Genomic DNA, 47,183 nt, shown 5'->3' on the forward strand with positions numbered 1-47,183 from the left:
CATCTACTGCACTAAACAAGAATACCAAACCATCCAATACACGTAGCGAACGGTTAACCTCAACGGTAAAGTCAACGTGACCAGGGGTATCAATAATGTTAAAGTGATATCCTTTTGTATCATCGATTGGCTGACCATTTTCCAATGGGAAATTCCATGTACAGGTAGTCGCAGCAGAAGTAATGGTAATACCTCTTTCTTGTTCTTGCTCCATCCAGTCCATAGTAGCTGCACCATCATGTACCTCACCTATTTTGTGCGATACACCGGTATAGTAAAGGATACGCTCTGTAGTTGTTGTTTTTCCTGCATCTATATGCGCAGCAATACCTATATTCCTAGTATATTTTAAATCTCTTGCCATGTCCTAATTAAAATCTAAAGTGAGAGAAAGCTTTGTTAGCTTCTGCCATTTTATGAGTATCTACTCGTTTTTTAACTGCCGCGCCTTCTTCTTTAGCTGCTGCTAAGATCTCAGCTGCTAAACGTTGTGCCATTGATTTTTCGTTACGCTTACGAGAGTAACCGATTAACCACTTCATGGCAGTTGAAATTTTTCGATCTGGACGAATTTGCATTGGAATTTGGAATGTAGCACCACCAACACGACGACTACGTACTTCTACGTGAGGCATTACATTAGATAAAGCGTCCTTCCAAATTTCTAAAGCCGATTTTTCTTCATCAGTTTTCTTAGCATCTACAATATCAATCGCATCGTAGAATACCTTAAACGCTACAGACTTCTTACCATCCCACATCATGTTGTTCACAAAACGTGTTACCAACTGATCGTTAAATCTTGGGTCTGGTAAAAGTGGTCTCTTTTTAGCTTGTCTTTTTCTCATGTCTTCTTCTTAAAGTTTAATTACTTTTTAGGGCGTTTAGCACCGTACTTAGATCTACGTTGCGTTCTACCTTGCACACCAGCAGTATCCAAAGCACCACGCACAATATGATATCTAACTCCCGGTAAATCCTTTACCCTTCCACCTCTAACCAATACTATCGAGTGCTCTTGTAAATTGTGTCCTTCTCCTGGAATGTATGCGTTCACCTCGTTACCATTAGTTAACCTTACCCTAGCTACCTTACGCATAGCGGAATTTGGTTTCTTAGGTGTTGTAGTGTAAACACGGGTACATACGCCACGTCTTTGAGGACAAGAATTTAAAGCAGCCGATTTACTCTTCTTGGTTATTTTGGCTCTTCCTGTTCTTACTAATTGTGAAATTGTTGGCATAAATTATTATATAAATTTAAAAATCCTCTTCTTAGAGGGCTGCAAAGGTAGAAATTAAAATGAATTATTCAAACCCTAAATCATTAATTTTTAAGTGAATCGAAAAATAAGTTAAGTCGTTATATTATTAGTATCTATTTTACGTTAGATTTACATTGTGTTTACTTTACAGTAACCAGTAACATTATGTAGTTTTTAAGATTTATTCAAGAATAAATAAACGTGCAAAAAACCACCTTTTTAGTCCTTATATTATATGTCTTTTTTTCTTCGAAAATTAATAGCCAAAATTTAAGGCTTAAAATTGAAGGAAAAAACCAAGCAGAAACTACAAAAATTGATTCATTGGGTTATTTAAAAATTCACCCCAATTATCAATCCATAATAAATGAGGTGCATGCCATTCAAAATACACTTTACAAACAAGGCTATATTGAAAATGATTTGAAATATATTGAAAAGGATAACGACTCTTTTTTTACTGCCAAAATCCAAATAAATCAAAAATTCAACACCATATATATATATTATGACAAAACTGTAATTGATATTGATGTCCTAAATTCAATATCCAGCAATGTCAATGAAAACTATTTTGAGGTGCCCTTTAATCAAGTTGAAAACACTCTATGGATTATGAACTCAAAAATAGTGAACAAAGGCTATCCATTCACTAAGCTTAAACTATCTAACATATCGATTGACGGCAAAAACCTAAAAGCTAGTTTAATAATTGAAGCCTTTGATCAAAAAAGACACATTGACAATATCGTAATAAAAGGTTACGATAAATTCCCTAAGTCTTATTTAAAACATTATTTAAAAATTAATCCCAAACAAACTTTCGACTTAACGACCATTAAGACTAAAACCAAAAGACTGAACGATTTAAAATTTGCCAGTCAAATTAAGCCCCCCGAAGTTTTATTTTCAAAAGACTCCACTACTCTCTATTTATATATTGAAAAAACCAAGAGCAATAATTTTGATGGTTTTTTAGGTTTTGGTTCAAACGAAGACTCTGGTACTATTGAATTTGATGGGTATCTAAACTTAAACCTCTCCAATAACCTAAACTATGGTGAAACTTTTAGGCTTTTGTATAAAAGCGATGAAAACGACCAAAAAACCTTTGAAGCCAACCTGTCCCTTCCTTATTTATTTAGATCTCCCGTTGGATTGGATATCCAGCTATATCTTTTTAAACGAGATTCCTCCTTTACCAACGCAAATCAATCGATAAGGCTTCAATATCAAATTAACTCTAGACATAAAATCTACTCAGGCATCAATGGCACAAAATCAAATAACCTCCTTAAAAACTCCACCTCTACAATAACTGACCTTAATGCCAATTACTATGCCTTTGCTTACCAATATATCAATCTTAAACCAGACGATTTGTTGTTTCCTATAAATTCAACATTATATATTGAAACCCTCTTTGGAAAAAGAAAGACCATTGATATTTCAGAAAGTCAAACAAAATATACTATTGACGCTCTAAAAATTATAGGTTTCAATATTAGAAACAGTCTTTATTTAAGATTTAACGGAGCTAGTGTAAATTCAGATAGTTATTTCGAAAATGAATTGTTACGATTTGGAGGCATGAATACCATTAGAGGATTTGAAGAAAACAGTCTCTATGCCTCATTATTTGGTTTAATTAATACTGAATACCGATATAAAATGAGCAATTCAATATATGCGCATACAATAATCGATGCTGCCTATTTTGAAAACAAAATCATTGCCACTAAAGAAAAGCTATTTGGATTTGGATTTGGATTTGGCCTTTTAACAAAATCTGGGTTATTTAAGTTCGTTTACGCTAATGGAAAAAGTGAAAATAAAAAATTCAAATTATCCAATTCTAAAATCCATTTAAGCTTAACTTCTTCTTTTTAATAAATTCAGTTAAAATTTAGCCTTAAGCATCTTTACACAATATTAACAATCCATTAACAAACAAGTTGTTATGCTTGCATAACAAACACATGAAAGACTTTAGGGAATTGAAAGCGATTTGTTAAAACAGCAACTTATATCTATAAAAAAGAATTGATTTTCTAAGAAAAATGTATTTCGATCTAAATGAAATATTAATTTTTAACTCAAATTTGTTGTTTTATTAACTTTTTATTAAGACTTTTGACACTGACTAATTCAAATAATTAAAAAATGAAAACAAAGTTTAGCGGAATGCTAGCGCTTTGTCTTGCGCTAGTTGTGCAGTTTGCTACTGCACAAGAAAAGACAATTACCGGTACTGTTTCAGATGATAGCGGATTACCTCTACCGGGAACAACTGTCTTAATTAGAGGTACTTCCACTGGCACCTCCACCGATTTCGATGGTAATTATTCTATAACAACTAACCAAGGAGATGTCTTGGTATTTAGTTTTGTGGGATATTCTACGAAAGAAATCACTGTTGGGTCTTCAGATATTATTAATGTTACAATGCAGGAGGATGCATCTGTGCTTGATGAGGTTATTGTTACCGCTTTAGGTATAAAACGTAAACCTAAAGAACTTGCATATGCCACTACTGTTGTTGAAACCGATGCTATTGTTCAAGCAGCACCAGTTAATGCTGTATCTGCACTAGTTGGTAAGGCATCTGGCTTGAACGTGAATTTTAGTGATAATGGTGTTAAACCAAATTCAACTGTTAGATTGAGGGCAAGCAATTCTTTAACAGGAAACAATGACGCTTTGATTGTTGTTGATGGAGTTCCACAATCAAGTTCTTCATTAGGAGATATAAATCCTAACGATATCGAATCGGTTAACATATTAAAAGGAGCTTCTTCTGTTACCTTATATGGTTCTGCTGGTGCCAATGGAGCATTAATTATTACAACTAAAAGAGGAAACAAAAATGAAAAACTTAATGTATCCGTAAATTCTGCAGTTACTTTCGAAATACTTAAATTTTTCCCAGAAACTCAAAGTGAATTTGGAAGTGGATCTTCTAATAATTTTGATTATACTCCAGACGAAAATGAAAGCTGGGGTCCACGATATGATGGAACGATTAGACAAGTTGGACCTGTTCTATCAGATGGAACCTTTCAAGAACTTCGTTATGCTCCAGTAAGAAAAGGCAGAGAAAGTTTTTTTGAGACAGGTATTACTACACAAAACTCGCTATCCATAAGTGGAGGTGATGATAACTCTACCTACTTTTTTTCTGCTCAGCGTGTAGATAAAACTGGAATTGTTCCTGGTGATAAATATTGGCGAGATAATTTTAGGTTTAATGCTACAAGGAATTATGGCAATTTAGAGTCTAGTACTTCCGTCGCTTTCTTTCAAGATAAATATGATGTTGCTGGACCAAGCCCAGAGGACGGCAGTTTTTATAGAATTTTATTAAACACTCCTGCTCATTATAGATTAAGTGATTATCAAAATTGGAGGACTGACAAATTTTCGACTCCTGAAACCTATTTTAATGCTTATTTTAGAAATCCGTACCATATCATAGATCAAAATAGGGACACTAACCGCTCCAATCGGTTACAAGCCATTGCTAATTTAAAGTTCTCTTTTACTGACTGGTTATCTGCAACCTATAGCTTAGGAGGCACATGGTTTAACAGTGAAAGAAAAAACATTCAAGAAGGTTATACTTATACACCTACCTCATATACTAGACCAGATGATGGTGTCAGTGCAGTTTTAGACGCTTCAAGCAATAACTTTAGGTTGAATTCAGATCTATTATTCAACATTGAAAAACAAATTAATAATGATTTTAATTTGCGGTTAATTCTTGGAACTCACTTGGAATCGTTTAGAAGCAACCAAATGAATATTATTGGTAATAATCTATTTACTGATGAGATTTTTAACGTCAATGTGAGAACAGGAAACTTATCATTTAACAGCCTCAATTTTTCTTCTCCACAAAGTAACACACAAAAAAGATTATATTCTTATTTAGGTGATTTAACTCTTGGTTTTAGAGATTATCTATTTTTAACTGGTTCTTGGCGACAAGATACCTCATCAACTCTACCAGTTCAAAATAATACTTATGATTACTATAGTGGTGGTATATCTTTCATAGCCACTGATGCATTTGAAAGCCTAAAAGGAGGCTTTTTAGATTATTTAAAATTTAATGCAAGTTATGCTAAGGTTGGTAATGATGCTGGTATAGGTAGTATTAATGAAAACTTTATCGTACCCATTGGATTTCCTTTCGCCAACCCTGGTTTGAGGCCAACAACTATTGCTGTTGATCCTAATTTAAGTCCTGAATTTTCATATTCTACAGAAGCTGGGTTTAGAGCTGAATTTTTCAAACAACGTATTACACTCGATGCCAATTATTATTTTGTAAAAGCAGAAGACCAAATTAATTTTTCTGCAGCTTCTTCGGCGTCTGGAGCTGCATCTTACTTAACCAATATTGGTGAAATTCAAAACAAAGGTGTTGAAATAGATTTATCCTTAGTTCCCATTAAAACAGAAGATTTCAGATGGGATGTAGGCTTCACCTATACTTTCAATGAATCTGAAGTGATTTCTTTAAGTGAAGGAGCCAATCGGATTCAAGTCGGAACCGGATTTACCAACACAGCAACTATTTTTGCTGAAGTAGGTCAACCGTTTCCTTCATTGTACGCACCTGGTTATAAACGCGATCCTCAGGGAAGAATTATAGTTGAAGCCAACGGTAATCCAGCTCCAACAAGTGAACTTCTGAATTTAGGAACTACCGTTCCCAAAATTATTGCAGGATTATCTACTAAATTAGCATATAAAGGCTTATCCTTAAGAGCTGTAGCCGATTATAAAACTGGACATGTATTCTATAGTACCTTGGTTGAAATTTTGGAATTTGCTGGTTTAACTAAAAACAGTGTATCTACTAACAGGCAACCTTTTATTTTTCCAAATTCGGTTTATAATACTGGAACATCTGAAAACCCTGTTTATGTAGAAAATACGGATAGACCTACTACAGATGGCACCAGAAACTTTTGGCAAACCTCATTTAATGAAATAAAAGAGAACTATGTCGTAGATGCATCCGCCGTTAAAATCAGGGAAATAGCATTAGACTATACTTTACCTGAAAAATTTCTTGACAGAACACCTTTCGATGGAATAACAATTGGCTTTGTTGCCAACAACTTAATTATGTGGCGAGCAGCTGAAAATATTTATACAGATCCTGAATTTTCAATAAACTCCGGAAATGAAGCTAATTATGGTATTGGAGCAGGTGCCGGCTATCCAACATCAAATGGTTATACAGGTATAGGATCATCAGATCAAGCACCTCCTACAGGTACTTACGGATTTAAAATGAGTTTAAAATTTTAAAAAATTGTTAATATGAAAAACATAAAATATATAACAGGTATCATCGCACTGCTACTAATATTGTCTTGCAGTGATGAATATTTGGACGTTAATGGAAGTTCTTCGAGTCCTTCTAATGCCTCACCGGAATTATTACTTCCGGCTGCTCAAAAAAACTCCGCCGATATGTTGTGGCGTGCAAGTATTTCAAATGACTCCGATATTTCTTTCAATCTTATTGGAGGTATACATGCTGGCGTTATTTCTGATGCCGGTGACCGTGTATGGTACGAACCTGAGCAACAATACTTAATTTTAAATACAACTTATGAACGTTGTTGGGAGAATACTTATAGATTGACTCTTTACCCATATCATTTGATTGAAAACTTTGAGGAGGATGGCTATGACTATTATAAGGCTATTGCGAAAATAATGAAAACCTTTCATTTTGCTATGCTTGTAGACACCTATGGAGATATTCCCTATAGTGACGCTTTTGGGAGAGGTAATAACACACAACCTACCTATGATGAGGACAAAGCTGTTTATGACGCAATCTATGATGAGTTGAATGTTGCCATCGATATGATAGACAATGCGCCAACTGGAACTATAAATCCTCAAACAATTGATGCGATGTTTGTAGGTAATATGCTCAGATGGAAGCAATTTGCAAATACCTTAAAATTAAGAATGCTGTTGCGTCAGGTCAATACCGGAGAGAATTTAAGCACAAAATTTAGTGAAATTAGCGGTAATGGTATTGGATTTTTAGTTGGTACCGCATCTATTGACCCTGGTTATGCCGATCAAACTGATCAACAAAATCCTTTTTATACGGTACATGGTTTTAATGCAGGCAGTACTACACCTGCACAAAATCATTTAGCTACACGCGGTAATGAAGTTTATGTAAACTTTTTAAAAGACAACGATGATCCTAGGACCACCCGATTATTTACTCCAGCCGTTAGTGACGGTGAAATACGTGGTATACCTCAAAATGTTTATACAAATGACCTCAGGTCTGAGGCCACATCAGCTTTAGGCCCCGGACTATTGAAAAGTAGTTCACAAAGACTATTTGTGATGGCAGGATCCGAGTCTCTGTTTTTACAAGCAGAAGCTGTACAAAGAGGCTTTATGCCTGGAGATGCTGGAGCTTTATACAAAGCTGCAATAGCAGCATCTTGTGCTGAATTAGATGTTCCTACCCCTGCCACGGCAGCAGCAACTTATGAATCAACTTCATTAAATAATCTTATTAATTGGAATACTGCAGTAGCTAATGGAAAAGAAATAGAGGCCATTATTACCCAAAAATGGATTGCAATAGGTATGATTTCTGGATTTGAAGTATGGATGGACAGAGTAAGAACCAATTTCCCCTCTTTTATCCCTATTCCAACAGGAGCTCTATCAACAACATTTCCATCTAATTTGTTGTATCCAGAATCAGAGTATGCAACAAATTCAGCAAACGTTCCCACTCAGGGCAATAATGGAGCATTCGACAGACACACCTTTTGGATGCAGTAATTGACTAATATAAAAATATAGACATATGAAAAATATAATAAAACCCTTAATGTTACTCATGGTTTTAGGAGTATCATTTAACTCATGTCTCCTCGATGATGAGAACCTAGCTGACTCTTTCGATGATGGACCAAATTTTACGAGTTTTTCTAATTTAAACCAAACCGTTAGTGCCGTTGCCGATGGCAGTATTGTAACCGCACTTGTTAATATTGAACTTCAAGGTCCTAACATGGTTGGTTATACCGAAGATGTAAACCTTTCAATAGCTGTTGATGCTGCTAATACAACAGCCATTGAAGGCGTTCACTATAACGCCTTGTCTACTACATCGATTACGCTTACTAAATCAAATAACTATATCGGAACAATTCCGCTTAGTATTATTACAGATGGTATTGATCCTCCACTTGAGGTTGCACCAATAATTACTTTAAAATTTACAGACGTTAATGGTACCAATGTTATAACAAGCTCTAAAAACACTAAACTTACTATTATTTATCAATGTTTTGCAGACTTGTCTGGAACCTATTTGGTAACCAATGATGCCTGTAGTCCCTCAAAATTAGCAACTATTACTCAAAATGCTGATGGTTCTTGGTTTCTTGAATCTGCCGATGGCTATTTCTTAGATCAATGTACTGCAAATACAGGTTTGTATAATAGTGGTAACATAGTTGAACTCTGTGGAGAAATAATCCCTACAAACGACTTAACTTATGGTTTCTTAGATTTAGGAACTATTCTAAGTGGCACCTGGGATGCTGAGAATGGCGTACTTATATTAAATCACCGTCAAACTTTTACAGGTAATTGGCCAGGAGCCTGGACCTCAACTTATACAAGACAATAACTCAAAAAAAATTAACATGAAAAATTTCAAATATATTCTAGGGTTTCTTGTCCTAACAAGTGTTATTACTAGTTGTGATAATTATGATGTTGAACCTGTCATTGATGAAAGTGCTAAACCAATGGTTACAGCTACAATAGCTTCTTCATCTATTAATGAATCTGGTTCACCAACTACTACCATAACTATTAATTTGGATAAACCTATAAAAACAACTACGACTTTTGTTGCAACCCAAATTGGTGGTAGTGCTACAGAAGCAGATTTTGAAGTAAGTAGTGCAGTTGTTCCTGCTTATCAGACTTCTACAACAATGGAGATATCCATAAAAGATGACATCTTAGTAGAAGGTTCTGAAAATTTAGAATTACAAATTTCTCCTGCAGCTGTACCAGATATTTATGAAGTTATCGGTACACCTACTGTTAGCCTAAATATTGAAAATTCAACATCAGATGATTTTGTCTTTAAAATGGATTGGGATGCTATATATTTAGATGCAGATGGCCATGAACATCATCTATGTGATTTCGATCTCGATCTTGAAATTTATGATGCCGATTTTAATTTTATTGGAGCGAGCTATAGCAGCTGTCCAGAGGAAATTAGATTTTCCCCGGGCGATTTACCGGACGGTGATTACTGGTTAATCCCTAGTTTTTGGTCCTCCGGTGGTACCGCACCTCCGGCTGAACCTATTGATATTCCAGCGGTTCTTACCTTTGCAAAGCCGGGTGTAGTTCTTGAAACCTTGGATTTAACAGGCGTATGGGACACCGCAACAGGAGGGTATGTTCAAAATAATCCAGATGCCTATCTGGTAAAATTTGTTCTTACCATCTCCGGTTCAAATTATACTGTAACAGATGTAGATACCGGTACGGTTGTCTTTGAAGGTTAAGCCTTAAAACAAAACATCAGAAATCCTTAGGATTTCTTCCATAAAAAAAACCACGTAAAGTGGTTTTTTTTATGGTCTTAAATTATTCAGTATGGAATTTAACAAAACTTCATTCTCAATGAAATACTAATACTATCACTCGTTGTGGATTTTGAATAAAATTTGTCAACCCGCCTGACCGGGGTAGGCAGGTTCGAGTTAATTTATGGAATGAAATGAAATAAATTAGCTGCCTGCCTTTGGTAGGTATCAAGAATCAAATTTTAGTTCTTAAACTCCTGCTCGATACCATTTTATTTCGAAAATCACTCCTTTAGATTTGTTTTATATTGAAAACGGAAAAGATACACTATCAATTCACTCTAGGCTTGAAGCTTATAGTTCGATTTAGATCTTTTCCGCTTTTTGATGAAACTCAAATTAGAAATTCGGGATTTAAAGCCCATTATCAAGGAGTTGAGCCCATCATTTAGAAGGATACCCCTATCATATTCATGTTATTTTTTATTGACATCAATGGATGATCACCTTTTCGACCGCATTCCCGTTATCCCCTTTAATATTCAGAAGATACAAGCCCGGATTCACATGTTTAACAGCCAGAATAAGCTTTCCATTCAGGCTCTCATTATCTTTTCTCAATACAATCCTTCCATTGATATCCATTAACTGTACGGACACCTCACCCAGATTGGTATAGGCCTCTATGGTTATCTGGTTCCTGGCGGGATTGGGATACACTTTATAATTTTTAAAGGCTACCGTCGATGTACTCAATGTGGTACAATTAGCCAAAGAAGGATCACCGGGATCCGGTGTAGTAAAATCCTCAACCTGATCTTCTAATTTAAACGGTATGCCTTCGCTCGCATTAACGCCAAGACCTCTTCTGGCAAAAACTTCCCATATTAAACATTGGTCCGCTCCATTGTATAAGGCTACATCTGCCGCAAGAATGGCATCCCGGGCTTCTAAATATTCAGGGTTACACCCCTGCAATTTTAATCCCTCGATCACCACGTTCAACACTCTGTTATTACCACCGGAACCATTAAACAAATCGGAATCAAAACCATATTTATCGATATAGGCCCAGGTTAAATCCCAAAGCATATTGGCCCAAATCTCACCGTGATAATAAATAAACCGATTTAAGATGATGGGGTCACCGGTATCGGGGTCTGTCCCTATTTCCGTATTGTCGTTGGTATCGCCATAGGTATAATCATTTATGGCAAAATCGGTACTGTATCTTCGGAATCTGATTCCAGGACCATCTACAGGCTGTGAGAAGGCATAATTCCCAATACCTCTGCCATCTGTACCCACATCAGAAGACTTCATCGTGAGCATTAAAGCAAACCAGTCCGACCAGCCCTCACCCGCCTGGAAGGTGGACTCCAAACAGTCAGAAGTGCTGGCGCCACCGGTGAGTCTCGTAGAAATGCCGTGAGCGTATTCATGAATAATAATCCCATTATCCAAACTCCCATCCAATTGAACGCCCTGATTGTTCACGATGGTCGCGTTAATGGTTTCACCATTGCCAATGGCATCAAAAAAGGCTTGTCCGTCCGTATAATTAATAAATATGGAAGGAATGGTAAAAGGCGGATCGGTAACCCCGTACATCGCCACATATTCGCTGTAATTGGGATCGTTAGTCGGATTGTTATGGTTGGCCACAATAACGGCTACGGCTCCCGCATCCTGTGCATTTTGTATTTTAACCGTAAAATTACAGCTTCCTCGTCTAATTAAGGCTATTTTGCCACTTACTGCTGCACCGTTTGTCAAGGCATTGCATCCCTCTTCTCCGGCAGCCGTGCCATCGTCAACAATAACAAGATCGGCTGTAATAGGCACATCGGTGGGTCTGGTAATATTTCCTACACCATCATCACCCTCACCATCAGAAGGCAATACGGCCAAATATTCCCCTGCCAGCGTACCGCCGTTAATATTCAATAGTGGTGGGATAGGTGTATCAAACAAATACATTTGCATTACCGGATTAGAACCATCCGGTGGTGTAGCAAAATTGGCATTATCCACCCCTGCGCCATCCTGGGCTTCCGCAATAACATAATCTCCGGCCACACCTCCATTCCCATAATTATTCTCCTGAAAATTACCACTGGCCTCATCAAATCCATGATTATATAAAATATCATGTAACATATTGTTTATATAGAACAGATTGGTGGTTGCCGCGTCTTGATACACCATGGGCTCCTGACTTAAATCTAAGGGAAAATTAAAATCCAAACCTGCCGTTCCATCCGGGGAATCCCCGATTGTTGTTGGTTCAGATTCATCAAGATCATCATTAGCCACATCTTCAAGTGCCCATACGTTATTTCCTCTGGTAATTGTGTATTCCGGTCCCGCCACCCCATCGGTATCATGCCATCCATATGGGGAGGCCGTCCCATCCGCAGGATTGGCCACTATACTTCTGGAACCTTCCAATGGATTTTCCAAAGGCAGGGCAAACACCGTGTACTCGGATCCATCATTCACCATAAAGGAACTGGCTTTAAACAAATTAAAAGATTTCGTATTGTTTTGAACACCATGTAGCACAACATGAGTTCGATCCTGTCCAAACCGGCATTTTATGACCCAATCGTTAACATCCAGAATGTCACCATTTATAGCATCTATCCTCATACTCCACCAATGTGCTCCATCCATGGTATAAATACTTAAGTTCCAGGCAAGCCTTAGGGTGCCGTCCTCTAGTGGCGCATATACCAACTCAACAGGAATATTTTCTTTAGAAATTCCAGCCTTTGAAAAGATGTATTTGCCCTGATCCGTTTCGATTAATTGCAGCCCACTAACCGGGCCTAATTTGAAATGGGATACCGCCTGCTGGATGGCCTGCTCCATTGTTAATGAAGGGCTCCGGACATTAATCTTTTCTCTAATATTTGTTTTAAATTTATTGGCAAAATGAAATATTTTATTGTTCTTCACCCCCACTACGGAAATGGCATTGTAGATCTTTATGCCCTGATACGTCTGATTTAAGTAATAACGGGTGATATCCGTCTTTCTGGAAACCACCTCTCTATTAATCCTAATATCTGCAATATCCGAGGGTGAAAACGGATATTTGTCCTTATGTTTATTTAAATAATCATAAATATTTGGTCCAAAGTTAGATTCTTTTAATGTATTCTGCCCAAAAGAAACATTATGAAACAGAATAGCACCAAGGAGCATGACTACTATTTTGAAATTTTTTTTCATTATAATTTTTTTTTGAATTAGTCGTTCCTAATATAGTGAAAATTGTAGTTTTAAATAAACGGATATTTAATTTTAAATAAAATGACTGTTTATCCATGGATTAATGACCGAATTAAAATCATGAGTCCCATTTTTTTATACCTTTACCCCATGCAAAACCAAACGCAAATATTCGGTATACGAGCGGTTATAGAAGCTATTAATGCTGGCGAGAGCATAGATAAGGTGTTTTTACAAAAAGGCTTAAGAGGCGAGCTATTTGGTGAATTGGAGGCTCTTTTGAGAAAACAGGCCATTAATTCGTCTTATGTCCCAGCCGAGAAGCTTAATCGATTGACCAAAAAGAACCATCAAGGGGTGGTCGCCCAAATATCCCCTATTGCTTTTCACGATTTGGAAGATTTGGTTTTAAATGTTATTGAATCTGGAAAAACACCACTCTTTTTACTCTTAGACCAATTAAGTGATGTACGTAATTTTGGCGCCATTATTCGAACTGCCGAATGCACGGGTGTAGATGGCATTATCATACAAAAAAAGGGAGGTGCTCCCGTTAATGGCGATACGATTAAAACCAGCGCCGGTGCAGTTTTTAAAGTACCTATCTGTAAAGTGGACCACATTAAGGATGCCGTATTTTACATGCAATCTTCTGGTATAAAAGTGATCGCCGCTACAGAAAAAACTAACAATACACTTTATGATATTTCTTTTAATGAACCATGTGCCATTATCATGGGTTCTGAAGGTAAGGGCATAAACCCATCTATTTTAAAAGTAGCTGATGCAAAAGCGAAACTGCCACTATTGGGCGAAATAGAATCCTTAAATGTTTCTGTGGCCTGTGGCACTTTTTTATATGAGGCAGTTAGGCAAAGACTGTCTATTGAAGATTGAAAGTTATTCATTTTTCTCCTTATAGGTATAATTTATTTTGGGTTGATTGTTGTCAGATTCAGGCTCTAAGTTTTCAATAAAGTTGCCTTCTGCATCAAAATGCCTTAAAAAAGGATCCTCATCTTCATTGTAACTTTCTTGTTCCCATATATATTTTTTAGGCTTAGCAATTTCTTTTCTAAAAAACAAAGCAAAAGCCAACCCAACTATTAACCCAGACAAGTGACCTTCCCAAGAAATGCCTTCCTCAATAGGCAGGGTATACCAAATCATACTTCCGTATAAAAAAACAATTAATAGAGATAATGCTATTAACCTAAAGTGTTTTGCAAAAATTCCCTTAAAAAACGTAAAACTAATTAAAACATATATTAATCCGCTAGCACCTATATGGTAAGATGGCCGTCCAATGTACCATGTTAATAGTCCAGAAAACAATATACCCCATAATATCACTTTCCAGGTGATTGCCCTGTAGAAATAAAACATAGCAGCCGACAAGACAAACAATGGAATAGTGTTATGGTAAAGGTGTTGAATGTTACCATGTATAAACGGACTAAGTAACACACCTCTTAATCCTTTTAAAGTTTGGGGGTAAATTCCATATTTGCTAAAATTAAATCCAAAACGAACCTCGAACCAAAATACTAACCATATAGTAAGTACAAAGAAAATAGGATATGCAATAACACCTGTTGAAAATTTAAATTGGCTTTGTACTTTCATAATACCTAATATAACAAATAGTTAACCAATTTTTACTTTAATGCTAAATTGGCAGAAATCAATTCTGTTGTCCAATCACAATAATTTGTACAAGATAAGATTCCTTATTACAAAGGAATTGTTTTAATTTTACATTTATGAATGCCAACGAACCTTTAGCAGAACGTTTACGACCAAAGACATTAACAGAATATGTTAGCCAAGCCCATTTAGTTGGTCCAAATGGCAGTTTAACCCAACAAATACATCAAGGATTAATTCCATCCATGATTTTTTTGGGGCCACCCGGTACAGGAAAAACAACACTTGCAAACATCATAGCAAACGAATCTGGACGGCCATTTTACACCTTAAGCGCCATAAATTCTGGGGTAAAGGATATTCGTGATGTTATTGACAAGGCCAAACAAAGTGGTGGCTTGTTCACTACTAAAAATCCCATATTATTTATTGACGAAATTCATAGGTTTAGTAAATCGCAACAAGACTCCTTATTACAAGCTGTTGAAAAAGGCTGGATTACACTTATTGGTGCCACCACCGAAAATCCAAGTTTTGAAGTCATCCCTGCGCTTTTATCGCGTTGCCAAGTCTATATACTAAATGCCTTTAATAAAACCGATCTAGAAGTACTTTTAAAACGTGCCATTGAACAAGATGAATTTATATCCAAGAAAAACATCACACTTAAGGAAACCAATGCGCTTTTAAGACTTTCGGGAGGTGATGCCAGAAAGCTACTGAATATTTTTGAGCTTATTGTGAGTTCTTTTACTACCAATAACATAGAGATTACCGATGCTATTGTGTTACAAAAAGTTCAGAATAATACAGTACGATATGACAAAACTGGTGAGCAACATTATGATATTATTTCAGCATTTATTAAATCGATTAGAGGCAGCGATCCCAATGCAGCAGTTTATTGGTTAGCAAGAATGATTGAAGGCGGTGAAGATGTGAAATTTATTGCACGTCGTTTACTAATCTTGGCAAGTGAGGATATTGGTAATGCCAATCCAACAGCATTGGTTATTGCAAATAGTACCTTTCAGGCAGTATCAACCATTGGTTATCCAGAATCAAGAATAATACTAAGTCAATGCGCTACTTACCTAGCTTGCTCTCCAAAGAGTAATGCTGCTTATCAAGCTATAGGCAAGGCGCAACAATTGGTAAAGGAAACTGGGGATTTAACTGTTCCGTTGGAGATTAGAAATGCCCCAACCAAACTCATGAAAGAACTGGGCTATGGCGATAATTACAAATACGCCCACAACTACGATAATAATTTTGCCAACCAAGAATTTCTCCCTGAACAAATACAAAACACTAGATTGTACGAACCAGGAAAGAACGCTAGGGAAAATGCCCAACGGGAGTTTTTAAAACAACGCTGGAAAGACAAATATGGATATTAGAGATATTAGACCGTAGTTTAAATTTTAGAATTTTATATCCAATATTTCCTTGATTGGTGTACTTCCCGCCAATTGTTCTATTACCCATTCATTACCTTCTTTGTAAATAATGGCACTAATGCCTTCTACCAAGAATACATTGTTTACACCCGTTTCAACAATTTTATAAATAACTTTAGGAGAACTATCCACTAACTGAAAACCATTTTCGATAGCTTGGGCATATAGCATACTTTTCGAGACCTCCTGAACTTCTATAACCTGTTTTTTTGTTACAACAGGCTTTTTAACTACTACAACTTCAGGTACATCCTGTTTAATTTCGGTGGGTTTAGCTTGCTTTTCTTCTTTCAAAGATTGAATTTCGGCTTTAAGCGCCTCAATTTCTTTAGTAACCGCTTTAGTTTCAGCTTTAGGTTGAGTAGATGTAGTGGTAGCGACTACAGATGTATCTGGACTATAGCTATAATTGACACTCTCAAAGGACTCAAAAGCTTTTCTCAAAGCATCATTATAAGCCTTTGCAAATTCCTTTTCCCTACTTTCACCCACTTGAGAAGTGTAAACCACTCTATCGTTACAATCCTTAAGTATAATGTTAAGTTTTGTTTTAAACAGTCCAGAATCTTTTATTACATCAGACTTTAAAGCCAAACATCTATTAGCAACCATATCTTCTGGATAACCCTCACCTTCCATTATTGATTCAAAACCATATTTTTCAAATAAAAATTTAGCTAACCCATTTAATCGATATTGATTTTCCTCCTTTAAAAAATCAAACTTTTTCGGAACAATTACATATTTATAATTGTTTAAGTTGGATTGGGAAAACATACTGTTAACAAACAAACAGATAAGTACATAAAATATTAGTTTAGTCTTCATTTTTATTAAATATATAGTTAAAACCTAATTGTAAAGAGGCACTTTGCGCATTGTAAATATTTTTTAAAGATAAAAAATTATCTGCCATAACATAAAAATTTAAACTTCCTAAATGAGCAGACATACCTAACCCTATATTACTAAAAGAATAGGAATCTACTGTATAGGTTACTTTTGCACGTAACCCTTTAAAAAAGCGTCGATAATAGTAGGCCGTTAATGCCGATTGTGGTCCCTTTGGCCTATTGATTGCATAAAGTTGTAATCCAACAGCATTCATATATTCGTCATCATGCCTGGTACAATCGCAATCTTCATATTTTTGTTTTCCAAAGACATAATTTAATGAGGCATTGAACTTTATTGGTCGCCAAGTGGTATATTTAGTTGTAGTCTCATCAATATCTACTAAATCTTCAAAAGTTTCTCTTACTTCGTTCCAGTAATCTTCTGCGGTTTGACCCTCATTTGTTTCTGGAAATAAAGGATTTATACCTTCAAATACGTATTGTCCCTTAATTTCATAATTCGTTATGTCTTTACTATGCCTTACAAAACCAATATCTAATAAACTTGCATCAAAAGTCCATTGCTTGGTTATATTATAAGAAACCCCAACATCAAACCCCAAGCCTAAATTACCTCCAAAAAGTGTTCTTTTAACAATATCTTTTTCTGAAAAATCAGAATCTTCATCCTCGTCTCTAATTATTCCTGAAGTTTGAAGCGCAAAATCAAGATTAAAAGTATGGACATAAAAATTATTAACGCCTTGTCGGGTTACAAATCCACCATAATTTTTAATTGAATGGAAGTTAGCTATGCTGGAATATATTTTACCTCTAACACCATACGTAAATTTCCTATTTACTTTCTTATTATAACCTACATGAAATACTGAAAGCGCTTCCCCTCTTAAGCTGACATGATTCAATTGAAAGAACTCCCCAATGTTATTGGCATTACCTTCCAGAGCCAATACAGCGATATCTTTGGGGAAATAGGAAATAAAATCGGTTTCTTGGTACAATCCAAAACTTAAATATTTATTTTTCCTCTTGAAATCACCAAATGAAAAACCTCCCGATAACACTTCAAGCTGTTGTGTGAACGTGAAAAAATCATTTGGTTTCATCCTGTTCACTGCTCTTTGGAGCTTTACATTAAAGTCGATGCCATCATCAGCAAAAAGGTCGTAAACAGTAGTTCCTGATGTTCCTGCACTAACATGGATGTGAGATAATAAAGGAAAACCAAGATACCCTTTGTTTTTAACTTTACCTCCTGGATTTAACATAAGGGATTGAGGTATATCTGAAAATCCATATAATATTTGTTTGTTTTGGGAAAACGACAAACAGCTGATAAGGGCTAATAAAGCGCTCAGTTTATTCATTCTGAAACGTCTATTGATGTATAAAACAACCCTTTAGACTTAAGCTCAACACGTCCCGGGGTATTATCGTTTAAAGGGTCTCCACCAGCAAGTACCTGCATGGTTAACACCACTTTATTCGAAGCCTTTAAGTCGTCAAGTGCTTGGTTTTCAAAAATTTCAGTATGTGTTGTAACAATATCTGTATTGTTAGGGGATGCTAAGGCCATTAAAGAAAATCCATGTCGCTTTTGGTTATTGATATCAAAAAACTCGATGGTTACGTTACTGCTTCTATTTATGGAGTTGATTACCTTAAAAACAAATTCAGCTTTTACAACATAGTCCATAAAAAAATCACGGTTAAACAAATCAATGATTACCGAATCTTTAACCGTAACCAATTCGGTGTTATCGACAAAAAACTCAGTAGCATCAGCATTGAAAAAAATCAAATCGGAAGCCACAATAGGCTCCAAAACCAAGTCGTTTGCTTGATTAAAATCAACCTGTTTAGTACAGGACGACATGAATAAATAGAAAACAATTAAGGGTAATGTATACTTTAAAAATTTCTTTATCATAGCTTTAGTAAAACGAACAACTTTATGAACTTAGTATTGTTACAAAAACTTTTTTAGATGAATTAATTTATCAACTTGTTTAATCTTACCATTTAGATTACCATTAAATGTTCCAAATAAAATAGCGCCCATTCCAATATCAATGGCTCCAAGAATATCTGCTTCGTAGTTATCACCTATCATTACTGCTTGGTCTGCTCTTACTTTTGCAACCTTCAAAGCATGCTTAAAAATCTTAGGGTTAGGCTTTTTAACCCCTACATTTTCTGAGTTTGTAATTGTTTTAAAATAATGATGAATTTTGGACTTCGTTAGTTTGCCTTGTTGGACTTCTTCAAAGCCATTGGTAATAATATGTAAGTTGTAACTTTTTTGTAAATAGTCTAAGATTTCAAAAGTGTTTTCAAACAAATGATTGAACGAAGTTAAATGGGTAATATAATCTGAAGACAAGCTATTAATTTTTCCCTTAGTAACTTTATAGCCTACTGCTTCAAAAGCATCACTTAATCTATTATAACGCAATGTTGCCTTATCTACCTTCTCCTCTCGGTAAAGTTTCCAATAGTTAAGGTTTATGGGCTCGTAATGGGATAAAAAATCACCTAAATCAATGTTAATATTATTAATTTTAAAAATCTTATCGAAAGTCAAGGCTGAATTCTTGTCAAAATCCCAAAGGGTATGATCCAAATCAAAAAAAACGTCGGTTATACCTTTAAGCTTTTCCATCTGCAGAATCTAGAATATTATTAAACAGTTCCTTAAATCCATTCCATCTGGACACACTGCTAAATGTATAATTATGGAAAACGGGTACAAATTCACCATCAACCTGTTTTATTTCAGTAATAATCTCATTTAAAACTTTTTTCTTATCCAATAAGGATTTGTGTTTTAAAAGGGCATAATCCATAATATGGTAGGAGTTTATCTTAAGAGGTGTTTGTGTTTCATAATCCAAATCATAAAACAAAAATGGCGTACAAGAACCTGCCCTAAATCCTACTTGGTTAACATATCCCATGGTATAGTCTTCTTTTATTTCTAATTCTACCAAATTTCTATAGGATTCGGGGAAATTAAGTTTGGAATACGATTGACGTGATGCGACCAATGAGGCATTTATTATAGATTCCATTTGTAGTTTTTCTTTCTTTAAAATTGCACTATTTTCAATAGCAAAATACGATGCTTTTAATCCTACATGACAATAGTCTGCAATATGCTTTATTAAAGATTTAAACTCCTTATTGTTAGGATTGGTTCCTTTATCGTATGTAGAATAACCGCCAACCAAAAAGAAAAACAGAAATTTAAATTTAGTCTGTCTTTGCTTGTTAATAATGTATTTGTAGTTATCAAAGGGATCATGTTTAAAACCAAAAAGAACCATAAACCTGTTATAAAGCGTTTTAAGCTTTAAACTAAAAACATCCTTTATAATACCTCCTATGGTACGCATAACACCTTTTAGCCTAAAATTATAGGCACTGGGTATATCTATTATTGGTTTTATGCCATAAGTTTTTTTTGGGAATTTAAAATCTGGATATTGTTTTTGTATCTGAGCCTTGAATTTATAAGCCCAAATATCTACTACTGGTTGATGCAAAAACCCATATTTAAAAGCAATACTTTCAGTAGCTAAAAAACGACCATAATCATCCCGAACCTGTGGTAAATATTCTTCATACCGTGATAAAAGATAAAATGCTGCAGCAAAAATATCGAATGGCATTGCACTTTTGTCACCATTATAAAAAAAGCACTTGGTGTTTTCCCAATCATGCACATTAATTTCAATATCTGTAATCCCTTGTTCAAATAGTATATCGTGACTTTTTATAAAAAACTCATTACCCAATTGTTGTCTGGTATAAGACATTTTTGCATCATCATGGGCAATAAAATCTTCTATCTTTGCAGTAAATGCTACTTCAATTCCTAAAATTCGTGTACAGATATGTTTAAAAACATATTTTAATCTTGGTGATATGCTATGTGTATAAACTAAAAGCATCTGTTAAACATAAACAAATTTTTATTTTTAAATTCCAAACTCAATTACTTTACTAATTTAATGCTAGGCACCTTAATATTGGGATTTACAATAGGGTCTCATCAGCAAAACTAAAGTATGCTTTTTCTGTTATAATTAGGTGATCCAATACGTTTATATCCAAACTTTGTGCAGCTGTCTTAAGTTTTTTTGTAATTTGCTTGTCGGCTTCACTAGGTCTTAAGGTTCCAGACGGATGGTTATGAGCTAATATTAATCCTGTTGCCCCAACTTCAAGAGCATTTTTAAGTACCAAGCGTACATCGACCAATGTTCCTGTAATCCCGCCTTTACTTAATTGGTGTTTATGAATAACTTTATTGGAATTGTTTAAATAAATGATCCAAAATTCTTCATGCTCCAGCTCCCCGATTACAGGTTGCATCAATTCGAAGACCGATTTGCTAGAATTAATTTTCTGCTTTTGAAGCGCTTCCTCTCCCCTTCTTCTTCTTCCTAATTCCAATGCAGCTGCTATAGTTATGGCTTTAGCTTCACCAATACCCTTAAATACCATAAGCTGCTTTAGTGATAACTTACCTAGCTCACTCAAATTATTGTCAACACTGGCTAAAATACGTTTACATAAATCTACTGCACTTTCATCTTTATTACCAGAACCAATTAAAATAGCTACCAACTCGGCATCACTTAGAGCAGCTTTTCCTTTGTTAAGTAATTTTTCCCTGGGCTGATCATCTTGCGACCAGTGTTTTATGGAAAAAGAGGGTTTTCTTTCAGACATTTTATAAATATAAATATTGTAGTTTTATAAATCAAAAAAACAGATTGTTTAAATTATCGTTTTATAATGAAATTCATAACCAACTTTAAGAAACATATATACAGCCTAATTGTTTGGTCTTCATTATTTATATTAATTTGTTTGAACTGCTCTAAACCTATTAAAAAAGAAGTAAAAAAGCCAAACATTATCTATGTATTGGCAGACGATCTAGGCTATGGCGATATTTCAAGTTTCAATCCAGATAGTAAAATTAACACCTCAAATATCGATAAAATTGCCAGTGAGGGAATGAGATTCATAGATGCCCATACTTCGTCGGCTGTTTGTACGCCAACACGTTACGGCATTTTAACGGGTCGCTATAATTGGAGAAGCAGACTTAAAAGTGGTGTTTTAACAGGTAAGTCTAAAGCCTTAATACCAAATTCTAGGAGTACAGTTGCCTCCATGCTAAAAACCCAAGGCTACCATACTGCATTTATTGGAAAATGGCATTTAGGTTGGGATTGGGCCTTAAAAGATGAAGACAATACCTCTGGAGAGGGCTGGAATCCTGGCGATTTTAATAATATCGATTTTTCCAAACCTATTACCAATAGCCCAAACGATTTGGGCTTCGATTATGCCTATGGCCATTCAGGATCTTTAGATATGGCACCTTATGTTTATGTTGAAAATGGAAAAGCGACCATGATTCCAGATTCGGTTACCGAAAACACGGGAAAATATTCGTGGTGGCGTAAAGGCCCAACATCAAAAGACTTTATTCATGATGATGTGACCCCAAACTTTTTTAGGAAATCCTTCAAGTACATTGCTAAAAGATCAAAAGATAAGCAACCCTTTTTCCTATACTTAGCATTACCTTCACCACATACCCCTATACTACCCTCCGAAGCATGGAAAAATAAAAGTGGGATAAATCCTTATGCCGATTTTGTAATGATGATCGACGCCTTTATGGGTCAACTAACAGAAACCTTAAAGCAAAATGATATTGAGGATAATACCATTGTTATATTTACTAGCGACAATGGCTGTTCACCACAAGCCGATTATACCGTTTTAACAGAAAAGGGACATAGTCCCAGTTCCATATACAGAGGACATAAGGCTGATATTTTTGAAGGTGGACACCGCGTACCTTTTATAATGAAATGGCCAAAAGGCATCAAAAAAGGATCTACATCAACCGAAACCATTTGCACCACCGATTTTATGGCGACCTGTGCCGAACTAACTGGTTATACATTGAAAGACAACGAAGCCGAGGATAGTTATAGTATGCTATCCCTATTTAAAGATAAAAACCTTAAACCCCCTTTTAGGGAAGCTACAGTACACCATTCTATTAACGGTAGTTTTGCTATAAGAAAAGGCGATTGGAAGCTTATTATGTGTCCTGGATCTGGAGGATGGAGTTTTCCTAGACCTTCAGACAAAGCAGCTATAGATCCCTTACCTGAAAATCAGTTATATAATTTAAAATCAGACCCCAGTGAAACTCAAAATTTAATTGCAACAAACAAAGAAAAAGCCGAAGAATTAAAAGTATTGCTCACAAAATATATTACCGAAGGCAGAAGCACACCTGGAACCCCACAAAAAAATGATCCTATTGATTTTGAGTGGAAACAAATAGAATTTATTAATGATAATATCTAATAAATCCCTTTGATTTAATTTTGGTTTTCAACAAAAAAACATCATTCCAGTAAAAACAGGAATCCATATTTTTTTAAAGATTTATCATTTAGTACCTCTCTACATTAATAGATAGCTTTAATATAATAAAGACAATGTTATTTGATCAGTCTTTTTACCTCCTCAAAATCCAATCCACCATAATTTCCCGAACTCATTAAAAGTAGTGCCTTATCTCTAAATTTTTGAGAAAATAAAAAGTCTTTAAAATCTTTAGGGTTGGTGTAAATCATTAAATCGTCGCGTTGAAACGCCTCGGCAATTTGCTCTAGGGTTACTTCCTCCAATTTTTTAATTTCAACGGCATGGGGTGAATAAAATACCACAGCCATATCGGCAGCATCTAAAGCACCTTTATATTCCTTTAAAAATTCGGCATTCAGGCTGCTATAGGTGTGTAATTCCAAGCAAGCCAACAAAGTTCTGTTTGGATATTGTTCTTTTACGGCTTGGGTTGTGGCCTGCACCTTACTGGGGGAATGCGCAAAATCCTTAAAGACTACACTTGCTTTACTTTCCGCTATCTTTTCTAAACGTTTACTCGCTCCTTTAAAGGTCGCAATGGCTTCATAAAAATCATCTTCGTCTACACCCATATGCTGACAAATCCATTTGGCACCTGCAAGATTATTTAGGTTATGCTTACCAAAAATTTCAATGGGCAGATCACCATCAGGGGTCGCCAACAAAGTTTGTCCTTTTTCAACAGTATATTCCGGAGTATGGTATGGGATCTTTCGAACAGTATTATCACTTGCTTCTACCACATGCTTTACCTCAGGGTCTTCTTCATTGTAATTAATACTGCCTCCACTAACTATGGAATCTACAAATATTTTAAACTGCTCTATATAATTTTCGAACGTTGGAAACACATTAATATGATCCCAAGCAATACCACTCAATAATGCTATATTAGGTTTGTATAAATGAATCTTGGGGCGTCTATCTATCGGGGAACTTAAATATTCGTCGCCTTCCAAGACCATAAAATCGGCATCTTCAGTAAGTTTGACCATAACATCGAAGCCTTCCAATTGGGCACCAACCATATAATCTACATCACGATCATGATACTGCATAACATGCAAAATCATTGAGGTTATAGTTGTTTTACCATGGCTACCGGCTATAACCACACGGGTTTTGTTCTTGGATTGCTCATATAAAAATTCAGGGTAACTATACACTTTTAAACCCAATTCTTGAGCCTTTAACAATTCTGGATTATCGGCTTTGGCATGCATTCCCAAAACAACGGCATCAAGCTCTTTAGTGATTTTTTCCGGAAACCACCCAAACGTATTAGGTAATAGCCCCTTGGCTTCCAGTCTGGATTTAGAAGGCTCAAAAATAGTATCGTCACTTCCCGTAATCCGATATCCTTTATTGTGTAGGGCCAATGCCAAGTTGTGCATAGCCGCACCACCTATAGCAATAAAATGTACGTTCATAAAGCAAATATCAAATTCCAAATATCAAATTCCAAATTATTTGTATAGAAGTTATTTCACCGAGATATACAGAAACCTCTACCTACCCTTAGCTTTATTATATCATGTGTTTAGATGACCTAAATATATGTTCAAGATTACAACTAAAGCTGCATAATTTTTTCCCGATATACTTTAAAGGGTTTTATTTTTGGAAGTTCGGCCAAAGCTAAATCTATATATTTTAGAGCTTCCTGTTTATTCTTTTTGTGCATATGGATCTGTGCCAATCGGTAATGCGCCCAAGCTTTTGGAACACCGTCTTGTATCGAATAATTTTCAATAAAAGCCTTTAAGCATTGCTCGCCTTTTTGGAGCTGTACATTATATTCGGCAGCAATTTTACCAATTTGGTAATGTAAAGCATTACGATTGTATTTTTGTTGGGCATCTTCAACAGTTTTAATCGCCTTATCTGGTTTATCTGTACTTTCGTAAAACGAGGTAAGTATAGAAAAACAGGTTAGTGAACCTCCAACATTAATGGCTAATCTATAATATTTTTCAGCCAATTCGGGTTCGTCGTCATACTCATAAATATAGCCCTTGGCCAGATACCCATCTACAGTTGAAAGGTTTTCCAATTCCTCAGCAAATGTTAAGGATTTACTTTTACTACCCCCTAAGATGCCGGGTAATTGCATGTACAATTCTACTAAAGCCCAACGGACTTCAATATGGTTGGGATCCAACTCGGCCGCCCTTAAAAATGATGCCTTAATATCTCCTATAAAACCCAAAGATTTAAGCTTGTTTTCCAAGGCCTTCATCCCCAAAACACCACCGTATTTATAATGGTAATTGGCCTCCAAGGCATTGACCTCCAACAACCTTTTGTACTGAACAATAGCTTGGTCCCATTTCTTTTGGTGCCCATACGCATCTCCCAATAACTCAATAGCTTGTAAATGGTTAGGGTGGTTTGTCAAAAAATCTATGATTACTTTTTCTGCCTGGAGATATTGTTGACCCTTAAAAAGGGTAGTAATGTTTTTAACATCCAATTGCCCAAACATAAGAATAGGAAAAAGAAGAAAAACTAAAAATTTATTCATAGCATATAGGTCGAAAAAGCAAAGTTAATCTTTCTACTTGACTTAAAAAATGATCAACTTTACTCAACCAATAGTAATTATTAGGTATTTATTCTGTTCTTGGATATAATTTACGGGTTAACTATGCCGGTAATATGAGCAATGGCTTTACCACCATTTAAAGCATGTATGTTCCCGAGTTTAGTAGTCATAGTGAAGGCACACGTATAACTGTAGAATAAAATTATTTTGTTGGTGGTTTGCTTGGACGCACTTCTATTTTACTCGGTAAAGTTCTCGGATTCATTTTAATCAAATCGACCACCAATTCGCCTATATCCTCTATTTGGATTTTCCAAGCATCGGAATCGTCTGGAGTATTACCGTTAAAATGTGTTGAAACCGAGCCTGGCATGATGGTACTCACTTTTATATCATGTTGTCTCAAATCCAACATCACAGCTTGGGTAAAACCAGTTAGTCCAAATTTACTGGCATTATAGGCCGATCCCTTTGCAAAAAAATTAGTGCCCGCCAAACTGGAAATGGTAATAAAATACCCTTTAGACTGTTTTAAGGCATTAACCGAAGCTTTTATGGTATAAAACACACCCGTTAAATTGGTATCGATAGTGTCTTGCCATTGTTGTGGTGTTAAATCCTCAATACTCGCAAAATACCCTAACCCGGCATTGGCAATAACAATATCCAGTTGACCAAATGTTTCTAAAACCAATTTCACCGCTTCCTGCTGACTTTTAAAATTTCTCACATCAGCTTGAATTCCCATGGCAGTTGCATTACAACTATTATTAGCATTCAACTCTTGAGCAGCTTCTTTAGCAGATGCTTCGCTTCTACTGGTAACCGCTACCTTAATGCCTTGTTCCAATAAGGCTTGGGCTATGCCAAACCCTATTCCTTTTGATCCTCCAGTAATAAGAGCTACTTTATTTTGTAATGATTTCATTGGATTATGCTTTTGGTAAAGCTACGAAAAATGAAGTTGAAGTTTTAAGACTTTGGCGGGTATTTGCTTAACACTTTTTTTACAATGCTATTGAGGTGGACTTCCCTTTTTTCTGGCGAGACATTAGGATTAAAACTAGACTCGCTCACCGCCTGCCAAAACAGACCTTTGTTATTCTTCTCATCAACAAAATCGAATGTAATCTGTCGGTTAATATTGGCCTGTCCTACAGGCAAACCTATGGAGATACCGCCGCCTACATTTCGACCACCACCGCCAAGGCCTACACCTACGGTGCTTCTTTGTGCCTGCTGGAATTCGTTGCTTTTAATATCGATGAAAAAATCTGGTGTCTCGGATAATGAGAATCCATGTGCTTTCATTTGTAAATCAAGAGCATCCAATAACCGCTTAGTATCCAGTTCACTCAAACCTGTTTGCATATCGCTATAGTAGTTATAGGTTTTGTATTTAGAGAAATTAGTATCTTTTTCAAAATCGTAATTAACATAAATTGGTGCACAAGACACAACACACAATAATAACACTAGAAATCGCAATATATTCATCTTTTTTTTTATAAAGTTAATCAAAAATTATTCCAACAAGCTGAAAACATTATTTTTGCTAGATAAGTCGTATACCCATGCCTTTTTTTTCAGTAGTCATACCGCTTTATAACAAAGAAGCTTATATAGCAGACACCTTAAACAGTGTGCTCAACCAGACATTTGAGGACTTTGAAGTGATTATTGTTAACGATGGCAGTACAGATGGGAGTTTGGAAATGGCTTCTAGTTTTAAAGATCAACGAATTAAAATTTTTAATCAGATAAATCAGGGCGCTTCCGTTGCCAGAAACAACGGCATTGAGCAAGCACAATCTGAGTTTATCGCATTACTCGATGCTGATGACATCTGGTATAAAAATCATTTAGAAGAGCTTAAAAAGCTAATTGAAACTTTTCCGGAAGCGGGGTTGTTCTGCAGTAGATATAAAACCAAGATTTCAAAAAAACGAATGGTTAAACATGACTTTGGAGGTTTTATCGATAAAGATTATAGAGGTATTGTCCCCGATTTTTTCAAAGCTTCTTTAGTTGATAGGGTTGCTCATACCTCTGCTATAGTAGTACCAAAAAATACTTTCAACGAGTATGGGGGGTTTGAAAAAACTATCTCAAGTGGACAAGACCTAGACCTATGGATTAGAATTGCTGCTAATTGTGAAGTTGTTATCTCTAATGAAACAACCTGTATTTATAGGTTTGAAATACCAGCATCACTTTCTAAAACCCCTATTATTTCAAAACAATTAGTTGATTTTAAAAAATATGAAGAGCTAGAAAAAAGGAATAAAAGTTTGAAACAATTTTTAGACCTTTATCGTTTAGAATATGCAATACATTATCGGGTTGGAGGTAATTTATTAAAATCTAAAGAAATGCTTAACGATATTAAATCTTACATTCCTCTAATACCAAAAATTTTATTAACTCTACCTCCCATAATACTTAAAACACTTCTTATAATAAAACATCGGTTAAAAAAAGCAGGAATCGTATTTACAATTTATCGTTGATTATAACACTCTTGAATTCATTATAATTTCTAATATAATCCTCCTCATTAAACTCATCGGAAGCAATCACTAAACAAATAGCTCCAGATGAGAAATTATCTAATTCTCTCCATATCATTGATGGAATAAGCAACCCTTTGTTAGGCCTATTCAACATAACTCTTTGTCTTTTAAATCCATTATCTAAAATAACTTCAAAACTACCACTTATAGCTATTAATATAGCCGATTGCTCCTTATGGGCATGACCGCCACGTGTAGCACCACTAGGCACATCATAGAGGTAATATATACGCTTAATTGAAAAAGGAATTGTATTTTTTTCAACAACTGACAGATTGCCTCTTCCTCCTCTGTCTATTATCTTTGGGATATCTAAAAATTCAATTTTCATATATTAAGACCTTGTATTATTTTGTTCCATTGCATACGCACTACATTGATATTTAAATGTTCTATACTCTCCTTGGCATTTTTTTTACAATGAAGAAATAAATCTTGGTTATTAACTAACATACTTAAAGCTTTAGAAAAAGCATCATTATTATAATTTTCGACCAACAAACCATTTTCTCCATGCTTAATAAGCTCAGAGGGCCCAGAGTTACAATCTACTGAGACTACTGGGGTACCACAGGCTAAAGACTCTATAATCGACATTGGAAATCCTTCATACCTACTAGTTAATACTGTAAATAATGCATTTAAAACATAGCTATATGGGTTTGATTGATAGGGTTCAAAAACCACACTGTTTGAAAGGGACAACTTTTCCACTTTATCCTTTAACATCGCTTTATCTTTTCCACTACCCAAAATAATTAAATCAATTCCTTTATTTACTAGATCCGAATTCTTGTAACACTTTAACAAGAAAGAGATGTTCTTAACATCATCATCCAATCTACCAAAAAAAAGAATATACCTTTTAGGTTGCTTTTTATAAGTTCTTGAAATAGCATTTATTCTATCCGTATCAACAGGACTATAAATACGTTCAACATTTTTAAATCCGTACTTTTTTTCAATTTCAAACTTGATTTTGTCACTTACAGCAATAATTTTATCTACCTTCTTATATATAATTTTTACCAAAATAGAACTCTCTGGAAAATAATTCTTTAAAAAGTAACTATGTACAATACTTATGGTTTTAGAATTTCTGAATAATATACGATACCAGACAAATTCATTAAAAAAACGATTTCTAGTTCTGTTGTCAATTATTATGTCGAAATTGTGTTTTTTGAAATATGAGTACAGAGCTTTTGCCTTCTTAATTGCATTGATTGCTCCATTTACATCTTTTTCCAAATTAAAAAGCGTTCCTAAAAATTCATATTCAATAGAATTTTTCACAGAGACTATATGTACCTCATGTCCTTTTTGGGACAGCATAGTTGAAAGTAAAGCACTGTACCTTTCAGACCCTCCACCTCCCAAAGAAAGAGTTACTATACAAATTTTAGGCATGATGTTAATTTAATATCTTTATCGACAAATGAACACTAAAAATACTAAAAATGAAAGTTTTATTGTTTGGAGAGTACAATACATTACATTATACTTTAAAAGAAGGTCTAGAAACTTTAGGACATGAAGTTCTAGTTGTTGGTTATGGAGATGGATTTAAAAAAGTGGTTGTAGACATTAACTTTAAAGTTTACTTTAACAAGGGACTTTCAAAAAAAATCAAAATTGGAATTAATCTTTTATTTAAAATCAACATTACATCAGTTTTAATGAAATATCAATTTAATAGATCCAAGCATCTTTTTAAAGGTTTTGATGTAGTACAATTGATAAATGAAAATCCACTTTTAACAACTTCCAAAACAGCTAGAGAAATTATACAATTCCTATTCAAAAGCAATAAGAAAATTTATTTACTGTCCTGTGGCACAGATTACATTAGTGTTAAATATGCCTTTGATAAGAAATTTAGATATTCTATACTAACTCCATATTTCGAAGAAAAAGTTAAAAAAAAACAGTTTGCTCATCTATTTTATAGGATTGATTCTTCTTATAAAAAGTTACACGATTATATCTATCAAAACATCAAGGGTATTATCGCTTCTGATTTGGACTACCACCTACCTCTTATGGGCAATGAAAAATATTTAGGCATGGTTCCTAACCCCATAAATATTGAAAAATTACAAATAGTCGCCCCTAAATTGTCTGAAAAAATTCTTATTTTTCATGGAATAAACAAGGATAATTACTTTAAGAAAGGAAATGATATTTTTGAAAAGGCTTTAGAGATTATCAAAAAAAAGTATGCTTCTAAAATTGATATAGTTACCGTAGTTAGCCTTCCATATAAAGAATACATTAAATCCTATAACAATGCGCATATCTTACTAGATCAGGTTTATGCTTATGACCAAGGCTATAATGCCTTAGAAGCTATGGCAAAAGGGAAAGTGGTATTTACTGGTGCCGAAAAAGAATGGTTGGAATATTTTAATCTTGAAGAAGATACCGTAGCCATAAACGCTCTTCCCAATGATCAGAAAATAGCTGATAAGCTAGAGTGGTTAATATTAAATCCAAAAGAGATAAAAAAGATATCAAAAAACGCCAGAGCATTTATTGAAAAAGAACACCATTACATAAATATAGCAAAAACCTACATCTCTAAGTGGAAATAAAACTAATGGCTTTAGAGTTTATGGATTGTTATTTTTGTTTAGTTTATAAAAATTACCCCAAACTACTATTATAACAACTACAAGATAAACAATGAACCTATAAAAATGGGCCATTACAACCCCTGTAGCTCCATACACATCTACTAGATACTTGGAAAAGACAAAAAATAAGCCCAATGAAATCAACTCCGTAAAAATAAAGCTTTTAACCAATTTCTTGGCTAAAAATTGATGAGCAATCACTAGAGAGGCAAGTCTAATAAAATCTCCCATTAACTGCCATTTAAACAGCGGCTCCAATCCTACGAAATTAGGATATATGATATTGATAATAAAATCTCTAAAAATGTATATCAACAACATTCCAAGACCGAATAATGGTAGTAACGTTTTATAAATATTAATTACTTCTTTTAAAAACCCATTTCTATCATAAATCCTCGAAAATTTGGGAATAACATATAGTGTAAATATAGCTGAGGAAAAAGCCATGTAATTCTTAGATATAAAGTTCATGGCTGTCCAATACCCTGCTTCATTCATATCTATTCTATTGGTTATCATGGTTCTTATATCCAATTCTATATAATTCAACAGCCCCGTAGAAACAAAAGACATAAGCATAAACGCTAATAACTCTTTACCTAAAGGTATTTTATAACTAAAATTTCTAATATCAATATAACGCTTTAATACTTTACCCAAAATGTAGACTATAACAACTAATTGAATAATGGGTGTTACAACAATAGAAAACAAAACGCCTTCAAGCCCATAATAATACAAGCATACAACAAGGAGAGCCACTGAAAATATGTAACTCAGTAAATCTATTACGGCATATTTCTTATATTCAGAAAAGCCATTAACAACTCCATAAAAAACTCTATTGATACCTATCACAACAGGAAGTAATGCCAATACCCTTATTAACCAAACAAAATCATGTTCAACAAATAAAATATCATTAATAGTTAGGGCAAAAAATAACATAACTGTACTAGTTAATACAGACCCCAAAAACACTAAAATAAAAGCAGTTGAAAATAGATCGCCAATCCTCTTGTTATCTTCTTTATGTTCGGCAACATATTTAACTATACCATTGAACATGCCTAAAGAAGAGGTACTAGTAATAATTTGAATAAGATTTCGTATTTGACCTATTTTGGCTATTCCTACTTCTCCAACAGTAACAGCCAACACTCTCTGAACAATTAAAGAAATAATTAACCGTATTGAAATGACCACTGTATTTACAGAAGTAATCTTAAACAAGAGGTTATTAATTAAGATCTTTTTTATGCCTTTCAAAATGTACTTTTCTGTTGCTAAATTTAGCAATAATTATTTATGGCATTAACAATCTTTTTGAGTTCCTCCATTGTAAGCGTAGGATAAACAGGCAGGCTTAGAACTTCATCATTAATCTTTTCTGTAATGGGCAATGATAAACAATTCAATTCTTTGTAAGCGTTTTGCTTGTGAATAGGAATTGGATAGTGAATTAATGTTTCGATTCCTTTTTCTAACAGATACTCCTTTAATATATCCCTCTCTTTACTTCGAATTACAAATTGATGGAAAACATGCTCTTTTAATGTATTACAATTGGGAAGTTTTATTTTTTTAGAATCAATATTTTTAAAATAGAATTGGGCAACATTCCTACGTCTGTCATTATCTAAATCCAGGTGATTTAGCTTTATCCTTAAAAAGGCTGCCTGGAGTTCATCTAACCTACAATTATAACCTTTAATGTCATTTTCATAAGCAGATATACGTCCATAATTTCTCAATCTTCTTATAGTCTTATCTAGTTCCGCGTCATTGGTAGTAATAGCTCCCCCGTCCCCTAAAGCTCCTAAATTTTTGGTAGGATAAAAACTAAACGCAGAAGCATTTGATAAATTACCTGCCTTTCTACCATCTTTATGTGTTGCTCCATGAGCTTGAGCCGCATCTTCAATAAGCAATAAATTATGGGCCTTGCAAAAAACTTCCAACTCCTCAACATCATACAAGAGACCATATAAATGAACTCCTAAAACAGCCTTTGTCTTTGGAGTTATCACTTTTAAAATTTCGATAGGATTAATATTAAAAGTCTCTATATTAGGCTCAACCAAAGTTGGTACTAACCCAGTATTACTTACCGCTAGAATTGTAGCAATGTACGTATTAGCAGGAACAATTATTTCATCCCCTTCTTTTAGTTTACCAAGCAATTTATAGGCCTCTAAAATTAATTTTATAGCGTCAAGCCCATTGCTTACCCCAATGCAATATTTTACCCCACAGTAGATAGCATAATCTTGTTCAAATTTTTTTACTTGATCTCCTAAAATATAGTTTCCAGAATCTAAAAATGATTGAAAGGAGTCCATAAACTCCTTTTGAAACCTCATGTTCACTTTATGTAAATCTAAAAACTTAATCATTCTAAATCCAAACTAAAAAAATCCTGCAAATATACTCTAGCTCCTAATTCTTCCTTTTGCTTAACTAATCCCGAACTAAAACCCTTGTCGTTGTTTTCAACAACAGTTCCCATAGAAAAGTATTCTTTATTTTCTTTTTTATACTTATAAATTAAATGTAGAAATAAATAATCCAATGCTCTAAATTTTTCTCCCTTTAAAGATGTTGCACCGTATTGAGATTTGACAACACTTCCCATTTCAAAAATGGTTATACCTGCCAATATTTCACCTTCTAAATAGATATTAAACTGTTTAATATTATTGGGAAAAGCATTTTGTAAGTTATTTATTTCAAACAATGTATGTACTGGCTTTGTATTATGTTTTTCAAGGAGTCTTTTTTTGAGTATTCTATCCCAAAAAATAGAAAGTTCATCATTTTCTTTTATTTCAAAATCATAAATTTTGGCTTTTCGAAAATGCTTCAATTTTGTTTTATGTATATTAAAAGGAAGCTTATAATCTATTGCAAAAACCATTTCACTATTAAATGTGGTGTGTTTTTTCGACAAATAATACCCCAATTCATAACTCGGCTCCGAGCAGTAAAATCCAGGTATCTGTTTTATAAAAACCTTTGAAAATCCTTTAAGTTTTAAAAAATTAATTACGGAATCAAAAATGGCCGATATTTTTAGAAATGATGTTTTTTTCTCCAATATTAACCCGCCGTAAGTTAAACCTTGATGTGAATAAATTGAATTACTTACTTTATTGGCAGGCATTAGCGCTACTAGTTTCTTATTTTTGTATACCAAAAGCGAATAATCTTCAAACCTATCCGCATGGTATTCCATAAAATCCCTATAAAAAAGAAATGTAGCATTCTTAGCACTTGAAACAAAACGGTCCCATTGTGCCTTATATTCTGGTTTATATCTTTTTACTGATAAAATCACTACGGTTTTAATAGATGAATAAAGTTAATTTGAAACTTTGTTAAATACAACTTCACCCTTTTCATTTATATATTCATAAATACCTGATGGCGCTCCTTTTTCTATAACCGTAAAACTCTTATCGGGCTGTAAATTATGTAATAGTTTGTCATCCTCACTTAGATAAGCAAACAAGACCCTAAATAAATTAACATTTGTTTTTAATTGATCGTCATACTTTTGAAGCGTTTCTTTACCCCACTTTATAGCTAAAGCTGTTGAGAAAATAGAATAAATTAAATCTCGGTCCGTTTGTTTTATTTTACACTCCATAGTATAATCAAAACCAACAAATCCTCCATGGTCTGCTATTATAACTATAATTCCATTTTTATCTTGATCTTCTATTTCTTCAATTATTTCCTTTAACCATCTATTACTTTTTTCTAATTGATTAAGATAATTTACTCTTTCTATATCTCTCCCACTCGAATAGCTTTTATATGTACTTATATGACCTGGCTGAAGTTTTTCTATAAAAAAGAAATTTGGCTGACTATTATTAATTATACATTCTTTAAAATCCCGTAAAATATCTTTATTCATTTCAAAACCCTTTCCTAAAAAGGACACTTCACCTAACTCTATATTGCAGTAATCGTAACCCATTTCTGGCCTGTTAAGTAACAAATAAGATTTTTCTAGCAACAAATTGGTTTTATAGCCATTTTGCTTAAAAACCTTTACTACAGGGTTTTCGCCAACAATAATATCTCTAGCATTATATAATTCTTTATAACTACTATTAGTGTTATTATAATTACCATTAGTGTTATTATAATAATGATGCTTCATACAAAACATGGAGCTATTTGAAGATAAGGTCGAAAAATAGTTGCTTCTAAAATTGTTATATAGTTTAAACTTTTTATCTTTTAAAAAGACTTCAAATTCACTATTGTTATATTGATAATAACCTCTTTCTAACTCTGAAAAATTTGGGTAACCATCAGGCTGAATAATATAAATATTAGGTTTTCTTTTAAATTCAACATTAATAATTGAGTCCGGTTGTATTGCCCATTCATTATTGCAATTGAACTGTTTATTTATATCTGGAAGCAACATTGGTAAAACAATAAGTGCCATTATTAGTTGTAGCATTACTATTTTTTCAAAATGTTTCTTTATAAGTATCGCAATAAACAAAGCCAATATAATTGCGATTAGCAAAATTTTTAACTTAAGACCATATATACTTAAAGTAATTAAAAATATAAAAAGGCAGATATTTAGAATTGGAACAACATATTCATATTGTTTTACAGACAAATACTTTTTACTAAATCTAGCTAAAAGGTTAAATACTCCCACTGGTATTAAAATAAATGTCAATAAAAACATAAATAATTGCTCCCATGAATTTACCAACGTAAAATTAGAATTGTAATAATATAATATTGGATAAAGTCCTGCAGATACCGCAGAAATTGTAGGATTTAATTTTTCCTTTTCAAAAAAATAAATGATTCTACTTCTAATTTTAACTATCATTCCTTTCTTTTAAGTAAATACATGATGCGATTGGAATCGACAATAAGTTCTTTCTCCAAAATACTGAAATAAACAGTATAACTCTTTTCGAAGAAATTGACATTATAAAAATCAAAATAATCTTCAAATTCCCCTTTTGTTTTCAATAAGCGCTGTACCCAAGAATCTTCACGCTTTGGAAACTCTATAATCAAATATTTAGAAAAAGAAGCCAAAAACTCAGCGGACCTTAGAAAAGGCACATTCCCCGACAAAGTTAAATGGTGTATTACAGCCAAAGCCATTGTAACATCTGGTCTAAAGGCTTTAATTCGTTCTAAAAAAGAAGCTCTTTCGGTATTATTAAACCCTATAGAAGGAGACGGATTTAACACATCTATAACTAAGGGTAATATGTATTTTTCTTGATTAGCTTTTACCAATTTAAAATTTAAATCAACCGCATTATTATCTATGTCACAAACAAGTGCTGTTTTCAATTTTCTATTTATTCTTCGAACAAAAGTACCGTCATTACCTCCTATATCAACTAATGTTTCTGCCCCTAACTTATTCACCCATTTATCTACAAGCTTCGATTTTAATATAAAGCTTGATTCCGAGTAATTTGTTTTAGAATAATAATTTCCCCACTCACTATCCGTCTCAATCTGAAAGTTATTTATGTAATCGAATAAACCTTTTACTATATTTAGTTGGGCTTTTTTTGAGAGCTTGGCTTCTTTTATTTTTCCTTTGTAATCTTCACTATGCTTGCTTTCAAACTTTGCCAATAAATGTATATTTGAATACAAAAAAGGGTTTAATTTCGTTTTTAATGGCAACATTGAAGATAACATATTCAAGGGTATTCCATCAATAAAATCCACCATTAAACCCAAAGCTTTAGGCCCAATATATTTTGCTAAAACCAAAGGTCCCAAAAAGTGTATTATAAATTGCTTGTAAGCCCGCCAAGGTTTATTTTCCTGATAAAAATCGAAAGACAATGAATCTATAAAAACCGCTTTCCCTTTATGAAAAACAACATTAAAGGCAGATGCGTCTTTAAGAGTGAAATTATGATCTAAGCAATATTTCTGTAATTTTAATGTTAAAAGTGCTGCTTCCTTATATTGATTAAAACCCCATTCGTAAGGATAAGTAATAAACGGAATTTGTTCTGGCTGAATTATTATTTCTGTATCATTAACCTTAATTTCTTCGTGTCTAATTAAAAGTCCTGCAGAGAATAAATTATTATAAAAACCTTCCTCCTTAAATTTAAAGTACTGTTTGAAGTAAATAGGATTGATACAACGTTTTATAAGACCATTTTCAATAAAAACATAACCAGACGGGTCTCTAAATGAAGCTGAATGAAAACTTCTATTATTCACTCTTTTTACTTTTTTTCTATATCACTATCTGTAACATCAATGTCATTAAGCGCATTTTTCTCTTTAGCCAAACCAAAAAACAGCTTCATTTTATAAACTAAATTTTTTGAAAACAACAAAACTCCTGCTACAGCAGCCACAATAGCTTGAATAATCATAGCTCCTAAACCCGGATCAAAATAAAGAAAATTCATAATTTAATATTTTCAACTTATAATTAATGGAACCTTTTTTATAAAATAGTATAAACGTTACTACTCAACCCTCTGATTATCCACTCCAAACAACGAACTTCCGAAAATAAGCAATATCAAACCAAAATACATTGTATAGCTTACTAAATGACCAATAACGGCACCTTCTACTCCAAATAGCTTTATAAAATAAATACTAGTTACATATAGGATAATTACCAAAAAGGCTTCAGTGACAATGTAATGCCAAAACATCTTCTTAGCAAGGAATTGATAAGCAATAACAGTTGACAAAACCTTAACAAAGTCACCCAATAGCTGCCATAAAAACAACTCCTCGACCGGTTCAAATTCTTCTGAAAAAACAACAGTAACAATCACAGATCTCAACAAATAAATAAGAATTAGTCCCAGTGCAAACATGGGCACTACTGCTTTGTAAAAATTAAATACTTCCTTTCTAAATTCTTTTACCGTGTCTATTTCAGCAAATCTTGGTAATATATAAAATGCCATAAGCGCAGTAACAAACATAAGATAATACTTAGAAATACGTGTCATGGCTTCCCAAAATCCTGCGTCCTTATAGCTTACATACTCTATAATGTAAGATCTGATAGCAATTAAAACCAAGGGTAAAATTATTGCTGAAAACAAAGCCATCATGGAATAAGGGCTTAATTTCTTAATAACCCAAAAGCTAATTTCTTTAACCTGAATCAAATTTGATAAACTCTTTCTGTTTATAATTCCCACCAACGTAATTAAAAAAATCAACGCTTCGGCAATGGCAACAGAAATTAACGCCCCATCTATTCGCTTCTGATATATTAAAATCAATGCAACCGATAACCCGAGTGTCTGCCCAATGATATTGATTACTATCAAATTTTTATACTTGGCAAACCCATTCATTATAGAAAACGAAAACATATTTAATGCATAAAAAGGAAGCACAATGGCAAAAATCTTTATAACATAGGCATAGTTATTATAATCGGGAAAGATTAAGTCGTTAATGGATTCAGCAAAAAAATAGCAAAGGAAAGATAGTAAAATCGTAACCACAAACCCCAAGTAAAATACCGTTGAAATCGTTTTACCCAACCTAACCACATCCTCCCTAAAATCTGCTATGTACTTTACTGCCCCATTATATACCCCAACAGTAGAAACAGATTGAATGGAACTCGTAAAATTTCTTAAGTTACCTATAAGTGCAAGACCTTCAGCTCCAATAAACAATGCTATAGCCTTTGAAGTTAAAATACCCGATAGCATCTTTACAAAAACCGAAACCATTTTTAAAGATGCAATTTTAACTAAAACTTTGCTATTTATATACGCTAATAGTCTCTTCAATTATAATTAATTAGCTGTTTTTGATAAACAAATCGAAAATCTTAAATTCTATAAACGAATTCATCCCTCTCTTTAATGACCAAATATACAAATCGTTTAAGGAACTAATGGTTTGAAAAAAATTTAATTGTTTTCTGGAACTGGCTTTTGCAACAGATAATAAAAATTAACTGAAAAAATTGCCACATTAGCAATTATTATAGGCAAACCTATTCTTAATGAGGGCATTAAAAACCCGTACAAAATAAATAAAATACATCCAATCATATTCACAAGGCGTAACTTTTTAATGCCCTTCATTGTAAAAGAAAGCAGCACCATTGAGGATGCTAAATACCCTATGTATTCCAATACAGTAACTCCAAAAAACTCCATAAACAATATTAATAAAAAAAGGGGAAACCTTTAAAAGCTTTCCCCATTTTACTTTATAAACAATCGCTTTTTAAATGGCTTTACTGCGCTTGCGCTCTACTTCGGTCAATAATATTTTACGTAATCGCAGATGGTTTGGGGTTACTTCAACATATTCATCTTTTTGGATATATTCCAATGCTTCCTCTAAAGAAAATTTAATTGCTGGTACTATTCTAGCTTTATCATCTGCACCAGCAGAACGGACGTTACTTAGTTTTTTTGTTTTTGTTACATTTACCACCATATCATCTCCTCGTGAATTTTCACCAATTACCTGGCCTTCATAAATATCTTCTCCCGGATCGATAAAAAACTTCCCACGTTCCTGTAACTTATCTATAGAATAAGGAATAGCTTGTCCGTTTTCCATAGACACTAAACTACCGTTCTGGCGTTCTGGAATACCACCTTTTAATGGTTGATATTCCTTAAAGCGATGAGCCATAATAGCTTCTCCTGCAGTAGCAGTAAGCAATTGATTCCTTAATCCTATAATGCCTCGTGAAGGCACAACAAACTCACATACCATACGATCACCCTTGGCTTCCATACTTATCATTTCCCCTTTCCTCATAGTTACCATTTCTATAGCTTTGCCAGAAACTTCTTCAGGTAAATCTATAGTCATTTCTTCAACAGGTTCACATTTTACACCGTCAATTTCTTTTATAATTACCTGAGGTTGACCTATCTGCAATTCATACCCTTCACGTCGCATGGTTTCAATCAATACCGATAAATGCAGTACACCACGACCAAACACCATAAACTTATCGGCACTATTGGTTTCTTCCACCCTTAAGGCCAAGTTTTTCTCCAACTCTTTGGTTAAGCGCTCTTTTATATGGCGAGAAGTAACATACTTACCGTCCTTACCAAAAAATGGGGAATCGTTAATGGTAAATAGCATACTCATAGTTGGTTCGTCTATAGCAATGGTTTTTAAACCTTCAGGGGTTTCCCAATCGGCAACAGTATCACCAATCTCAAAACTTTCCAAACCTACAATCGCACAAATATCGCCAGCAAAAACCTCATCTACTTTTTTACGGCCCAAGCCTTCAAAGGTATGCAGTTCTTTAATTTTAGATTTCACTATACTACCATTTCTTTTTACCAAGGAGATATTCTGATTAACTTTTAGCTCTCCTCGCGTTAAACGCCCAATAGCAATTCGCCCTGTAAAAGATGAATAATCGAGCGAAGTAATAAGCATTTGCGTTGTTCCCCTTTCAATTTTAGGAGATGGAATATGTTCGATAACCATATCTAATAACGGCTCAATATTTTTGGTTTGCTTTTGCCAATCGGTGCTCATCCAGTTATTTTTTGCCGAACCATAAACGGTTGGAAAATCCAACTGCCATTCTTCAGCACCCAATTCAAACATTAAATCGAATACCTTTTCGTGTACCTCATCTGGAGTACAGTTTTCTTTATCCACTTTATTGATTACCACACACGGTTTAAGGCCCAAATCAATAGCCTTCTGTAAGACAAAACGGGTTTGTGGCATGGGGCCTTCAAAAGCATCAACCAATAGCAGTACTCCATCAGCCATATTGAGTACACGCTCTACCTCACCACCAAAATCGGCGTGGCCTGGTGTATCTATAATATTAATTTTTGTGTCTTTATAAGTTACCGAAACGTTTTTTGAGGTAATGGTTATACCACGCTCACGCTCCAAGTCGTTATTATCGAGAATTAAATCGCCTGTGTTTTCGTTCTCACGGAACAATTGGCAATGGTACATAATTTTGTCTACCAAGGTCGTCTTTCCATGGTCTACATGCGCAATAATTGCAATGTTTTTAATATTAGCCATAACTACATGCCTTAATTTAAGCGTGCAAAGGTACGCTATATTTTAACATGCAAGCTATTAAATGTCAATATTTCTATGGATAATTAAACTATCTTTGCAGCAAACTTTGTAAAACACATTAATTATATCAATGAACCTTCAAGACATTCCAAAACTAAAACATATTAATTCTGATAATTTTTTCTTATTGGCTGGTCCATGTGCTATCGAAAGCGAAGATATGGCCTTACGTATAGCAGAAAAAGTGATTATCATAACTAATAAGCTTGAAATTCCATATGTGTTTAAAGGAAGCTTTAAAAAAGCTAATAGAAGTAGAATTGATAGTTTTACTGGAATTGGTGACGAAAAAGCATTAAACATTTTAAAGAAAGTCTCGGAAACCTTTGATTTACCTACCGTAACAGATATCCATGAAGTTTCTGATGCTGCATTTGCAGCGCAATATGTTGATGTATTGCAAATCCCTGCCTTTTTGGTTCGTCAAACTGACCTGGTTGTCGCAGCAGCCGAAACTGGCAAGGTAGTGAATCTAAAAAAAGGACAGTTTATGAGTCCTGAAGCCATGAAACATGCTGTGCAAAAGGTAAAAGATGCTGGAAATGAAAACGCATGGATAACCGACAGAGGCACCATGTTTGGTTATCAAGATATGGTAGTGGACTTTAGAGGCATTCCTACCATGCGTCAATATGCTCCAACTATTTTAGATGTTACCCATTCACTTCAACAACCTAACCAAACCATTGGTGTAACAGGAGGCAGACCAGATATGATTGAAACCATTGCACGTGCAGGGGTAGTAAACAATGTGGATGGGCTCTTTATTGAAACCCATTTTGATCCTGCGAATGCTAAAAGTGATGGTGCCAATATGTTACATTTGGATAATTTGGAACGACTGCTAACCAATTTAGTAGAAATTAGAAAAACGGTTAATCGTTTACAGTAAACAGCATTCATTAGGCAGTTGCAATCGCCTTTACAATTTTAAAATTTATGCGGATTTATGTCTTGAAGATAAAAGAATAATAACCAAAGATGAAAACAGGTAAATAGTGACAAGTGATTAAATCCAAATCTCAAACTTAAAAGCCAGAAACCTTTAACCTAAATAAACCAAGCCTTATTACTGTTTCGTATCCCTTCTGCTGCGGCATGCAACAACTCTTGGAAATGTTCATGATCTAAATCTTCTATTGATCTTAATTGAATAGAGCGCACTTGCTTTCGATTATTGTCATCTTTTAATACAGGATACTCATTTTCTAATAAAATACCCTGCACAAAAGCCACATCCACATAGTCCTTTCCCTTCAAAATATTTAAGTACAGCATGGGCTTTTTTCCAATGTTATAAAACGGAATCTTGTAACTGTAACGTTCAACCACATCGGGAAGCGTATTCAAAATAACACTCCTAACATAGAGCATAATAGATTGATAGGGTTCTTTTTGATTAAAGAAATATTGTTCTACGGGTTTCATTATTCATTGAATATTTTGCTAAAATCTTCAGTAAACTTGCACAAATATATAAAGAGTTTATAAGGTTATTGCCAATAAATAATGATTCATTAGTTAGTCGACTTCTTGCTTTGTTTGCCTCGGCAATACTTCTTCAGGGAATGGGAACAGTATGGTTGAATTTTTCTCTGATGCAATATTAGATAAGGTCTGATACAATCTTAATTTAATGGCCGATGGGGATTGGTCTATTAATTTACCGGCCTCTAATAACTTACCGGCGGCTTGCTCTTCAGCCAAAGCTAAAATAATGCGTGCCCTTCTAGAACGTTCGGCTTCTGCCTGATTAGCCATCATGCGTTTCATGTTTTCTGGTAATTGGATGTCTTTTATTTTAACATCTATAATCTCAATACCCCATTCCTTGGTTTCAACCTCAACAATATTCTTAATGTTTTTACCCATTTCTTCCCGCTTGGACAAAATGGTATCCAATTCAACTTTACCACAAACATCCCGTAAAGCAGCCTGAGATAACTGTGTAATGGCAAACTTGTATTCTTCAACTTCCAAAACAGCCATTTCTGGATCTATGACTTTAAAAAACACCACGCCATCTATACTGCATGGTACGTTATCTTCAGTCATTACTTCCTGTGAAACCACGTTTATAGTAATGACCCTAATATCTACTACTTGAATTGTCTCAACTAAAGGAATAATCCATCTAAATCCAGGCTGTAAGGTTTTAACATATTTACCAAACCTGAATTTTAAAGCGCGTTTGTATTCAAAAATTATACGTATACCTGAAAACAGAAATACAACAAGAAAAACCATAAACAATAAAGGAGGATTCATAACACATTTTTTTAGAGTTAACAAACAGTTTATTACCCTATAAGGTAATGTTTTTTCACCAACTATAAAAGGATATTCATCAAATTAATCTTGAGCTTATGTATTTCTATCCTATTGTTTATATGTGATTATTCTTTTCTGTTTTTTTCCTGAAGATTTCTAACAATTTTTGTAGCCATACCTCTTGAAACAAAGCGATTTATAGTTGCAAGGAACTTATTGATTAATCCAGGGATAGCTACTGTTTTTCCTTTTTGCATAGCATTATAACCATATTGGGCAACATCCGATGGGCAAGCCATGTTAAAACTAATTTTATTTTCTGTAGTTTTTTCTGAAACCACACCCTGAAAGGCCGTTTTTGTAGGACCTGGACATAATACTGTTACCGTTACTCCAGTCCCCTTAACTTCATTAGCTATAGCTTCAGAAAATGACAATAAATACGATTTTGAAGCATAATAAATTGACATGAGTGGACCAGGTTGAAATGCGGCAAGAGACGATATATTAAGAATTCTACCAGATCCTCGTTTTACCATTCCCCCCAATACTAATTTTGTTAAATGCGTACTAGTAATAACGTGCACATACAACATATCCAATTCTCTTTGCCATTCTGTATTGGCAAACGTTCCAAACAATCCAAAACCGGCATTATTTACTAAAACATCAATAATAACATCAATTGCTTCTATAATTTCATTGGCAACATTTGGTTTACTCAAATCTTTAACCATAACATCAACCTTGCAACTATAGGATTTTGTAATTTCTGTCCTGACTTCATTCAGTTTTCCTGAATCAACATCTATTAAAATTAGATTATATTCATCATTAGCCAACAGCAATGATAATTCATAGCCCAACCCAGAAGCTGCTCCTGTTATTAATGCTGTTTTAGTCATAAAATTAAATTAGAAAAATAGGATCGGCCTACTCTTTTTCGTCTACATAGTCTTGTAAATAGGCAAACCGTTCTGTAAGCTTTCCTTTATCTGTAATCTTGGCCCGTTGCAATACCTCATCTTTATCATTATTGTAAAAAGCTGGGATAACATGTTCAAAAAACATATCCCCAAAACCTTCACTTGCATCCTTTGGCAATTCGCATGGTAGATTATCAACAGCCATAACTGTAATGGCATTTTTGGCATCGAAAGCCACTTCGCTTTCAGTTTTCGGATCATAACCATAAAACGGATCGGCAATGGTTGAAGGCCTTAAGGTGCTGGCTACTGGTCCATCAACATCACAACTAATATCAGCTACCAAATTGATGTTAAAATCGGGGTGTTTAGCATCTTCCCTTGTAAATAAAAAAGGAGCTCCATCACCATAAAAATGACCAGCTATAAAGAAATCTGTTTGCTTGGCATAAGGCATAAAATTGCTCACATAACCACTGGGATCAATATAAAATTCCTGTGTATTACCAACCTTACCATCTTTACGCTTACTATATTCCATAACATCTACCTTACAATATACTGGTTCGGTAAATTGTGATGTTAAATACAAGGCATCGCTTACCTCCTTAACTCCTAAATAATCTAAAATTTCCTGAGCACCACGTGCTACTTTGCCCGTACCGGAAAGTAAAATTTTAATGTTGGGAAGTTTTATTTTATCCAATTCGGCCTTTAAAACATCTAAATCGGCCAAAGATTCCACCTTGGGCAAGCTATAGAATTTATCCCTCAAACCTAAAGCCCTTAGTCCATTGTATGTTCCCACTAATCCCGCATAACGTCCAAAACCTATTAATCTAAACCCTCTATCGTCAACAATAGCCTCATGGTCGTAAAGCTCTATGTTCTTTTCCAATATGGCTTGTAGTAGTTTTCTATTGTAAGGTTGCTTTTTTATGGTATGTGAAAAGAAAAAATATTTTTTATTAGGAATTAAAGCTTCAATAGGAACTTCCTTAACACCTATCATAACATCACAATCGGTTATATAATCGGTTACTTCAAAACCTGCCTCTTCATATTGTTCATCTGTAAAAATTCTAATATCGGACGGTTCTACTTTAAAAGTGGCGTTGGGAAATTGTGTTTTGACATCTTTTAGTTTTGATGGCGAAAACACTACCCTACGATCTGGTGGATTTTTGCGTTCTTTAATAATGGCAAACTTCATGTGTTATTTGGAATAATTTTTGCGCTAAAATACTCGGATTTATAATGAATTACAAAGTTTTTGGTAACTTTGCTGATACATTAAGATTTGGTGGCTTCGAGAACCTCAGCCTCCAAAATCAAATATAATACATTACCTTAAATCAAGAAGAATCCTGCTTTTGCATGAAACTGGGGTCGACTGGTTTTGACAGCGAGATGTATTGAATGGTAAGCACGTCGTGTAAGGGTTTTGAAACACGTAAAAGGCTAGACCAAATTTTAAACGGCGAGAATAACTACGCTTTAGCTGCTTAATAACCGAATTATAGTAGGTTCAAGCCTTTGTCCCGCAAGGCGGGAAAGCTAAATGTCTCTTGAAAGCCTTGGTTTATGGCGTTCTATATAGAGGCATCGTAAAAGTAAACCTAGAGGTATTAGTGCATCGATAACACTTCGAAATTTAAGATGATAAGCTAAAAGTAGATGGTTTTTAGTCGGCTTTTAGTCGAAAACGAAATAAAAACTAAACGTGTAGAAAGCCTTTTGGTAACTTGTTTGGACGAGAGTTCGATTCTCTCCGACTCCACAAAAAAAACCTCCTTAAACTTTTACAGCTTAAGGAGGTTTTACTTTATTGAAATGAAATTTATTCTTCTGTCATTGTCTCTTCTTCCATGGCTTCATCCTTTTGCATTAAATGAGCTAAAAGCCCTGAAAAATCACCGTAAATTTGCTGTAACAAAATTTTTCCTTCATCATTAAAGTCAAACGATTCGTAGAGTTTAATAACTCCTGATCTGGCTTCAGTAGAATCAGTTGCGGGTAATGTTACTTCCCAAGTACTATAATGCCTTACCGAACCATCTGGCTTTTTAGTGTCTGGATTTACACCTGGCAATAATACTGGTTCATTAAGCATTTTAAAATCGAAATACTCCCATGACCTTTTATCAGACGCTTTCAATTCCTCAAGAGTAATGGTATCTTTTTTAGATCCAAACATAGTCTCTAACATGATAAAATCATCGGCATAAACCGAATAATCTAAATTTTCATCTTGCCATTGTTGCAGGTTAGCCAATACGGTTTTGGAGTTTTCTTCAAATTTAATTTGAGCTGAATTGTCGACCTTTTCTTCACATGATACAAAAAGTAATGCAATACATAAAAAAGAAAAAACTGTTTTCATAGTTAAGTGATTTTAGTGTTAAGTTAACTAAGTTACAAAAAATACTAACCCCTTTCTTGTAAAGAGTTTATTTTTTAAAACTTACCTTCACTAGCGTCCAAAAGTTTTAATTTTAAAGTAGCCTGAGAATCCCGTATTTTAGATTTGTGATAAAAAAATACGAATTATGGGACTCTTCA

41 protein-coding genes and 1 other RNA gene (1 of these 42 only partly in view) are annotated in these 47,183 nt (G+C 34.3%); 12 read left to right on the plus strand and 30 right to left on the minus strand.

Annotated features, from left to right (window positions below; genetic code table 11):
• The 3 genes in view from fusA to rpsL are tightly spaced (at most 20 nt apart) and all read right to left on the minus strand, a layout consistent with a single transcriptional unit that may run on beyond the window.
• A protein-coding gene (gene fusA / locus K7G79_RS04080; protein ID WP_223549400.1) for an elongation factor G crosses the window boundary here: on the minus strand, window positions 1-364 show its beginning. Its footprint begins 1,763 nt before the window's first position; 364 of the gene's 2,127 nt are visible here — the first part of the coding sequence; it begins with the start codon at window positions 362-364; the stop codon falls past the left edge of the window.
• A 7-nt stretch (window positions 365-371) separates the two neighbouring features.
• Window positions 372-848, minus strand: a complete 477-nt coding sequence (gene rpsG, locus K7G79_RS04085) for a 30S ribosomal protein S7 (protein WP_223549401.1) — start codon at window positions 846-848, stop codon at window positions 372-374.
• A gap of 20 nt (window positions 849-868) precedes the next feature.
• Window positions 869-1,243 carry a 30S ribosomal protein S12 gene (gene rpsL / locus K7G79_RS04090; protein ID WP_223549403.1) on the minus strand — a complete coding sequence of 125 codons (375 nt, stop codon included), beginning with the start codon at window positions 1,241-1,243 and terminating at the stop codon, window positions 869-871.
• A 345-nt stretch (window positions 1,244-1,588) separates the two neighbouring features.
• On the opposite strand from rpsL, the gene K7G79_RS04095 reads away from it, so the two are divergent.
• The 5 genes from K7G79_RS04095 (at window position 1,589) to K7G79_RS04115 (ending at window position 9,867) form a co-directional block, all read left to right on the plus strand.
• Window positions 1,589-3,154: a POTRA domain-containing protein gene (locus K7G79_RS04095; RefSeq protein WP_223549405.1), complete on the plus strand. Its 1,566-nt coding sequence runs from the start codon at window positions 1,589-1,591 to the stop codon at window positions 3,152-3,154.
• Between the two features lie 273 nt (window positions 3,155-3,427).
• Window positions 3,428-6,589 carry a SusC/RagA family TonB-linked outer membrane protein gene (locus K7G79_RS04100; protein ID WP_223549407.1) on the plus strand — a complete coding sequence of 1,054 codons (3,162 nt, stop codon included), beginning with the start codon at window positions 3,428-3,430 and terminating at the stop codon, window positions 6,587-6,589.
• Window positions 6,590-6,601: 12 nt separating this feature from the next.
• On the plus strand, window positions 6,602-8,110 hold the full coding sequence (locus tag K7G79_RS04105; RefSeq protein ID WP_223549409.1) for a SusD/RagB family nutrient-binding outer membrane lipoprotein: 1,509 nt from the start codon (window positions 6,602-6,604) through the stop codon (window positions 8,108-8,110).
• 25 nt (window positions 8,111-8,135) lie between these two features.
• A complete protein-coding gene (locus tag K7G79_RS04110) occupies window positions 8,136-8,966 on the plus strand; it encodes a hypothetical protein (protein ID WP_223549410.1) in 831 nt (276 codons plus the stop codon).
• Window positions 8,967-8,982: 16 nt separating this feature from the next.
• A complete protein-coding gene (locus tag K7G79_RS04115) occupies window positions 8,983-9,867 on the plus strand; it encodes a hypothetical protein (RefSeq protein WP_223549412.1) in 885 nt (294 codons plus the stop codon).
• A gap of 513 nt (window positions 9,868-10,380) precedes the next feature.
• Here K7G79_RS04115 and K7G79_RS04120 read toward each other — a convergent pair.
• The gene (locus tag K7G79_RS04120) at window positions 10,381-13,125 is read right to left on the minus strand and encodes a T9SS-dependent M36 family metallopeptidase (RefSeq protein WP_223549414.1); all 2,745 of its coding nucleotides are present in this window, start codon (window positions 13,123-13,125) and stop codon (window positions 10,381-10,383) included.
• 150 nt (window positions 13,126-13,275) lie between these two features.
• Between K7G79_RS04120 and rlmB the strand changes: the two genes are divergently transcribed.
• Entirely contained in the window at window positions 13,276-14,022 is a 747-nt protein-coding gene (gene rlmB, locus K7G79_RS04125) for a 23S rRNA (guanosine(2251)-2'-O)-methyltransferase RlmB (protein ID WP_223549495.1), read from the plus strand.
• A gap of 3 nt (window positions 14,023-14,025) precedes the next feature.
• Here rlmB and K7G79_RS04130 read toward each other — a convergent pair whose 3' ends face one another.
• Window positions 14,026-14,751 (minus strand): rhomboid family intramembrane serine protease, encoded by a 726-nt coding sequence (locus tag K7G79_RS04130; protein WP_223549416.1) that lies wholly within the window; start codon window positions 14,749-14,751, stop codon window positions 14,026-14,028.
• A 137-nt stretch (window positions 14,752-14,888) separates the two neighbouring features.
• On the opposite strand from K7G79_RS04130, the gene K7G79_RS04135 reads away from it, so the two are divergent.
• Window positions 14,889-16,172 carry a replication-associated recombination protein A gene (locus tag K7G79_RS04135; RefSeq protein WP_223549418.1) on the plus strand — a complete coding sequence of 428 codons (1,284 nt, stop codon included), beginning with the start codon at window positions 14,889-14,891 and terminating at the stop codon, window positions 16,170-16,172.
• 24 nt (window positions 16,173-16,196) lie between these two features.
• Here the strand turns inward: K7G79_RS04135 and K7G79_RS04140 are convergent, their stop codons facing one another.
• The 6 genes from K7G79_RS04140 to radC form a co-directional block, all read right to left on the minus strand.
• Window positions 16,197-17,060: a hypothetical protein gene (locus K7G79_RS04140; protein ID WP_223549420.1), complete on the minus strand. Its 864-nt coding sequence runs from the start codon at window positions 17,058-17,060 to the stop codon at window positions 16,197-16,199.
• Entirely contained in the window at window positions 17,050-18,456 is a 1,407-nt protein-coding gene (locus tag K7G79_RS04145) for a DUF5723 family protein (RefSeq protein WP_223549422.1), read from the minus strand. The genes K7G79_RS04140 and K7G79_RS04145 overlap by 11 nt, the downstream gene beginning before the upstream one ends.
• The gene (locus tag K7G79_RS04150; RefSeq protein WP_223549424.1) at window positions 18,453-19,019 is read right to left on the minus strand and encodes a hypothetical protein; all 567 of its coding nucleotides are present in this window, start codon (window positions 19,017-19,019) and stop codon (window positions 18,453-18,455) included. The genes K7G79_RS04145 and K7G79_RS04150 overlap by 4 nt, the downstream gene beginning before the upstream one ends.
• Before the next feature lie 39 nt (window positions 19,020-19,058).
• Entirely contained in the window at window positions 19,059-19,751 is a 693-nt protein-coding gene (locus K7G79_RS04155) for a YjjG family noncanonical pyrimidine nucleotidase (RefSeq protein WP_223549427.1), read from the minus strand.
• Window positions 19,738-21,042, minus strand: a complete 1,305-nt coding sequence (locus K7G79_RS04160) for a polysaccharide deacetylase family protein (protein WP_223549429.1) — start codon at window positions 21,040-21,042, stop codon at window positions 19,738-19,740. Before K7G79_RS04160 ends, K7G79_RS04155 begins: the two co-directional genes overlap by 14 nt.
• Before the next feature lie 85 nt (window positions 21,043-21,127).
• A complete protein-coding gene (gene radC, locus K7G79_RS04165) occupies window positions 21,128-21,826 on the minus strand; it encodes a DNA repair protein RadC (protein WP_223549431.1) in 699 nt (232 codons plus the stop codon).
• Window positions 21,827-21,892: 66 nt separating this feature from the next.
• Here radC and K7G79_RS04170 point away from each other — a divergent pair, with 66 nt between their 5' ends.
• Complete coding sequence (locus tag K7G79_RS04170; protein ID WP_223549433.1) at window positions 21,893-23,494, plus strand: arylsulfatase; 1,602 nt, start codon at window positions 21,893-21,895, stop codon at window positions 23,492-23,494.
• 137 nt (window positions 23,495-23,631) lie between these two features.
• Here K7G79_RS04170 and murC read toward each other — a convergent pair whose 3' ends face one another.
• The 4 genes from murC to K7G79_RS04190 form a co-directional block, all read right to left on the minus strand.
• A complete protein-coding gene (murC, locus tag K7G79_RS04175) occupies window positions 23,632-24,987 on the minus strand; it encodes a UDP-N-acetylmuramate--L-alanine ligase (protein ID WP_223549435.1) in 1,356 nt (451 codons plus the stop codon).
• 143 nt (window positions 24,988-25,130) lie between these two features.
• Window positions 25,131-26,081: a lipopolysaccharide assembly protein LapB gene (locus tag K7G79_RS04180; RefSeq protein ID WP_223549437.1), complete on the minus strand. Its 951-nt coding sequence runs from the start codon at window positions 26,079-26,081 to the stop codon at window positions 25,131-25,133.
• A gap of 223 nt (window positions 26,082-26,304) precedes the next feature.
• Window positions 26,305-27,030: an SDR family oxidoreductase gene (locus tag K7G79_RS04185; RefSeq protein ID WP_223549439.1), complete on the minus strand. Its 726-nt coding sequence runs from the start codon at window positions 27,028-27,030 to the stop codon at window positions 26,305-26,307.
• A gap of 44 nt (window positions 27,031-27,074) precedes the next feature.
• Window positions 27,075-27,599: a DUF4136 domain-containing protein gene (locus tag K7G79_RS04190; RefSeq protein WP_223549441.1), complete on the minus strand. Its 525-nt coding sequence runs from the start codon at window positions 27,597-27,599 to the stop codon at window positions 27,075-27,077.
• Between the two features lie 77 nt (window positions 27,600-27,676).
• Here K7G79_RS04190 and K7G79_RS04195 point away from each other — a divergent pair, with 77 nt between their 5' ends.
• Window positions 27,677-28,612, plus strand: a complete 936-nt coding sequence (locus K7G79_RS04195; protein WP_223549443.1) for a glycosyltransferase family 2 protein — start codon at window positions 27,677-27,679, stop codon at window positions 28,610-28,612.
• Here K7G79_RS04195 and K7G79_RS04200 read toward each other — a convergent pair.
• Together K7G79_RS04200 and K7G79_RS04205 are read right to left on the minus strand one after the other, a co-directional pair.
• The gene (locus tag K7G79_RS04200) at window positions 28,596-29,006 is read right to left on the minus strand and encodes an FdtA/QdtA family cupin domain-containing protein (RefSeq protein ID WP_223549445.1); all 411 of its coding nucleotides are present in this window, start codon (window positions 29,004-29,006) and stop codon (window positions 28,596-28,598) included. The genes K7G79_RS04195 and K7G79_RS04200 overlap by 17 nt on opposite strands.
• A complete protein-coding gene (locus tag K7G79_RS04205; protein WP_223549447.1) occupies window positions 29,003-30,085 on the minus strand; it encodes a glycosyltransferase in 1,083 nt (360 codons plus the stop codon). Before K7G79_RS04205 ends, K7G79_RS04200 begins: the two co-directional genes overlap by 4 nt.
• 50 nt (window positions 30,086-30,135) lie before the next feature.
• On the opposite strand from K7G79_RS04205, the gene K7G79_RS04210 reads away from it, so the two are divergent.
• The gene (locus K7G79_RS04210) at window positions 30,136-31,269 is read left to right on the plus strand and encodes a glycosyltransferase (RefSeq protein WP_223549448.1); all 1,134 of its coding nucleotides are present in this window, start codon (window positions 30,136-30,138) and stop codon (window positions 31,267-31,269) included.
• 18 nt (window positions 31,270-31,287) lie between these two features.
• Here K7G79_RS04210 and K7G79_RS04215 read toward each other — a convergent pair whose 3' ends face one another.
• The 8 genes from K7G79_RS04215 to typA all read right to left on the minus strand — a co-directional run bounded on the left by K7G79_RS04215 (window position 31,288) and on the right by typA (window position 41,364).
• On the minus strand, window positions 31,288-32,583 hold the full coding sequence (locus K7G79_RS04215) for an O-antigen translocase (protein WP_223549450.1): 1,296 nt from the start codon (window positions 32,581-32,583) through the stop codon (window positions 31,288-31,290).
• Between the two features lie 23 nt (window positions 32,584-32,606).
• Window positions 32,607-33,677 (minus strand): DegT/DnrJ/EryC1/StrS family aminotransferase, encoded by a 1,071-nt coding sequence (locus K7G79_RS04220; protein ID WP_370634190.1) that lies wholly within the window; start codon window positions 33,675-33,677, stop codon window positions 32,607-32,609.
• A gap of 29 nt (window positions 33,678-33,706) precedes the next feature.
• The gene (locus K7G79_RS04225) at window positions 33,707-34,651 is read right to left on the minus strand and encodes a FemAB family protein (RefSeq protein ID WP_223549454.1); all 945 of its coding nucleotides are present in this window, start codon (window positions 34,649-34,651) and stop codon (window positions 33,707-33,709) included.
• Between the two features lie 24 nt (window positions 34,652-34,675).
• Entirely contained in the window at window positions 34,676-35,794 is a 1,119-nt protein-coding gene (locus tag K7G79_RS04230; RefSeq protein ID WP_223549456.1) for a sulfatase-like hydrolase/transferase, read from the minus strand.
• A 386-nt stretch (window positions 35,795-36,180) separates the two neighbouring features.
• The gene (locus K7G79_RS04235) at window positions 36,181-37,563 is read right to left on the minus strand and encodes a class I SAM-dependent methyltransferase (RefSeq protein WP_223549458.1); all 1,383 of its coding nucleotides are present in this window, start codon (window positions 37,561-37,563) and stop codon (window positions 36,181-36,183) included.
• Between the two features lie 5 nt (window positions 37,564-37,568).
• Window positions 37,569-37,757: a hypothetical protein gene (locus K7G79_RS04240; protein ID WP_223549459.1), complete on the minus strand. Its 189-nt coding sequence runs from the start codon at window positions 37,755-37,757 to the stop codon at window positions 37,569-37,571.
• A 60-nt stretch (window positions 37,758-37,817) separates the two neighbouring features.
• Window positions 37,818-39,119: an O-antigen translocase gene (locus K7G79_RS04245; protein WP_223549461.1), complete on the minus strand. Its 1,302-nt coding sequence runs from the start codon at window positions 39,117-39,119 to the stop codon at window positions 37,818-37,820.
• A gap of 445 nt (window positions 39,120-39,564) precedes the next feature.
• On the minus strand, window positions 39,565-41,364 hold the full coding sequence (gene typA, locus K7G79_RS04255) for a translational GTPase TypA (protein WP_223549466.1): 1,800 nt from the start codon (window positions 41,362-41,364) through the stop codon (window positions 39,565-39,567).
• Between the two features lie 130 nt (window positions 41,365-41,494).
• On the opposite strand from typA, the gene kdsA reads away from it, so the two are divergent.
• Complete coding sequence (gene kdsA, locus K7G79_RS04260; RefSeq protein ID WP_223549468.1) at window positions 41,495-42,316, plus strand: 3-deoxy-8-phosphooctulonate synthase; 822 nt, start codon at window positions 41,495-41,497, stop codon at window positions 42,314-42,316.
• 158 nt (window positions 42,317-42,474) lie between these two features.
• On the opposite strand, the gene K7G79_RS04265 is transcribed toward kdsA, so the two are convergent.
• The 4 genes from K7G79_RS04265 to K7G79_RS04280 all read right to left on the minus strand — a co-directional run bounded on the left by K7G79_RS04265 (window position 42,475) and on the right by K7G79_RS04280 (window position 45,834).
• Entirely contained in the window at window positions 42,475-42,852 is a 378-nt protein-coding gene (locus K7G79_RS04265; protein ID WP_223549470.1) for a DUF1801 domain-containing protein, read from the minus strand.
• Between the two features lie 93 nt (window positions 42,853-42,945).
• A complete protein-coding gene (locus K7G79_RS04270; RefSeq protein ID WP_223549472.1) occupies window positions 42,946-43,692 on the minus strand; it encodes a slipin family protein in 747 nt (248 codons plus the stop codon).
• Between the two features lie 128 nt (window positions 43,693-43,820).
• On the minus strand, window positions 43,821-44,600 hold the full coding sequence (locus K7G79_RS04275; protein ID WP_223549474.1) for an SDR family oxidoreductase: 780 nt from the start codon (window positions 44,598-44,600) through the stop codon (window positions 43,821-43,823).
• Between the two features lie 28 nt (window positions 44,601-44,628).
• Window positions 44,629-45,834, minus strand: a complete 1,206-nt coding sequence (locus tag K7G79_RS04280; RefSeq protein ID WP_223549476.1) for an NAD(P)-dependent oxidoreductase — start codon at window positions 45,832-45,834, stop codon at window positions 44,629-44,631.
• A 172-nt stretch (window positions 45,835-46,006) separates the two neighbouring features.
• Between K7G79_RS04280 and ssrA the strand changes: the two genes are divergently transcribed.
• Window positions 46,007-46,404: a transfer-messenger RNA gene (ssrA, locus tag K7G79_RS04285) on the plus strand.
• Window positions 46,405-46,461: 57 nt separating this feature from the next.
• Here ssrA and K7G79_RS04290 read toward each other — a convergent pair.
• On the minus strand, window positions 46,462-47,004 hold the full coding sequence (locus K7G79_RS04290; RefSeq protein ID WP_223549478.1) for a hypothetical protein: 543 nt from the start codon (window positions 47,002-47,004) through the stop codon (window positions 46,462-46,464).
• Window positions 47,005-47,183 lie beyond the last annotated feature (179 nt).

It is taken from the genome of Aestuariivivens sp. NBU2969 (genome assembly GCF_019931125.1).
Taxonomy (GTDB): Bacteria; Bacteroidota; Bacteroidia; order Flavobacteriales; family Flavobacteriaceae; genus Aestuariivivens; species Aestuariivivens marinum.

Bases quoted from the DNA above. Each gene is read 5' to 3' on its own strand.
- rpsL (WP_223549403.1), bottom strand. From the start codon at position 1,243: ATGCCAACAATTTCACAATTAGTAAGAACAGGAAGAGCCAAAATAACC.
- K7G79_RS04290 (WP_223549478.1), bottom strand. From the start codon at position 47,004: ATGAAAACAGTTTTTTCTTTTTTATGTATTGCATTACTTTTTGTATCA.
- K7G79_RS04170 (WP_223549433.1), top strand. From the start codon at position 21,893: ATGAAATTCATAACCAACTTTAAGAAACATATATACAGCCTAATTGTT.
- K7G79_RS04115 (WP_223549412.1), top strand. From the start codon at position 8,983: ATGAAAAATTTCAAATATATTCTAGGGTTTCTTGTCCTAACAAGTGTT.
- K7G79_RS04185 (WP_223549439.1), bottom strand. From the start codon at position 27,030: ATGAAATCATTACAAAATAAAGTAGCTCTTATTACTGGAGGATCAAAA.
- K7G79_RS04180 (WP_223549437.1), bottom strand. From the start codon at position 26,081: ATGAATAAATTTTTAGTTTTTCTTCTTTTTCCTATTCTTATGTTTGGG.
- typA (WP_223549466.1), bottom strand. From the start codon at position 41,364: ATGGCTAATATTAAAAACATTGCAATTATTGCGCATGTAGACCATGGA.
- K7G79_RS04120 (WP_223549414.1), bottom strand. From the start codon at position 13,125: ATGAAAAAAAATTTCAAAATAGTAGTCATGCTCCTTGGTGCTATTCTG.
- K7G79_RS04160 (WP_223549429.1), bottom strand. From the start codon at position 21,042: ATGCTTTTAGTTTATACACATAGCATATCACCAAGATTAAAATATGTT.
- K7G79_RS04280 (WP_223549476.1), bottom strand. From the start codon at position 45,834: ATGAAGTTTGCCATTATTAAAGAACGCAAAAATCCACCAGATCGTAGG.
- K7G79_RS04205 (WP_223549447.1), bottom strand. From the start codon at position 30,085: ATGCCTAAAATTTGTATAGTAACTCTTTCTTTGGGAGGTGGAGGGTCT.
- K7G79_RS04130 (WP_223549416.1), bottom strand. From the start codon at position 14,751: ATGAAAGTACAAAGCCAATTTAAATTTTCAACAGGTGTTATTGCATAT.
- K7G79_RS04220 (WP_370634190.1), bottom strand. From the start codon at position 33,677: ATGAGGTTTCAAAAGGAGTTTATGGACTCCTTTCAATCATTTTTAGAT.
- K7G79_RS04110 (WP_223549410.1), top strand. From the start codon at position 8,136: ATGAAAAATATAATAAAACCCTTAATGTTACTCATGGTTTTAGGAGTA.
- K7G79_RS04210 (WP_223549448.1), top strand. From the start codon at position 30,136: ATGAAAGTTTTATTGTTTGGAGAGTACAATACATTACATTATACTTTA.
- rlmB (WP_223549495.1), top strand. From the start codon at position 13,276: ATGCAAAACCAAACGCAAATATTCGGTATACGAGCGGTTATAGAAGCT.
- K7G79_RS04135 (WP_223549418.1), top strand. From the start codon at position 14,889: ATGAATGCCAACGAACCTTTAGCAGAACGTTTACGACCAAAGACATTA.
- K7G79_RS04240 (WP_223549459.1), bottom strand. From the start codon at position 37,757: ATGAATTTTCTTTATTTTGATCCGGGTTTAGGAGCTATGATTATTCAA.
- radC (WP_223549431.1), bottom strand. From the start codon at position 21,826: ATGTCTGAAAGAAAACCCTCTTTTTCCATAAAACACTGGTCGCAAGAT.
- K7G79_RS04145 (WP_223549422.1), bottom strand. From the start codon at position 18,456: ATGAATAAACTGAGCGCTTTATTAGCCCTTATCAGCTGTTTGTCGTTT.
- kdsA (WP_223549468.1), top strand. From the start codon at position 41,495: ATGAACCTTCAAGACATTCCAAAACTAAAACATATTAATTCTGATAAT.
- K7G79_RS04270 (WP_223549472.1), bottom strand. From the start codon at position 43,692: ATGAATCCTCCTTTATTGTTTATGGTTTTTCTTGTTGTATTTCTGTTT.
- K7G79_RS04195 (WP_223549443.1), top strand. From the start codon at position 27,677: ATGCCTTTTTTTTCAGTAGTCATACCGCTTTATAACAAAGAAGCTTAT.
- rpsG (WP_223549401.1), bottom strand. From the start codon at position 848: ATGAGAAAAAGACAAGCTAAAAAGAGACCACTTTTACCAGACCCAAGA.
- murC (WP_223549435.1), bottom strand. From the start codon at position 24,987: ATGAACGTACATTTTATTGCTATAGGTGGTGCGGCTATGCACAACTTG.
- K7G79_RS04105 (WP_223549409.1), top strand. From the start codon at position 6,602: ATGAAAAACATAAAATATATAACAGGTATCATCGCACTGCTACTAATA.
- K7G79_RS04265 (WP_223549470.1), bottom strand. From the start codon at position 42,852: ATGAAACCCGTAGAACAATATTTCTTTAATCAAAAAGAACCCTATCAA.
- K7G79_RS04150 (WP_223549424.1), bottom strand. From the start codon at position 19,019: ATGATAAAGAAATTTTTAAAGTATACATTACCCTTAATTGTTTTCTAT.
- K7G79_RS04140 (WP_223549420.1), bottom strand. From the start codon at position 17,060: ATGAAGACTAAACTAATATTTTATGTACTTATCTGTTTGTTTGTTAAC.
- K7G79_RS04190 (WP_223549441.1), bottom strand. From the start codon at position 27,599: ATGAATATATTGCGATTTCTAGTGTTATTATTGTGTGTTGTGTCTTGT.
- K7G79_RS04200 (WP_223549445.1), bottom strand. From the start codon at position 29,006: ATGAAAATTGAATTTTTAGATATCCCAAAGATAATAGACAGAGGAGGA.
- K7G79_RS04230 (WP_223549456.1), bottom strand. From the start codon at position 35,794: ATGCTACAACTAATAATGGCACTTATTGTTTTACCAATGTTGCTTCCA.
- K7G79_RS04155 (WP_223549427.1), bottom strand. From the start codon at position 19,751: ATGGAAAAGCTTAAAGGTATAACCGACGTTTTTTTTGATTTGGATCAT.
- K7G79_RS04100 (WP_223549407.1), top strand. From the start codon at position 3,428: ATGAAAACAAAGTTTAGCGGAATGCTAGCGCTTTGTCTTGCGCTAGTT.
- K7G79_RS04275 (WP_223549474.1), bottom strand. From the start codon at position 44,600: ATGACTAAAACAGCATTAATAACAGGAGCAGCTTCTGGGTTGGGCTAT.